Raw genomic sequence first — 57,399 nt, forward strand, 5'->3', positions numbered from 1 at the left:
CGCGACGAGGGCACGCCCGTGTGGCAGCCGGTGTTCAACGACGGCCGGACCGTGCGGTTCACCGCAGAGCAGTACGGCCTCGACAAGGGCGGCCAGACCTGGGGGCCGACCCGCGTGGTGTACCTGCAGCACGGCTCCGACCCCGTCACGTGGTTCGACTCCCGCCTCGCCGTCGAGAGCCCGGAGTGGCTCGAGCCCGACGAGCGCGCGCCAGACGTGACCGGGGCGATGGCCTGGTACCCGCTCGTCACCATGTGGCAGGTGCTGCTCGACCTGCCCGCAGCTGGCTCGGTTCCGGAAGGCTACGGGCACCTCTACACGCACCGCGCGAATCTCGATGCCTGGGCGGGCATCACGCAACCAGAGGGCTGGAGCGAGGCGGACGCGCAGTCGCTCGCGACCCACCTCGAGCGAAGGGCCGAACGCCTGGACAACGAGCGTTCCGAGCTGTCGGACTGACACCAGCGCGCCGCGAGCGCGAAACCTCCGCCACGTAGAATCGCCCCATGCTGCACCATGCCCCGCTCCTCACCACCATCGCGGCGGGCCTGGTCGTGGCATTCGCGCTGGGGTTCATCGCGCAGAAGCTGCGGATGTCACCCATCGTGGGATACCTCGCGGCCGGGGTCGTGATCGGCCCCTTCACTCCGGGCTACGAGGCGGACACGGAACTCGCGATGGAGCTGGCCGAGATCGGCGTGATCCTGCTGATGTTCGGCGTGGGCCTGCACTTCTCCTTCAAGGAGTTGCTCGCGGTGCGCAAGGTGGCGCTCCCGGGTGCCATCGCGCAAATGGCCACCGCCACGGCGCTCGGCACCGGGCTGGGCCTGTGGATCGGTTGGGACCTCGCCGCGTCGATGCTCTTCGGTCTCGCGCTCTCCGTCGCATCGACCGTCGTGATGCTCCGCGCCCTCGAGGACGAGCAGCTGCTCGACACCCGGGGTGGGCATATCGCCGTGGGGTGGCTGATCGTCGAGGACCTCGCGATGGTCCTCGCGCTGGTGATCATCCCGGTGCTCGCCTCCGGAGCCGGCGGCCCCGGTGTGCTGGCCGGAGAGCTGGCATGGACCATCGTCAAGGTGGGAGCGTTCGTCGCGATCATGGTGGTCGTCGGCAGGCGCGCCATCCCGTGGCTGCTCGCACGCGTGGCCGATTCGGGCTCGCGCGAGCTCTTCACGCTCAGCGTGCTCGCGCTCGGCATCGGCGTCGCCGTAGGTGCCGCCTACCTGTTCGAGGTGTCCTTCGCGCTCGGCGCGTTCTTCGCCGGCATGATCCTGCGCGAGTCCGACCTGTCGCAGCGCGCGGCCGAGGACTCCCTGCCGCTGCGCCAGGCCTTCGCCGTGCTGTTCTTCGTGGCCGTCGGGATGCTCTTCGACTGGCACGTGATCATCGAGCAGCCGCTCGCGCTGCTCGCGACCTTCCTGGTGATCGTGGTGGGCAAGACGGTGGTCGCATTCGCCATCGTCCGGGCGCTGCGCTACTCCAAGCAGATGGCGCTCGTGGTCGCCGCCGCGCTGGCGCAGATCGGCGAGTTCTCGTTCATTCTCGTGACCCTCGGGACCAATCTCGACATCCTGTCCGACGATGCCCGCGACCTTGTCCTAGGCGGAGCCATCCTGTCGATCATCGCGAACCCGCTGCTGTTCGCCTGGGCCACGCGCGCCTACCGCGAGATGGAGGACACGGTCCCGGCGGCCGATGCTCCCCGTGAATACGCGGGCGAGGACCACGTGGTCGTGGTCGGCTTTGGGCGCGTGGGGGCGCGCGTCGCGAAGGGTCTGTGGGCGCGCGGCCTTCCCACAGTGGTCGTGGACGACGACGAGCGCAGGGTCGAGGCACTGCGCAAGGACGGGCACGCCGCGATTCTCGGCAACGCCGTGCGTTCCAAGGTGCTCGCAGCTGCGGGCATCGACAAGGCGACCGTGGTGCTCGTCGCGATCCCCGACCCTCTCAATGCGGGGGCGATCGTGTCCAAGGTGCGGGCGATGCGCCCCGAGGCGCGGATCATCGGCCGCGGCCACCGGAGCGTCGACGTCGAGTACCTGACGGAGATGGGCGCCGACCGCGTGATCGTGGGCGTCCACGAGACCGCTGACCTCATGGTCGCGGAGGCGGACGGCCGAGCCTAGGCCGGGGGCCGTTGCGGCCACAGCCGGGGTCGCAGGTCTCAGTGGGACTTGCGCGCGAGCCTCCACATGGTCCAGTTGATGCTCAGGAAGCGCAAGAGCTGAAGCGCAAGGTTGCGCCGGCGTCTGAGCTCCTTCGCGGTGGGCGGCGGCGCGTGCGCGACGCGCTCGTTCGTGGAGTCCATGGCGAGCCTCCTACTCCGGGATCCAGGTCCAGCCGGGCTTGACCTTGGCCTTGTAGATGAACAGCGTGTGCAGCAGCCGCTTGACCCAGTGATCGGCCAGGCCTACCTCGCCGAACGTCTCCTTGAGGTTGCGCCCCGTCTCGGGGTACTTGTCCCAATCAGGCACGATCGGGCTCATCGTCATCGCGGCGGCCGTGCCGGAACGCATACCTGTGCCGGCGGACGCCACGCACGCGGCCGCCATCTCGGCCATCGAGGCAGAGTGAGTGGGGTCCTTGGCTCCCTTGAGGATCATGTCCGCCACCGAGAACGCGACCACCTTGCCGATGGTCCCTGACGGCATGCCGGTCCGGGGCGGGCTCGGCGCCACCGCCAGGCCGTCGGGCGTGGCACGCGGCTGGGAGATCTGGTGCGGCGGCGCGAACGCGATGCCCACGGCGAAGCAGTTCGGGTAGGCAGGGTTCTGGTACGTGCGGGGCCAGTCCTTCGCGCTCCACTCCTCTAACGGCCGCTTCGCGTAGTCGGCATCGACCTTCATGAAGCCGGACGGCGCGAACACGGTGTCGGTGATGTCGTCGCCCGTGCGGCTGTACGCCTTCCAGTCCGCACCCTTGAACGGCGGGAGCAGCATCGCGAAGTCGTAGGACATATCGTTGTGGGACCCGTCGAGTTGGTCGTAGTGGATCACTCCAGGCTCGACGCTCGTGACGGCCGCGCCCGTCACTGCCTTGACACCGCGCTCGCGGTAGAGGGATTCCGTCCACAACTGGCTCGACGTGCGGAAGCCCTGTTGCTCGAACTGCATGCCGCCCACGCCGAAGTCGCCGAGCTCGTTCTCGTTGGTGAGGTACACGAGGTCGACCCGGTCGCGGACTCCGGCCTCGCGCAGCTCATGCTCGACGTTGAACGTGTACTCGAAGGCCGCGCCCTCGCACGTGCAGGTGCCATGGCCCACGCCGATGACCACGCGCTTGTGCTCGCCTCGCTTGCACGCCGCGATGACGTCCTGCAGCTTGACGTGAGCATCGGCCGCGTGGCCGGGCGTGCAGACCGACACGGTGTGGCCCTCGTCCGGGCCGAGCCCGGGGGTGGCCGCGAAGTTGAGCTTGGGACCGGTGGCGTTGATGAGGTAGTCGTAGCGGATCTTGACGGTCTCCCCCGCTCTTTCCGGGGAGGTGAACTCGACCTCGACGGCGGGCCGTTCGTCGTCGGCATCCCCCTCGGGCCACAGCGCGAACGCCTTGGCCTGAACGAACTTGATGCCCTTCTTCGCGTAGATCGGCGCCAGCGGGAACACCACCTGATCGGGGGTCATCCTGCCTACCCCCACCCAGATGTTGGAGGGAATCCAGTTGTACTTGGAGTTCGGGGAGACCACCACGACCTGGTGCGCTCTGCCCAGGCGCTTCTTCAGGTACAGGGCGGCCGTGTGACCGGATACGCCCGCTCCCAGCACGACCACGCGAGCCATGATCGATCACCTTCTTCGCTGACCACGGCGCAGATCCGCGCCATAGTTCAGGTGTAGCCCCGGGCGCCACGGAACTCGCGGGACCGAAGTCCCGCTTGGGCGCGACGGTGGCGGAAGCTAGGACGTGGCCTTCGCGTTCTTGCGGTCCTTCAACCACCACAGCGGCAGCAGCAGCGTGGCGATCGCGGTGACCAGCCACACCACGAGGGTGCCCATCACCCAGGTGCTCACCCCACTGATCTCCAAGGAGTCCCCCACCAGCGTGGCGATCAGCAGCGCCACGAAAGTCGACACCAGGCCGACTCCACCCGTAAAGGCGTTCGCGTAGCGCATCGACATCTTGAGGATGAACGGTTGCAGCAACGACTGCGCGATCGCGAAGATCGCGACCGCGATCACGAACCCCGAGAGCGTGATCTCGAAGTCCTCGAGCAGCAACGACGCTACCCACAGCCCGAGCGCGGCGGAGACGACGAAGATGGCCACGCGAATCAGGAATCTCACCATGATCGGCACGCTACTCCTGACACCCCGTGCGTGCGCGGCGAGAAGGGAGGACTACTCCATGCCTCGCGTCACTCGGTTCCACGCGTTCACGAGCGCAGCGGTCTCGACGATCGCGCCCAGCTGGCGGCGGTTGAAGTACTGCCCCGCCTCGTCCCGGGCGGCCGGCTCGAGCCCCCGCGGGTAGTCGGTGAGGATCTCCGCAAAGCGCAGCGCGGCCGAGTCACCGTCGCTCACCAGCTCGGGCCGCATCTGCGCCACCGGCCGCGCGAGGGCGGCGATCAACTCCGGGCGTTCGCCCATCGCCGCGAGCTGCTCCGAGTGCAGCCGGACGCTGAACGTGCAGCCGTTGATGTGCGAGCACCGCAGCCGGATCATCTCCCGCAGCCGGGGCTTCAGCTCGGTCCCGACCGTCGCATCGAACTCTTCCATCGCCTTGAGGAACTCGGCGCTCACCTTCGCGACACTCACGTGCGCGAACCTACCAACGCGCACCGACGCCGCGCCAGGACCACCTACCAATCCGCCGCGCGTTGGCGGGCGAACCACAGTCACAGTCGCGGTGCCGCACCCCTCCCTGAGCCGGGGTGCGGCGCGGCGGCGACTCGGTCACGACGGATCAGTGCTTCGATAGGGGGGCCCAGAATGAACGCAGCCGCCCGCCATGAACGGAGGTCGCCCGTGGAGCGACGCCACTTGCGCGCCGTCGACGACGACGCACCACGTGTGTCACGACACGAGCCCGACGCCGCGTCCGCACAGCGGCTCGATGATCTGCTGATCTCCGCCGGGCGGGGCTCTGCCCAGGCCTTCGAGGGCGTGTACACGGCCATGGCGACGCCGGTATACCGCCTGGCGCTCAGGGTGGTGAGGGATCCCGGCATGGCGGAGGACATCGCCCAGGAGACGTTGGTGGAGGCCTGGCGCAAGGCGCCGGAGTTCGATCCCGCACGGGGCGGCGCCAAGACATGGGTGCTGACCATCGCACACCGGCGGGCCGTCGACCGGGTACGACGGGAGCAGCGCCAGCGCCAGCAGATGGAGTCCGAGGCCGCGGTCGCGGAACGGGAGTCCATGCCGGCGGAGCAGGACACCGTGGTGGAGGTCGACTTCCGGCGGTGGCAGTCGGAACGGGTACGGGGTGCGCTCTCGCACCTGACGGACATCCAGCGCGAGGCCATCGAGCTTGCGTACTACGGCGGCCACACCCAGACCGAGGTGGCCGCACGGCTCGGCGTACCGCTGGGCACCACGAAGACACGAATACGAGACGGCATGAAACGACTACGCGACGCATTGGAGGAGGGTTAGTCATGGATCTGCACGAGATGAGCGGCGCCTACGCCCTCCACGCACTGGACGACGCCGATGCGCGACGCTTCGAGGAGCACCTCGCCACTTGCGAACAATGCCAGGCCGAGGTCGCGAGCTTCGAAGGCACCTTGGATGCTCTCGCGGAGCCCAGCGACGACGCTTCGGTGGTGGCCCCCGAAAGCCTGCACGGAGCGGTCTTCGATGAGATTGCCCGCACGCCACAGGTCGCGGCGCCCGCCGCGCCAGACACCGACGACCGTTCAGCCGTTGCCCCTGCCGCACCCGACGCACCGGTGTCGCTCGACCAAGCCCGCGCATCGGCCGGGCGTCGCCGCCTGCCGGCACGCCTGCTGGCCGCTGCCGCCGGACTGGTGGCGGTCGTGGCGGTCGGAGTCGGGTTCATCCTGACCGGCAACGACGAGAGCACCCTCGCTGACGAGGCCGAGCGCGTGCGTACCGCGGAGGACTCGGTCGAGTACTCGCTCGGGCTCGGCGCAGCGACGCTGTACGTGTCCTCGGCCGAAGGCGGGGTGGCGCTCATCGGCGACACCCCCGACCTGCCCGAGGGCGAGACCTACCAGGTGTGGGTCGTGCCCGCGGACGGAACGGACCCTGTGCCCGGCCCGGTGCTCGGCGACGGCGAGCTGGAACAGGCGTGGCTCACGGAGCTTGAAGGCGCGGCTGCGATCGCAGTCAGCGTGGAACCGGAAGGCGGCTCGACGACCCCCACGGAGGTCGTGACCGCGGTCGAGCTCTAGCCGCTTCCCGACCTTGGCGCCCCTGTGGGCGCTGAGCGTCGGGTTCAGGGGCGTCCGCGAATCCCGGCGGACGCCCAGTGTCGCTCGCACACGAAGGCCGCTGTGCCCGCGCATCGGCCGCGTTCTGAAAGAATGGCACCCATGACAGCGCGTATCCCGGACAAGGCCACCGTCGACGGACTCGAGGACCGCTGGAACGAGGCCTGGGAGGACCAGGGCACGTACCGGTTCGACGAGTCCAAGGACCGCGAGCAGATCTACTCGATCGACACCCCTCCCCCGACGGTCTCCGGCTCTCTCCACGTCGGTCACGTGTTCTCCTACACCCACACCGATGCCGTCGCGCGCTACCAGCGCATGCGCGGGCGTGAGGTGTTCTACCCCATGGGCTGGGACGACAACGGGCTGCCCACCGAGCGGCGCGTGCAGAACTACTTCGGCGTCCGTTGCGACCCTCACCTGCCCTACGAGCCCGGCTTCGAGCCGCCCCACGAGGGCGGCGAGGGCAAGTCGATCAAGGCCGCGGACCAGCAGCCCATCTCGCGCCGCAACTTCGTGGAGCTGTGCGAACGTCTCACCGAGGAGGACGAGAAGCAGTTCGAGGCACTGTGGCGCCACCTCGGCCTGTCCGTCGACTGGTCGCGCACCTATCAGACCATCGCGCCGAACGCGCAGGCCGTCGCGCAGCAGGCCTTCGTGCGCTCGCTGGCGCGCGGCGAGGCGTACCAGGCCGAGGCGCCCACCCTGTGGGACGTGACCTTCCGCACCGCCGTCGCCCAGGCCGAGCTCGAGGACCGCGAGCGGCCCGGCGCCTACCACCGGATCGCCTTCGAGCCCGCCGCAGATCTCGAGGAGGCCACCGGCTCCTACGACTCGATCTGGATTGAGACCACCCGTCCCGAGTTGCTGCCCGCCTGCGTCGCGCTCGTGGCGCACCCCGACGACGAGCGGTACAAGCCGCTGTTCGGCAAGCACGTGCGCACGCCGCTCTTTGGCGTCGAGGTGCCCGTGGTCGCGCACCGCCTCGCCTCGCCCGACAAGGGCTCCGGCATCGCGATGATCTGCACGTTCGGCGACGTCACCGACGTCATCTGGTGGCGCGAGCTCGACCTGCCCATGCGTTCGGTACTGGGTCGCGACGGCCGGTTCGCGGCCGATGCGCCCGCTGGCTTGGACGCTCCCGACGCGGCTGCCGCCTACGCGGAGCTGGCCGGCAAGACGGTGTTCTCGGCGCAGGCCCGCGTGGTGGAGATGCTGCAAGAGGCCGACCTGATGGACGGCGACCCCCGCCCGATCTCGCACCCCGTGAAGTTCTACGAGAAGGGCGACAAGCCGCTCGAGATCGTCACGTCGCGCCAGTGGTACATCGCGAACGGCGGGCGTGACGCCGCGCTGCGCGGCTCCTTGTTGGAGCGCGGGGCCGAGCTCGACTTCGTGCCCGCCCACATGGGCAAGCGGTACGAGAACTGGGTCAACGGCCTCACCGGCGACTGGCTGATCTCGCGCCAGCGGTTCTTCGGCGTGCCGATCCCCGTGTGGTACCCGCTCGACGAGGACGGCGAGCCGGTGTGGGATCAGCGGATCGTGCCTTCCGAGGACACGCTTCCGGTGGACCCGTCTGTGGACGCTGCGCCGGGGTTCTCCGAGGGCCAGCGCGACCAGCCCGGCGGTTTCGTCGGCGAGTTGGACATCATGGACACCTGGGCCACCTCGTCTCTGACCCCCCAGATCGTGGGCGGGTGGCGGGACGATCCCGAGCTCTTCGCCAAGGTCTTCCCCATGGACCTGCGCCCCCAGGGCCAGGACATCATCCGCACGTGGCTGTTCTCCACCCTGGTGCGCTCGCACCTTGAGCACGGCGTGCTGCCGTGGAAGCATGCCGCGATCTCCGGCTGGATCCTCGACCCCGACCGCAAGAAGATGTCCAAGTCCAAGGGCAACGTGGTGACCCCGATGGGCCTGCTCGAGACCCACGGCTCGGACGCGGTGCGGTACTGGGCGGCCTCGGCACGCCTGGGCACGGACGCGGCCTTCGACGAGGGTCAGATGAAGGTGGGCCGGCGCCTCGCCATGAAGGTGCTCAACGCCTCGAAGTTCGTGCTCGGCGCCACGGGCATCGCCACGGCCGCCGACGAGTCGCTCGCGGAGGGGCTGCGCGCGACGGATCACGTGACCGGCGGCGTGCTCGGAGCTGATCCTCTCGCCACCGGCGCGGCGGGAGACCCGAACCCCGCAGCGTTGGACTCCACCGGCTCCCCTGTCACGGAGCCGCTCGACCGTGCGCTGCTCGCAGGATTGGCCGACGTGGTGGACAAGGCCGGCGCCGCATTCGAGGCGTACGACCACACCCGCGCGCTCGAGGTCGCCGAGACCCTGTTCTGGACCTTCTGCGACGACTACCTGGAGCTCGTGAAGACCCGCGCCTACGACGGCGCCGCTCCCGGCGAGCAGATCGACCCGTTCGCCGAATGCTCGCCCGGGGCCGCATCGGCCCGCGCCGCGCTGACCCTCGCACTGGAGACGTTCCTGCGCCTGTTCGCCCCCGTGCTGCCGTTCGCGACCGAAGAGGTGTGGTCGTGGTTCCGTCCGGGGTCCGTGCACCGCGCGCCGTGGCCCGAGTCCGCGCCGCTGCGGATCGCTGCGGGTGACGCTCCCGACATGACGCTCGTGGGTGCCGCAGGCGAGGCCCTCGCGACGCTGCGCAAGATCAAGTCGGAGGCCAAGGTCTCGCAGCGCACCGAGCTGGTATCGGTGGACCTGCTGGTGCCGGAGTCGCAGGTGCAGGCGGTGTTCGCGGCCAAGGCGGACCTGATGGCGGCCGGACGCGTGCGCGCGCTCCAGATCGTGGACGCCGTCGTGGCGCTCGACCCGGGCGTGGACGGCGAAGGTCCCGAGGACGGATCGATCGGCTCGAGCGCAGACACGACCGTGATGCGCACGGAGAACGTGGTCTTCGCCGACTAACCCCTGTCCGGCACTTATTGTCGCTTCTGCGAGGTCGCGGGCCGCTATCCGGCACTCACGGACGTTTGGCTCGCGCAGCAATGGCGGACCGCACCGTCCGTCGGCACCACTCAGGGCGCTCTACGACGTCCCGGTAGCCGAGCCGAATCGTAAGTATGCCGATCGACGCCAATGCCGCATCGCGTCGCAGGTCTCGCGCACGCCTTGGGGCGGCGTCGTGGAACTGGCTTCCATCGAGTTCAATCACGGTACGGGTGTCCGCGTCGTAGAGATCTGCTCGATAGCGCGCGCCGTCGACCTCCACGACGTGCTGCGGAACGAGGTGAGCGAACTCCTTGGTGTTGAAGACTCGTCGCAGCCCTTCCGCTTCGAGCCAGGACTCCGCGCCCGCACTCACGGAGTCGAGCAGGCGCAAGAAGTCTTGGCGGCCGCGGACCCGCGGCACGATGTCGACGGCGTCGCGGAGGTCTTCGGGGCTCACGACTCCCGTGCGGAGGGGATGGAAGAGCGCCTCCCCGCGGCGAGACGTCGGCAGGTCGCCGAACGCCTGAACTGCCGCGATGGGCGGCGCCACAGTGACCATGCGGTGCCGCCTCTCAGTGGCGAGCGGATATGACACGTGCCGCACTCGCACCCAACGTGGTGCGCGCACGTGGTCGTGCGCGCCGATGCACAGATCGATACGGTCCGGCGGCTCCGGCCAGGCACCCCAGAGATAGAGAGCAGACGTCCCGCCGAGCGCCGTCGTGATGCCGGGCCATGCCAGCGCAGCATCGGCGCGCGCCTGGAAGGAACTCTGATGCTCGGCGGCGACGTAGCAGTCGTGCAGCAGGCGGACGATGCGGCCGCGCACGAGAGCAGTGCGCACGGCCCTGGGCGAACCCATGGCTGCAAGTTCCTCGAAGGTGAAGGCACGAGGCTGTTGCCGCACCACATCGAGGAAGTCGGCACGGGCATCGACGCGCGGAACCACTCTCAGCGTTCTCATGGGACCACGAGTACTCGGGATGCAGGGACGCGAGCTGAGCGCGGCCGTTCAACTGTGGAGGCACGGCGGAGCAGACCGCATGTGGACACATGACATCAAACTGCCCCACAACCGTCAAAGAGCGCCGGACAGGAGGTCGATAGCGTCCAGAAGCGACAATGAGTGCCGGACAGGGGTTTTAGGCGGCGCCTTCTTCTCGGTCCGCCTCGCGCTCGATGTAGGCCGGCGTGATGCGGTCCATCACGACGTCGCGAGTCACCACCACACGGGCGACATCGTCGCGGCCCGGCACCTCGAACATCGCGCCCTGGAGGACCTCCTCCATGATCGCCCGGAGTCCACGCGCACCAGTGCCGCGCTCGAGCGCCTGCGCCGCGATCGCCTCGATGGCGGGCTGGTCGAACTCCAGCTCCACGCCGTCGAGCTCGAACATGCGCTGATACTGCTTCACCAGCGCGTTCTTGGGCTCGGTGAGGATCGACACCATCGCGTCGACGTTCAGCGGCGACACTGTCGCGATCACGGGCATGCGCCCGATGAACTCGGGGATCAGGCCGAACTTGTGCAGATCCGCCGGCGTGACGTGCGAGAAGAGATCAGAGTTGTCCGCCTCCTTGAGCTGGGCGCCAAAGCCGATGCCCTTGCGTCCCACCCGCGAAGAGATGATCTCCTCGAGCCCCGCGAACGCCCCGCCTAGGATGAACAGGACGTTCGTGGTGTCGATCTGGATGAACTCCTGATGGGGGTGCTTGCGGCCCCCCTGCGGCGGCACGGATGCCTGCGCGCCCTCGAGGATCTTCAGCAGCGCCTGCTGCACGCCCTCGCCGGACACGTCTCGCGTGATCGACGGGTTCTCCGCCTTGCGCGCGACCTTGTCGATCTCGTCGATGTAGATGATGCCGCGCTGAGCCTTCTCGACGTCGTAGTCGGCGGCCTGCAGCAGCTTGAGCAGGATGTTCTCCACGTCCTCGCCCACGTAGCCGGCCTCCGTCAGCGCGGTGGCATCGGCGATCGCGAACGGCACGTTGAGCATGCGCGCGAGGGTCTGCGCCAGGTACGTCTTACCGGTTCCCGTGGGCCCGATGAACAGCACGTTGGACTTGGCGATCTCGATGCCGTCCTCGGCGACGGTCGAGGTCCCCTCGCCCGCGCGCACCCGCTTGTAGTGGTTGTACACCGCGACGGACAGCGCCCGCTTGGCGGACTCCTGTCCCACGATGTACTGCTCCAGGAAGTCGAAGATCTCGCGCGGCTTGGGCAGCTCCGTGAACTCGGTCTGAGCGGCCTCGGCGAACTCTTCCTCGATGATCTCGTTGCACAGCTCGATGCACTCGTCGCAGATGTACACCCCGCCGCCCGCGATGAGCTTGCGCACCTGCTTCTGCGTCTTTCCACAGAACGAGCACTTCAGCAGGTCGCCGCTGTCTGCCGGTCGAGTCATCAAGGCCTCCTTCTGGCCGTGGCCATCTGCGACCAGGCTACCCACGCTGTCCGACACGTGCTGGCCGACTCGCCGCCTCGCGCGTTCGCCTACGGCCGATGCGGTCGCTGGGTCTCCTGTTCGCCTCACCGTTGGTTCGCACCAGAACGGCGGTCGGATGGGCGGGGACACGCACGAACGGCCGCCCCTGATGACTCGGGGGCGGCCGTTCGTGCGGTGCAGAGTTCCGTTACTTCGGGCCCTCGGGCTGAGTATCGGGACCTTCGGAGCCGCCGCCCTTGGGGCCGTCACTCTGGGCGTTGCCGAGCATCGGCGCCGAGGAGCGGTCCTGTGGGGCCACCGTGTCGACGCCCTTGCGGGACAGCAGCACCTGGTCCACGAGGCCGTAGTCCTTGGCGTCCTGTGCGGACAGGAACCGGTCGCGTTCGATGTCGTCGCGCACCTTCTCCTCGGACTGCCCGGTGTGCTTGGCGAGCGTGTACTCGAGCCACTCGCGCATCCGCACCATCTCTTCGGCGTAGATCTCGATGTCCGAGGCCTGCGCCCGCGCGCCGCCCTCGATGCGCGGCTGGTGGATCATCACGCGAGCGTTGGGCAGTGCCAGGCGCTTGCCGGGCGAGCCCGCCGCGAGCAGCACGGCCGCTGCAGAGGCGGCCTGACCCAGGCACACCGTCTGCACCTGCGGCTTGATGTACTGCATGGTGTCGTAGATCGCGGTGAGCGCGGTCTGCGAGCCTCCGGGCGAGTTGATGTACAGCGTGATGTCGCGGTCCGGGTCCTGGGACTCGAGCACGAGCAGCTGCGCCATCACGTCGTCCGCCGAGGCGTCGTCGATCTGCACGCCGAGGAAGATGATGCGGTCCTCGAACAGCTTCGCGTACGGGTCCTGACGCTTGAAGCCGTAGGCCGTGCGCTCCTCGAAGCTGGGCAGGATGTAGCGCGAATCGGGGCCCGCCGGAGCGGTGCCTCCGAAGCCGCCGGTGCGGCCTGCGGCCTGAATTGCCTGAGTGATGTCGCTCACGCCTTGCCTCCCTGCGACTCGTCGCCCGTATCGGCGGCGTGCATGATGACCCTGTCGATGAAGCCGTACTCGAGCGCCTCCTCGGCCGTGAACCAGCGGTCGCGGTCCGCGTCCTTGGTGATCTGCTCGACCGACTTGCCGGTCTGCTCGGCCGTGAGCTCGGACAGCACCTTCTTCATGTGCATGATGAGCTCGGCGCCGATCCGGACGTCGGTGGTCGTGCCGTAGATGCCGCCCGAGGGCTGGTGCATGAGCACTCGTGTGTGCGGGGTCGCGAACCGCTTGCCCTTGGCGCCCGACGAGAGCAGGAACTGCCCCATCGATGCCGCCATGCCCATCGCCACGGTGGCGACGTCGGGCTTGATGTACTTCATCGTGTCGTAGATCGCCATGCCGGCGGTGATCGATCCGCCGGGGCTGTTGATGTACAGGTAGATGTCCTTCTCTGGGTCCTCCGCGGCGAGCAGCATGAGCTGCGCGCAGATGACGTTCGCGTTGTCGTCGCGAACCTCGTCGCCTAGCCAGATGATGCGCTCGCGCAGCAGCCGGTTGAAGATCGAGTCATTCAGACCCATCCCTCCGGCCTCGCTGCGGGCCGTGATCGTGTCGCTCACGTTCGTCCTCTCGTCCATGAAGTCTTGCGTCAAACCTAACGGGGGCTCGTGGCGATCCATGCCAGTTCACCCTGGTTTTCGCTACGGGGTGAACGTCCGATGCGCCCGCCTGGCTAGGCTCGGAGCCTCACCTCAGAAGACGGTGGCCGTGAGCACCCATGCAGACGAGCGCCGTGACCGCTCCGTCCTCAACATCTTCGCCGCCGGCGCAGGCGTGGCGAGCCTGCTGCTTCCAGTGGTCGGCGTCGTGGCTGGCACCGCTGCACTCGCCATCACGCTGCGGCTCGCCGCAGGCTGGGCAGGCACCCTCGCCGAGTTCGACTGACGGCCTCCCTGAGGAAGTCTCCGGGGCAGCATCGGGCACGCGGACGATGTCCCGCCCGAGGCCTCAGGGCTAGGCTCGGAAGAGCACGATCTACCACGACAGGGAGCACCCATGAGCACCACCCCCGACGATCCTTTCGCCCGTCGCCCCGAGGACGGTCAGGGACAGCAGCCGCAGCAGCCCGAGGCGTGGGGCGACGCCCCACCGCCCCCGCAGCCGGAGCAACCGCAGTACGCGCAGCCCGGCTACGCACCTCAGCAGCAGCCACCGCAGAACGGCCAGCCCCAGTACGCGCAGCCCCAGTACCAGCAGCCCTACGGAGTTCCCACCGGCCCCCGCCCGGGCACCGAGAAGAACTGGATGAACGTCACCTCGCTCGTGCTGGGCCTCGTGGGTCTGTTCACGTGGTTCACCGCGATCGGCGGCATCATCCTGGGCCACATGGGCCGCAGCGCCGAGAAGAAGGGGCAGGCGGACAATGGCGGCCTCGGCCTCGCAGGCCTGATCATCAGCTACATCGTGGTGGCGCTCGGCGTCGTCGCGATCATCGCCATGTTCGCGTTCTTCGGCTGGGTCGCATCCGAGTGCGGCGGCGACAACCCGGCGAACTGGTGCACTGACGGCGGCACCTCCTTCGAGATCGAGGCCTTCGCCGCCTAAGCGGACGGCGCAGCCAAACCCGGCCCGCGCATCGGCCGCACGCACCGCGACCACCGCGACCACCGCGACACAGCAAAGAGCCCGGGCGACCAGTGGTCGCCCGGGCTCTTTGCTTTCGGTGAAGCGCTACTTGTCGTCGCCCGCGGCGTCCTGCACCGCTGCTGCGACTGCGTCCTCGTCGATGTCGTCTGTCTTCTTCTCGTCCTCGACCGAGCCGATCACCGCGGACAGGTCGACGGCGTTGCCGTCGGTGTCCTTGATGGTGGCGCGGCGCAGCGCGAAGGCGGTGGCCTTGGAGCGCGCGACCTCGGCGACGATCGCGGGGATCTGGCCGGACTTCTCGACCTGCTGGATGAACTCGTTCGGGTCCATGTTGTACTGACGCGACGCGTTCATCAGGTAGTCGAGGAGCTCGTTCTGCTCGACCTCGATCTCGAGGTTGTCGGCGAGGGTGTCGAGGAGGATCTGCGCACGCAGCGCGTTGTGCGCCTCCTCGGTGACCTCGGCGCGGTGCTCGTCGTCCTCGAGGCGGTTCTCGTTCTCGAGGTGCGAGTGGACCTCCGCCTCGATGACCTTCTTGGGGAGCTCGAAGTCGGTGGCGTCCTTGAGGGCGTCGATGAGCTTCTCGCGGGCCTCGACGGCCTGGTTGTTGGCCTTGATCCGGGCGGCCTGCTCGCGCAGGTCGTCCTTCAGCTCGTCGACCGTGTCGAACTCGGAGGCGAGCTGAGCAAAGTCGTCGTCCACCTCGGGGAGCTCGCGCTCCTTGACGGCCGTCACCTTGACGGTGATCTGCGCGTTCTGGCCAGCGGCCTCGCCGGCAGCGAGCGGCGCCTCGAACGTGGTCTCCTCGTCGGCCGACAGGCCGATCAGGGCATCGTCCAGGCCCTCGAGCATGTTGCCCGAACCCACCTGGTAGGAGGTGCCCTGGACGTTGTCCACGTCGGCACCGTCCAGCTTGGCGGCCATGTCGATGGTCACGAAGTCGTTGTCCGCGACGGGACGGTCGACGGTCTTGAGCGAGCCGAAGCGCTCGCGCAACTGGTCCAGGCGCTCCTGCACGTCCTCGTCGGAGACCTCGACGGGCGAGACCTCAAGCGTGAGGTCCTCCGACTTGGGCAGGTCGACCTCGGGGCGGATCTCGACGGTGGCCGTGAACTCCAGGCTGTTGTCGCCGTCCTCGGCTCCGGGAACCTTGGTGACCTCGACCTCGGGCTGGCCGAACGGGCGAATGCCCTGCTCCTCGACCGCAGCCGAGTACCAGGCCGGGAGCCCGTCGTTGACGGCGTGCTCGATGACGGCACCCTTGCCCACGCGCTGCTCGAGGATCTTCGGCGGCACCTTGCCCTTGCGGAAGCCGGGGATCTGCACCTGCTCACCGATGTGCTGGTAGGCGTGGTCGAGCGAGGGCTTGATGTCCTCTTCGGTCAGGTTGACCGTCAGCTTGACGGTCGTGGCGTCGATCTTCTCGATGGCGCTAGTCACGAATGTGCTCCTGTGAATGGGGGTGATGGCCTCGCCGAATGCGGGCATGCTGCAGTTCGGCAACCCAACGAGTCTAGTCATCGTGCGTGCCCGAGCCCAAACGGGTTCGCTGTCAGCGATGAAGCTTCTTTCCATGCCATGCGGCCGATGCGGCGGTGGGCTCGCGCTCCGCGTGCGCGCACGTGCGTGGAGGCCTGAGGGCCCTACAGTATTGACAGACGTTCACATCAGACGCCTGCACAGAGGCAGGCGGCGCACCGAGGAGTGAGAATCCGATGACCGAGAAGTCCGAGAACGCGACCACGGCGATCAGCGACGGGCACACGTCGCTGGGGATCGAGCTGGGCTCGACGCGCATCAAGGCGTGCTTGATCGGTCCCGGGCACGAGGTGCTCGCCACGGGCAGCCACGAGTGGGAGAACCAGTTCGTCGACCGCCTGTGGACCTATCCGGACGAGGAGATCTGGTCCGGTCTGGGCGCGGCCGTCGCCGAGCTCATGGCTGCGGTCAAGGCGTCGTACGGCACCGAGCTGACCTCCGTGGGAGCGGTAGGCGTCTCGGCGATGATGCACGGCTACCTCGCGTTCGACGAGGCCGGCGAGCTGTTGGTCCCCTTCCGCACCTGGCGTAACACCAACACCGGCGTCGCGGCCTCGGAGCTCACCGAGAAGTTGGGCTTCGCCTTCCCGCTGCGGTGGTCCGCGTCGCACCTGTACCAGGCCATCGTCGACGAGGAGCCGCACGTCGAGAAGCTCGGCTTCATCACCACGCTCGCGGGCTACGTGCACTGGCGCCTGACCGGCCAGAAGGTGCTGGGCGTGGGCGACGCGTCTGGCGTGTTCCCGATCGACCCCGCCACCGGCACCTACGACGCGACGATGCTCGAGGGATTCCAGGCGATGGTCGCCGAGCGCCGGGACGGACTCGACGTGGCAGCCCTGCTCCCCCAGGTCCTGTCCGCGGGGCAGGACGCCGGCGCGCTCACGACCGAGGGCGCGGCCCTGCTCGACCCGACGGGAACCCTGGCGGCCGGAGCACCCGTGTGCCCGCCCGAGGGAGACGCCGGCACGGGCATGGTCGCGACGAACGCCGTCGCGCCGCGCACCGGCAACATCTCCGCGGGCACGTCGATCTTCGCGATGATCGTGCTCGAGAAGCCGCTCGACTCCGTGCACGAGGAACTCGACATCGTCACCACGCCCGCGGGCGATCTGGTCGCGATGGTGCACTGCAACAACGGCGCCAGCGAGTTGGGCGCGTGGGCCGCGATGTTCACGGAGTTCGCGAGCGCCATGGGCGTGGACCGCGGCCCCGATGCCGTGTTCGAGGCGTTATTCTCGGCGGCGCTCCAGGGCGACGCCGACGGCGGCGGACTGCTCGCCTACAACTACCTGTCCGGCGAGCCGATCACGGGACTCGACGAGGGACGGCCGCTGTTCGTGCGCACTCCCGACAGCCGGCTGACGCTGGCGAACTTCATGCGCACGCAGGTGTACGCGGCGTTCGGCACACTCAGCCTCGGGATGAGGGTGCTGCACCGCGAGGGCGTGCAGCTGGACTCGATGTTCGCGCACGGCGGCATGTTCAAGACCGCGGGGGTCGCGCAGCGGTTGCTCGCAGCGGCGATCGACGCGCCCGTCACCGTGGGCGAGACAGCCAGCGAGGGCGGCGCGTGGGGCATCGCGGTGCTCGCGGAGTACCGGCGCACGGGCGCCAACGAGCCCTTGGGCGACTACCTCGCGCAGCACGTGTTCGCCGGCGCCGCTCAGGATGTCGCGCAGCCCGAGCCGGCCGACGTCGCCGGCTACGAGGCGTGGCTCGACCAGTACAGCGCGGGACTCGCGATCCAGCGCGCCGCGACCGAGGCGATCCACTAGGCCCGCGCCACTAGGCCCGAGCGGCGCGGGCGACGGGCGTCCATTTCACCGCCCGTGCGCCGCACCGCGACTGCACGACGGTGGGAACCCAGTCCCGGTCGCCCGCTGGCCTTTCGGAGTAGCGTGAACGGTGAGTCCTCTTCCTCAAGCAGCGACGGGAGCGAACCCGTGGACGACACCCAGCGAGCAGCCTCCGACGATCTCGATCTTGAGGCCGCCCACGCGACGAGCGTCGACGATGTCCTTGAGGCCCTCGATGTCGACGCCGACGCCGGCCTCACGACCGAAGAGGTGTCGCGACGCCGCGAGCGCGCGGGCCGCAACGAGATAGCCGACGATGGCGGCACGCCGTGGTGGGTGCTGCTGTGGAGGCAGATAGCGAACGCCGTCATCGTGCTGCTGCTCGGCGCCGCAGTCGTGGGACTGATCTTCGGCGAGATCGTCGAGGCCATCGCCATCATGGTCGCGTTGATCGTCAACGTCGCGGTGGGGTTCGGCACCGAGTTCAAGGCCGCGAAGTCGATGGCGGCGCTCAAGGACCTGTTGCGCACCGTCGCAGAGGTGGAGCGCGACAACAGGCGCGAGGAGATCGACGCCGCCGAGCTGGTGCCTGGCGACATCGTCGGCATCGAGTCGGGCGAGCAGGTCCCCGCGGACATTCGCATCATCGATGCGGAAGGCCTGCAGATCGAGGAGGCCGGGCTCACCGGCGAGTCGGCGGCGGTGGACAAGCAGACCGAGCCCGTCGACCCGGAGGCTCCTCTCGCGGAGCGCGCCTCCATGGCCTACATGGGCACGACCGTCCTCGCGGGACGCGGCCGCGGCGTGGTCGTCGCCACCGGACAAGGCACGGAGATGGGTCGCATCGCCGACCTTGCGTCCTCCGCAGACGAGACGCAGGCACCTCTCCAGGCGGGCCTCAACAAGCTCTCGGGCCAGCTCTCCATCGGCGTCGTGGTAGGCGCTGCCGTCTTGTTCCTCCTGGGCTGGTGGCGAGGCAACGACGTCACAGAGTTGGTCGAAATCGCCGTGGCACTCGCCATCGCCGTAGTCCCCGAGGGGCTCCCCGCCGTTGTGACCCTCACCATGGCCGTAGGCATGCGGCGCATGGCCCAGGGCAACGCGCTCGTGCGCCGGCTGCCCGCCGTCGAGACTCTCGGCTCCACCACCGTGGTGTGCTCCGACAAGACCGGCACCCTCACCCGCAACGAGATGACCGTCGTACAGACGCGCCTCGCGGAAGGTGCCGAAGAAGACCACCTGTGGCACGCATCGGCGCTGTGCAATGACGCAGACATCGACACCGACGGGGACCCTGTGGGCGATCCCACCGAGGTCGCCCTGATCGAGGCAGCCGGCGATGCCGGGCTCGACTGGCGCGAACTGCGCGAGTCGACATCCCGCAGCGACGAGGTGCCCTTCGACTCCGCGAGCAAGCGCATGGCGGTCGTCATCGACGGCATCGTGCACGCCAAGGGAGCGCCGGAGGTGATCCTCGATCCCGAGCGCGACCAGGCGCTGATCCGGGCGGCGGAGGAATGGGCGGCGGACGGGCTGCGCACCCTCGCGTTCGCGCGGGGCGAGGCCGCGGGCGAGGGGGACGAGCTGTTCGAGGGACTCGACGCCGTCGGCGTCGTGGCCATGCAGGATCCGCCCCGCGAGCAGGTCGACGAGGCGGTTGAGGTCATGCACTCCGCCGGCGTACGCGTGCTGATGATCACGGGCGACCGGCCCGACACCGCGTCGGCGATCGGAAAGCAGCTGGGCTTTCGTGCCGAGAGCGCCGTCACCGGTGCAGAGCTCGCGACGATGAGCGACGACGAGCTGCGTACTCGCCTCGACAGCGACGCCGTCTTCGCCCGGGTCGCCCCTGAGCACAAGCTCCGCATCATCGAGCTCCTTCAGGGACAGGGAGAGGTGGTGGCGGTCACGGGAGACGGCGTCAACGACGCCCCTGCGCTTCGCCAGGCCGACGTGGGCGTCGCGATGGGCTCGGGCACCGACGTCGCCAAGGACGCCGCCGACGTGGTGCTCCTCGACGACCACTTCGGGACCATCGAACTCGCGGTCCAGGAGGGACGGCGGATCTTCGCGAACATCCGGCGGTTCGGCCAGTTCCTGTTCTCGTGGCACGTGTCCGAGGTGACCGTCATCACGGTCGCGGTGCTCGCCGGGTGGCCCGCGCCACTCGCCGGGCTGATGATCCTGTGGAACAACCTCGTCATCGACGTCATCCCCTCGTTCGCGCTTGCACTGGAGCCCAGCCGCAGCGAGGTCATGAAGGACCCGCCGCGCGACCCGCGCGAGTCCGTGATCTCACGTTCCGTGCTGAAGCGCATCGCGCTCCACGGGCTGCTCGTCGCGACCACCGGCCTCGCCGCCTACGGCGCGGCGCACCTGTGGCTCGATCTCGACGACGCGCAGGCCCAGACCGTGACGTTCCTCGCGATGTCCGCCGCGCAGACGCTCGCCGTGTTCAACGCGCGCGCCGAGACGGGCTCCGGGTTCCGCGGCGCGGGCTCGAACCCGTGGCTGTGGGCCGCGCTCGCGCTGGTCGGTTCCCTCACCGTGCTCGCGATGACGCTGCCGCCGCTGCGCGACGTGCTGGGACTGGCCGCGATTCCTGGGCAGGCCTGGGGAATTGCTCTCGTGCTGGCGCTGCTACCCCTCACCGCGGTGCAGACCACGCGGATGGCGCGGTCGAAGATGAGCCGCTGACCGCACGCCGTCGCGCCGGCCTCTGACGCTACGGCGGATCCCACCACGCGTTTCTCACCAGATGCGTGGAGACACTTCCCGGCTTAGCCTGACAGTGGAGCCAAGGAGGTACTGGCCATGTTCGAGCAAGGACGCTTCGCCCACCGCACGGAGGCCGGTCGCGCGGTCTCTCAACTGCTGTCTCTCTACGCCCACCGCGAGGACGTGGTGGTGCTTGCGCTGCCGCGAGGAGGAGTGCCGGTTGCGGTGGTCATCGCACAGGCGCTCGAGGCCCCGCTGGACGTGCTCATGGTCCGCAAGTTGGGCCTGCCTCAGCAGCCCGAGGTCGCGATGGGGGCGATCGCAAGCGTCGGCGGCACGGTGGAGGTCGTGCGCAACACGGCGGTGATCGAGCAGGCGGGCGTCGACGAGGCGACGGTGGACGAGGTCTACGCCGTGGAGATGGCGGAGCTGCGGCGCCGTGACTCCAAGTACCGCGAGGGCCGGCCGGCCATGCCTTTGCGCGGCCGCACGGTGATCATCGTCGACGATGGCCTCGCGACGGGGGCGACCATGCGGGCGGCGGTGGCTGCGGTGCGGCACCAGGAGCCGGCTCAGATTGTCGTGGCGGTGCCGGTGGCGTCGCCCAGCGCTGCCGAGGCTGTGACCGCCGAGGTAGACGAGTTCTTCTGCGTGCTGACCCCCGAGGGCTTCTACGCCGTAGGCCAGGTCTATGACGACTTCTCCCCCGTCGTCGACTCCGAGGTCGTCGCCGCACTGCGGGCCAATGCGGACGACGACCCCGACCCCGAGGTGTCCCAGCCATGAGCACTGTGGAGGACATCCGCGCACTCGCCACGCCGTTGCGCTCCGGCGAGGATCTCGATCCCCTGCTTGACCGCATCGGCGACACCCCGCACGTGCTGATTGGCGAGGCCTCCCACGGCACCCATGAGTTCTACCAGTGGCGCGCGGCACTGACCCGTCGGCTGATCAGCGAGAAGGGCTTCAACTTCGTGGCCGTCGAGGGCGACTGGCCCGACTGCTACCGGGTGCACCGCTCCGTCACGGAGGGCACCGAGGACCCGGCCGATGCGCTGGCCGCGTTCGAGCGTTGGCCCACCTGGATGTGGGCCAACGAGGACGTGCTGGCCTTCACGCACTGGCTTCAGAAGCACAACGAGCACTTGCCCTGGGAGCAGCGCGTGGGCTTCTACGGCCTGGACGTCTATTCCCTGTGGGAGTCGCTCGAGGCAACCCTCGCGTATCTGCGGGAGCACGAACCGGAGCACTTAGACGCTGTCCACACCGCGCTCCACTGCTTCGAGCCATACGCCAAGGACCCGCAGGCCTACGCCCGTGCCACCAGGCTGGTGCCCAGAGACTGCGAGGACGAGGTGATCGCGCTGCTGCGGGGCATGGCGGCGCGCAACGCCGAACGCGCGGCCGTCTCCGGCGAGAAGGCACCTGGAGCGGACCCGGGGCGCCACGACGAGATCGTGCGTCGCGAGGCGCAGTTCAACGCCGAGCAGAACGCCGAGGTCGCGGTGGGGGCGGAGGCCTACTACCGCGCGATGGTCGGCGGCGGCCCCACCTCCTGGAACCTGCGCGACCGCCACATGGCCCGCACGCTGGATCGCCTCATCGGCCTGTACCGCGAGCGCACTGAAGGCGCGCCCGTCAAGACGGTGGTGTGGGAGCACAACACCCACATCGGCGACGCCCGCTTCACCGACATGACGAGCGCGGGCATGGTCAACGTGGGGCAGTTGGCGCGCAACAAGTACAGCGAGCGCAACGTGGTGCTGGTGGGCTTCGGCACCTACGAGGGCACCGTCACGGCCGCGCCGCAGTGGGGCGCACCCACCGAGACGATGCCAGTTCCCCGGGCACGCTCCGGGAGCACGGAGGCGCTCATGCACGAGGCGATCAACGACCCTGCGGCACTGCTGGTGTTTCCCAGGGATCTGCCGCCGTGGCTGCGCGAGGTGCGCGACCATCGGGCCATCGGCGTGGTCTATCACCACGAGGCCGAGCGCTGGGGCAACTATGTCGAGACCGTGCTCGGGCGCCGCTACGACGCGTTCTGCTGGATCGACCGCACCCAGGCGCTCACCCCGATCGTGGCCACCAGGAACCTTGCTCCCGACCCCGACGACGCAGAGATGGCGACTTGGCCCCATGGCACGTGAGTCCCGCGAGATTCCCCTGCCCGTCGACGGCGGCGTGGTCGTCGGCGACCTGGCGGTGCCCGCATCGGCCCGTGCAGTGGTGGTGTTCGCCCACGGGTCCGGCAGCAGCCGGCACAGCGCCCGCAACCGCCGCGTGGCCGAGCACCTCCAGGAGGCCGGCTACGCAACCCTGCTCATGGACCTGCTGACCGACAAGGAGGAACGCGAGGATCTCGTCACCCGGCAGTGGCGCTTCGACATCGCGCTGCTCGGCACCAGGCTCGTGAACGCGGTGGACCATCTCGCACAGCTCGGCGACACCTCGGGTTTGCCCGTGGCCGCATTCGGTGCGAGTACCGGCGCCGCGGCAGCCCTGGACGCTGCGGCGATGCGGCCTGCGCGGGTGCGGGCCGTCGTCTCGCGTGGCGGCCGGCCCGATCTGGCGACGCAGGACCTGTCGACCGTCAGTTCGCCCACTCTGTTGATCGTGGGGGGTGAGGACCACGTGGTGATCGAGTTCAATGAACAGGCTGCGTCTCACCTGAGAGCCGACCACGAACTCGTAATAGTTCGCGGGGCCACGCACCTGTTCGAGGAGCCAGGCGCGCTGGACCAGGTGGTGCAGTTCAGCGTGGACTGGCTGGACCGCTGGATCGCCCCAGCCGGGTAGTCCCGGCTTCGGGGAGCACGATCGCGGTCGCTCGCCAATCGCTCGCGGACGAAGGCGAGCCTTCTTCGCTCGCCCCCGCAGTCGGGGTGACAGGATTTGAACCTGCGACCCTCTGCTCCCAAAGCAGATGCGCTACCAAGCTGCGCTACACCCCGTCCGCGCAACGCTGAAGCGTGCGCGGTACCCGCATCGGCCGGGCTCGGCTACTCTAGTACGCGCCGGGCGGACGGGTTCGCGCCCTACAGGCCGGCGACGCGGGTGTAGCTCAATGGTAGAGCCTCAGTCTTCCAAACTGATGGTGCGGGTTCGATTCCCGTCACCCGCTCCACTTCAACTCCCCGATGCGGGCGCCCGCTGCCTGTCAGATCCGACAGTGAGTGCCGGACAGCGGGCCGCGAGCTCCCAGAACCGACAATGAGTGCCGGACAGGGGTTAGGGGGTTGGGCGTTTCTCGGCAGCCTTCGCGATGTCCTCGAGGTCCTTGACGAGCGCCTTCTGGGTGGACTTGAGCCCTATCTTCCCGAACAGCGCCCAGCCGATCCGCTGGCCGAGGCCGGGGTTCACGCTCTCGCCGCCGAAGTCGACGCTCAGTCGCGTGCCGCCCTCGATCGGCTCGCAGACGAACACGGTCGCGTAGCGGGTGCCGCCCGATTCGGCGCTGACCGTGGTGGTGAAGGGCTCCTCGACCGCCACGACCCACATCTCCTCCGACGCCTCCTTGCCGAGCATCCGTCGGGTCTCGCGCCACTTGACGCCCACCTCGTAGCCCTCGCCCTCGAGCCGCTCGACCGCGACGACCCCGGACAGCACGTCAGGCGCCCCATCCAGGTCGGTGAGGATGCTCCACACCACGCGGGGATCCGCCTTGATGTCACGCTCCGCGTGAACCGTCGAGACGGCCATGATGTCCTCCTTCATCGCAGGTACTCATGGCAATCAGACTAGTCCTACCCGCTCCGTGCCGCCCGACCCGCTGCAGCGGTCGCGCCTTGCCCCCGCCCGCGCATCGGCGCTACCCTGACTGGAGTCCGCACAGAAAGGTCAGCGAGATGAGCTCCGAGCACCGCGCACACGCGCAGTTCTCGCACGCCCCGCTGATGTGCGCGACCCACAGCGCCTGCATGTGCTGCTGCTGTCTCTAGAGCGCTGATGCGCGCCCGCGACAGCGGGCTCGATTCACGCCAGCGCTCGCCCCGGTATCGAATCGCGGTACACCCCTGTTGTTCCCACCAGACACGCCCGTTCCGGGCCCATCCAGAGAAGGAAGATTCTCCATGGCAAAGATCTACGAGGACGTCACCGCCCTCATCGGCAACACCCCGCTCGTCAAGATCAACGCTCTCGCAGAAGGCGCGGGCGCGACCGTGCTCGGCAAGCTCGAGTTCTACAACCCCGCGAGCTCCGTCAAGGACCGCCTGGGCGTCGCGATCGTCGACGCCGCAGAGAAGGACGGCGCGCTGCAGCCGGGCGGGACCATCATCGAGGCCACCTCGGGCAACACCGGCATCGCGCTCGCGATGGTCGGCGCGGCGCGCGGCTACAACGTCGTGCTGGCAATGCCAGAGACGATGTCCAAGGAGCGCCGCGCCCTGCTGCGCGCGTTCGGTGCCGAACTCATCCTGACCCCCGGGCCCGAAGGCATGAAGGGCGCGGTCGAGGCCGCCAACAAGATCGCCGAGGAGCGTCCCGGATCGGTGCTCGCGCGCCAGTTCGCCAACGAGGCCAACCCTGACATTCACCGCCGCACCACCGCGGAGGAGATCTGGAACGACACCGACGGCGAGGTCGACATCGTCGTCGCCGGCATCGGCACCGGCGGCACCATCACCGGCGTGGGCGAAGTCCTGAAGGCCCGCAAGCCCAGCATCCAGATCATCGCGGTGGAGCCCGCCGAGAGCCCCATCCTCAACGGCGGCGAGCCCGGTCCCCACAAGATCCAGGGAATCGGTGCCAACTTCGTCCCCGAGATCCTGAACACGGAAATCTACGACGAGGTCATCGACGTCGACTCTGAGACCTCCGTCGCTACCGCCCGCGCCGCCGCCCGCAAGGAGGGCCTGCTCGTGGGCATCTCGTCGGGCGCCGCCCTGCACGCGGCCATCGAGGTCGCCAAGCGGCCCGAGAACGCAGGCAAGACCATCGTCACCATCATCCCGTCCTTCGGCGAGCGCTACCTGACCTCGGTGCTCTACGCCGACCTGATGGACTGACCGAACACGAGAGGCACGTCCCCGCATGTCTGACCGCCCTGGATACCTGAGCCTCGCGCTCGAGGACATCCGCACTGCCATGAGACGCGACCCTGCTGCGCGCTCGTGGATCGTCATCGCGCTGTCCTATCAAGGGGTCCACGCCATCTGGCACCACCGTGCCGCCCATTGGCTGTGGAACCGGGGCCTGCGGACATACGGGCGGCTGTGGTCGCAGCACGCCCGTCGTCGCACCGGGATCGAGATCCATCCCGGTGCGACGATGGGGCGGCGCGTGTTCATCGACCACGGCATGGGCGTCGTCATCGGCGAAACGGCCGTGATCGGCAACGACGTGCTGCTCTTTCACGGCGTCACGCTCGGCGGCACCACCATGAGCCCGGGCAAGCGCCACCCCACGGTCGGCGACCGCGTGGTGATCGGCGCGGGCGCCAAGGTGCTGGGACCGGTGCACATCGGCAGCGACGCGCGCATCGGCGCGAACGCCGTGCTGGTCAAGGACGTGCCCGACGGCGCCACCGCCGTGGGCATCCCTGCAAAGATCCGCGAGCACCCGAACTCTCGCGAGGCGGGCACCGCCGCATCCTCGATCGACGCAGGCGACTCGTATCGTCACCCCGACCCCGATGCGGTGCCAGAGGACGCAGCTCGCCACGAACAGCGCGAGCCGGCCATGTACTACATCTGATGTTCGTCACAGAATTCTTGGTCGAGACGCTGTTGCTGGGCGTGCGAAGGCGCTAGCCTAGGCTCAGATTCGGACAACATAGACCTGGCGTGCCCCTCAGCCGCGCCACGGACGGCAGGCCCCTCGCATATGGCGGGGGGCCTGTTGTCGTGTCGGGGCCTTGCCCGGTGGAGGCACCGCCGCGATAACGCGCGCGAGTGCGCCACGAATGCCGGCCGGAACGAGAACGGGCCCCCGCCTTGCGGCGAGGGCCCGTCAGTCCCGAGGGGGGTCGGGACTCGTCCCGGGGGGGGACGGCTTTATTGTGCCAGGCCCACAGGCCTGATCAGGACACGCCGCGCGGTCTGTCGATCGCTAAGAGGCGAACGACCGCAGCATCCAGGCGGTCTCCTCGTGGAAGTCCAGGCGGCCGTTGTACAGGTCCGCGGTCGCCCCATCGCCCGCCTCGTCCGCGGCCACCGACAAGGGCCGGATCGCGGCCGCGAGGGCCTCGTGGTCGCGCTGCAGGTTCTTCACCATGGTCATCGCGTCATCCGTCGGCTCGTGATCCTTCAAGGTCGACAGCTCCAGCATCTCTGCCATCGATCCCGGCGCCTTGACGCCCAGGGCGCGCATGCGCTCCGCGAGATCGTCCGCCGCGAGGAACAAAGCGTTGTACTGCTCCTCGAGCATCAGGTGCAGGGAGCGGAAGTGGGGACCCGTGACGTTCCAGTGGTACCCCTGGGTCTTCAGGTAAAGCGTGAACGTGTCGGCCAGTGCCTGTCCAAGCCCCGCGTTGATGGACTTCAGGTCCGATTCGTTGATACCGATCTCGGGTGTGGGCTCAGTGGCCATTGCACTCTCCTTCACATCTGTTCCGCTTAGGTGGGACACCCAGGTAACGGGCCGTCCGCGCCTGCCATTCCCATCCCGATTTCGGGAATGCTGCGCGCACAGGTACGTTCCCCGAGTATGAGCATCGAACTGCCCGGCAAGCCCACAGGCGAGGCCTGCCCCACTCCATCGGCCACAGCCGCGACCGCTCCCGACGACGACGCGCTGGTGGACCTGCTGTCCCGTGCGCGCACTGTCGCGGTGGTCGGCGCGTCCCCGAACGACCACCGCACCAGTTACTCGATCGCCGCGTGGCTCATGACCCGCACGCCTTACGAGGTCTACCTCGTGAACCCGATGGCGGAGGGCCAGGAGATCCGTGGCCACGGCTTCTACTCCTCTCTCGCGGAGCTGCCGGTGGTGCCGGACATCGTCGACGTGTTCCGCCGCTCCGAGCACGTTCCGCCGGTCGCCGACGACGCGATCGAGGTTGGAGCCGGCGCGCTGTGGATGCAGCTGGGCGTCTCTCACGAGGAGGCCGCTGGCCGCGCCCTCGACGCCGGTCTCGACGTGGTCCAGGATCGCTGCATCAAGGTCGAGTACGAGCGCCTGCGCGACGCGGTGGAGCAGGCCTCCGCTCAGTAGCGGTGCGCTCGCGCCATTTTCTCGCGCCGATGCGGGGGTTTCCTCAGGCGCAAACCCCCACCTCGGTGCCACAATCTTGAGCGTGACCACACCTCAGGGATATCGCCTCGTCTCCGTCGACCAGACTCGCGCCAGCGAAGTTCTCCACGTCGACGCCTTCGCCTTCGCCTTCACTGTCCCGGACAAGGACGCGGGTTTCATCCAGGACGTCCTGCCCTGGGAACGTACCCGCGCGGTGGAGGTCGCCGATCCGGTCCGCGGGACCGAGGGCACACTCGCCGCCGTCCATGCCTCCTTCAAGTTTGGCACTCGGGTGCCCGGTGGTCGCGAGGTTCCGACCGCGGGCCTCAGCTGGGTGGGAGTGCATCCCGGCCACCGGCGGCGCGGCCTGCTCCGCGCGATGATCGGAGATCACTTCTCGCGCTCTCTCGCGCGGGGCGAGGCTATCTCCACCCTGTTCGCGGCCGAGACACAGATCTATCAGCGGTTCGGCTACGGGATGGCCGCCACGGAGGCGCGGGTACAGCTGGGCCGTGGCGTGGAGCTGCGACCTCTGCCCGGCTCCGAGAACCTGATCGTGGAGGTCGACTCCGCGTCCATCGAGCGGCACGGCCCGACGATCGCGAGCATCCAGTCACGCATGACCCGTCCGGGGACGGTGAGCACCCTCGCTCCGCAGACCCTCGCGGACGTCCTGATGGACCTCGAGATCGACCGTGACGGCAGCGAGGAGCTGCGCATCGCGACGGTTCGCGACGGCGACGATCCCGTCGCCTGGGCGCTGTTCCAGCGCAAGCAGGAGTGGGGCGACACCGGACCGGACGGCAAGGTGCGGGTGCGCGCGTGGGGTGCGCTCGGCGCCGCCGCGACCGTGCGCCTGTGGGGCGTGCTGGCGGACTTCGATCTCATGTCCGCCACGCATGCGGGACGCTTCGCGCCCGACGACCCGCTGCTGCTGCGCCTGAAGGACATGCGCGCCGCGAAGATCACTCTCACCGACAACTTGTGGGTGAGGATCCTCGACGTCGCCGAGGCGCTTGAGGCACGCGGCTACGCCGCGGACTGCGACGTCACAGTGCAGGTCGACGACTCCTTCCTGCCGCAAAATGCGGGCGTGTGGAGGGTGCTCGTTGCCGCTGGCGAGGCGAAGGTGACACGCGAGGGCGCCGCCGACCCCGCATCGGCCGACCTGCGGCTGGATGTCCAAGAGCTCGGCGCCGCCTATCTGGGCGGCACCACGATCACGGAGCTGACCCGCGCGCAGCTGGTCGACGAACGGACGCCCGGAACCGCCGCGGAACTCTCGCGCGCGATGGCATCGGACGTCAAACCCGTCGCGAACTTCGGCTTCTAGCGTCCCGCGGGGGTCTGCCGACGCATTCCCACGCGCCCGGATACCGCCACAGTTTGGGCACGGGGCAGAAACCTGGAAACCTAGGAGCATGAAGAAAGCAGAGGGTTACCAGTCCATCACCGTCCCCGAGGCACGTCTCGACGAGTTCTTCCAGGTGGTGCAGTGGGCCTTCGTTGGCGAGTGGCTGGTCGACGACCGCCAGGACTACATCGACGCGCTGCCCGTCGACCGGGCACGTGGCCTTGAGGTCACGGACGAGCGCCGCGGCGCCGTAGGCGAGATCGCTGCCGTGCACGCCAGCTTCGGCACCGACATGATCACTCCCGGCGGACGGCGCGTGCGCACGTCTGGGCTGTCCTGGCTGGGTGTTCACCCCTCCCACCGCCGCCGCGGTCTCATGACCGAGATGATGCACGACCACTTCCGCAGGTGCCTGGAGCGTGGCGAGGCGGTGAGCTCGCTGTACGCGATGGAGGCCGAGATCTACTCGCGCTTCGGCTACGGCATGGGCGCCCAGACGGTCAAGGCGTCGATCCCCCGCGGCCCGCGGATGTGGAACGTCGACGGGGCCGAGGACCTCACGGTGCGCCTCGAGCGCGCCGACTTCGACAAGCACGACCAGCTCGTCGCGGACCTGCAGGCCAAGCTCACGCGGCCCGGCACGATCCTGAACCCCGTCGGTTCGGGACGCAACGCGCGCTTCACCGACCCATTGGGCAACCGCAAGGGCATGGAGAAGTGGCGCATCGCGATCGTCGAGGACCGCGGAGAGCCCGTCGCATACGCGTTCTTCCGCCGCAAGGCCGATTCCGACATCGGTATTCACGACGGCATCTGCCAGGTGCGGGAGCAAGGCTCGCTGACGCCCGCCGCCTCGCAGCGGCTCTGGGAGACCCTCACCGATTTCGACCTGGTCGAGACGACGTACACCGAGAACCTCGCGACGGATGACCCGCTGCTTCACCAGCTGAAGGACGCCCGCGGCGTGCGCTCCAAGGTGATCGACAACCTGTGGGTGCGCCTGCTGGACGTCCCGACGGCGCTGGAGTCGCGCGAGTACTTCCACGACTGCGATGTGACCGTGGGGCTGACGGACAAGCACGTCCCCGACAACGCCGGCACGTGGCGCATCGTGGTGGCGGACGGCGAGGCTACCGTCACCCGCGCCGAGGGAGCGGAGGCGGACCTCACCATGGACGTGCGCCACCTGTCGACCGTCTATCTGGGCGGCACCAGCGTCGAGTCGCTCGCCGCGGCCGGACAGATCATCGAGCACAAGGAGGGCCAGGCCCGCGAGCTCGCAGTCGCGATGATGTCACCGATCGCCCCGCTCGCGAACTGGGACTTCTAGCGCGTCTCACTGGCACTGCGCGCTGGCGGGACATGGGTGCAGTATTGCGCTCGGATCCAGCACTCATGTCCCTCTAGAGCGCGACTAGCGCGAGCCGGCAGCTAGCGGCGCTGCTCGTACTCCGTCATCGCATCGATCCGGCGCTGGTGGCGGGCGTCACCGCTGAAGGGCTCGCCGAGGAACGCATCGGCGATCGCCGTCGCCTGCTCAAGCGAGTGCATCCGGGCGCCGATCGATCCCACCTGCGCGTCGTTGTGCTGACGCGCGAGCCGCGCGGTCTCCTCGGACCAGATGAGCGCGGCGCGGATGCCCGTGACGCGGTTGGCGGCGAGCTGCTCTCCGTTGCCCGAGCCCCCGATGACGATGCCGAGCGACTCGGGCTCGTCGCGCACCCCTTCGGCGGCGGAGATGCAGAACGACGGATAGTCGTCCTGTGCGTCGTACTCGTCGGCCCCATGATCGACGACCGCGTGGCCGTCCTCCAGAAAGTGGGCCTTGAGGTGCTCCTTGAGCTCGAAGCCTGCGTGATCGGCGGCGATGTGGATGCGCATGGGACCATCCTGCCAGTCCTTAGGGTGCCCGCGCGTGCCTGCGGCGCCGTGGCCGGCCCGCACCCTCGCCGACAGCGAAACCGTCCCGGCCCGCGCATCGGCCGCGCATAGGGTGGGGCCATGGCTAAACATTCCGGAATCGACCAGTCCGAGTTCTCGCCCACCGTTCGTCCGCAGGACGACTTCTTCCGCTACGTGAACGGGCCGTGGGAGGCGTCGAAAGTCATTCCGGATGACAGGGCTGCGGATGGCAGCTTCTACACGCTGCGGGACGAGGCGGAGAAGCACACCCGCGAGATCATCGAGGCGGCGGACCCCCAGTCGCAGATCGGCGGGCTCTATACGAGCTTCATGGACGTCGATCGTGTCAACGCGCTCGGCACGAGCCCGCTCGAGTCAGATCTCGTAGCCATCGCCGATGCGCGGGACCACACCGCGCTCGCCGTCACCATGGGTGCGCTGCAGCGCACCGGCGTTGGCGGAGCAGTCGGCTACTACGTGTTCGCGGACAAGAACGACCCAGACAAGAACGTCGTGTACCTGTCCCAGTACGGGCTGGGCCTGCCTGACGAGGCCTACTACCGGGAGGACTCGCACGCGCAGACCCGCGCGAAGTACGTCGCGCACATCGACCGCATGGCGGAGATGACCGGGGTGGACTTCACCGGCGAGGGCATCATGACGCTCGAGACCGCGCTGGCCGCGCACCACTGGGACGTGGTCAAGACCCGCGAGGCCGAGCTCACCCACAACCCCACGACCCTCGAGCGGCTCGCTGCGGAGGCGCCCGGCTTCGACTGGCGCGAGTGGGCCGATGCGATCCGCCTGCCCGAGGCCGCGCACGATCTCCTAGTCGCGGGTGAGCCGAGCTTCTTCGAGGCCTTCGCTCGACTGTGGGAGGAGACCGACGTCGCGGCGTGGCAGTCGTACCTGCGCTGGCGAGTGGTGAACTCGCGCGCCCCGTACCTCACGGAGGACCTCTCCAAGGCGAACTTCGAGTTCTACGGGACCGTCCTGTCGGGGGCCACCCAGCAGCGCGAGCGCTGGAAGCGCGGCGTGGGGTTCGTGGAGGCCGTGGTCGGGGAGCTCGTGGGCAAGGAGTACGTGAAGGAGCACTTCCCGCCCACCCACAAGGAGCACATGGACCGGCTGGTCGCGAACCTCATCGAGGCGTACCGGGTATCCATCACCGAGCTCGAGTGGATGACGCCCGCGACCAAGCAGCGCGCCCTCGACAAGCTCGCGCAGTTCACGCCCAAGATCGGCTACCCCGAGAAGTGGCGCGACTTCAGCGGCCTGGAGGTCTCGCCCGACGACCTGGTGGGCAACATGCGCGCCTCCTCGATCTTCGACGAGGACTGGGAGTGGTCCAAGATCGGCAAGCCGGTGGACCGGTCCGAGTGGCTGATGACGCCGCAGACGGTCAACGCCTACTACCTTCCGCTCGCGAACGAGATCGCGTTCCCCGCCGCCATCCTGCAGCCGCCGTTTTTCCACCCCGATGCCGATGACGCGGTCAACTACGGCGGCATCGGCTCCGTGATCGGCCACGAGATCGGCCACGGCTTCGACGACCAGGGCTCCAAGTACGACGGCCGCGGCAAGCTCGAGGACTGGTGGACCGAGGCGGACCGTGAGGCGTTCATGGAGCGCGCGCACCTGCTGATCGAGCAGTACGACGGCTACTCCCCCGCGCAGCTGAGCGACGAGCACGTGGTCAACGGCGCTCTCACGGTGGGCGAGAACATCGGTGACCTCGCGGGCGTCGAGATCGCGCTCAAGGCGTACGAGATCGCGCTCGGAGGCCCCATCGCGGACGCCCCCGAGGTCGATGGGCTCACCGCCACCCAGCGCTTCTTCATCGGGTACGCGCTGACCGAGCGCATGGTCACCCGGGACGAGGCGCTGGTGACGCGCCTGGCGATGGACCCTCACTCCCCCAGCGAGTTCCGCGTCAACGGCATCGTCCGCAACGTCGCCGCCTGGTACGCCGCGTTCAACGTGACCGAGGACGACGAGCTTTGGCTCGCCACCGACAAGCGCGTGAGCATCTGGTAGTGCCGGCGGGGTTACCCTGGACTCAGGCCCCGATCGGGGCTGTCGCCGAGCCAAGGAGGCAACTATGGCTGAGAAGCAGAGCATCGACCTGATCGACAAGGGTGCAGAGGCGCCCGCCGCCGAGAACACCGGCGGATGCTGCGGCGGCAGCTGCGGCTGCGGCAACTAGTCGACCCCTAAGTTCTAGACAACTGGCGGGATCGGGCCTTCGGGCCCGGTCCCGCCTTCTGCGTCTGCGCTCTTCGAGAGCCCCCGGGCGGCCGATGCGCGGGCTCGCCCAGTACGGTCACTGCAGAATCGGCTTGCTGTAGCGTTGCGCGACTTGGCACCGGAATGGATCACCGTCACGGTAGACCTCGCGCGGAGACCCTGTCGGTCGACAGACACCGCGTGAAGCGGCCTCACGCACTGCGTCGAACGACCGCAGAACGGTCGGGAACTGAACCTCCCCGAAAGGGACGTCGACAAAGAACTCGGAACCTGCGGGTTCAACACCATCGGCGACAGCGCCGTCCGCGACCGGCACGCGCACTTCCACCGGCCCGTCGGACTCCCAGCCGACCTCGCCGTGGTACACCACCACGAGTGGTTGGCTGCGGTCGACGGCCTGTCCTGCGCGTTGTGCCATCGCGCGCGCCGTCTCCTCGATGTGCGCGGGCAGCTCGGCAGCGGTCGTATGCAGCGTGCGGGCCACGAAAGCCTGCTTAGCCACCTCCCGGCTGAACACCTCCAGGCCGGCGTCCGCCATCGGTGGCGACTCTGCGCCGAGCGCGATTGCGACGTTGTCCAAGAGCGCAAGGTTGCGCTCGTGACCGTGGATAGTCTTCGCCCGGTACTCATCGAGCAAGGCGCTGCGATCGCCATCGTCGGCGTCGAGGACCGCACCGATCCGGTCCAGTGGCATTCCCGCTCGTCGCAGCAGCGCGATGGAACGCGCGCGCTGCGCTTGCGCCTCCCGGTAGTAGCGGTACCCCGTGTACTCGTCCACGAGGTCGGGCAAGAGCAGCCCTCGCCGTTCGTACAGGCGCAACGCCTTCGCAGACAGCCACGTCAGTCGACTGAACTCTCCGATGGACAGTCTCGCGGTCGTGGTCACTTCAACAAGTATGTGACTTCGATCGCCCACTTGCTGCGATCCGGCTCGGACTCCGGGTCCGTAAGAAACTGCTCGGTGCGCGCGTGCCAGTGAATGCCGTCGGCGCGCTCGTCGATCGCGAGGTCAAGACCCTGCTCTCCGGCCCATGTCCACATCTCCGCGTGCACGCCGTCCAGGACGTCCGGGCCACCCTCCGGGCGAGCGACGAGGTAGCGGCCGGCCGGGATCTCTCCGGTCTCGAAGTGATCGCCGATCTCCATGCATGCAGATACGGGCACGGAGACCGTGAGATCCATTGGCTCGGTCGCCGTCCGCAGCCGCCGGTACTGGTAAATCGGGCCTCCAAGTGGGACGCCCCCGGCTTCCGCGAGAGCCGCATAGATCGTGGGCACGTGGGCATTGACGCGGCCCCAGTGCGCCAGCTCGCCGGTCGTGGAGACGCCCACCCAGGGACGCGCCGCACGCTCTTCGACAGTGAATTCAGTCATGGTCTTCCTCTCGTGCACCATCCGCCTCTCGGAGGTGTCACGCACCAGCACACCGCTTCACCCAAGGGCAAGGTCAAGCCTCGACACGACGCACGGCCGATGCGCGGGATCAGTCCCGCTGCTCCGCCGCAAGCCGGGCGAACAGTCCACCCGCGGCACTGAGCTCCACGGCGGTGCCGGACTCCACGATGCGTCCGCCGTCAACCACGTGGATCACGTCGGCATCGGCGATGGTGGACAGCCGGTGCGCGACGACCAGCGTGGTCCGGCCCTTCGCGGCGCGGTCCAGCGCCACCTGCACTATGCGCTCGCTGACGGTGTCGAGCGCACTGGTGGCCTCGTCGAGCAGCAGCACGGGTGGGTCCTTGAGCAGCACGCGCGCGATCGCGATGCGCTGCTTCTCGCCCCCGGACAGGCGGTAGCCCCGCTCCCCGACGACGGTGTCGTAGCCGTGCTCGAACCGCTGGATCTGGTCGTGAATGTTGGCGTCACGACAGGCCTCGATGAGCTCCTCATCAGTCGCCTCCGGCTTTGCGTAGCGCAGGTTCTCGGCGATGGTCGCGTGGAACAGGTACGTCTCCTGACTCACCACGCCGACCTTGTCGACGATCGACTCGTGGGTGAGCTCCCGCACGTCGGCCCCGGCGAACAGCACCGCGCCGGAACTCGCCTCGTGCAGGCGTGCAGCCAGGTACACCACGGTGGTCTTGCCCGCGCCAGAGGGGCCCACAAAGGCCACCGTCTTGCCGGGCTCCGCGACGAAGGAGACGCCGTCCAGGGTGGGGACTGCATCGGCCGCCGCGTCCGGGTAGCGGAACGTGACGTCGCGGAACTCGACCCGGCCCACCGGGCCGGGCGCCTGCGCGACGTCCCGCGCATCGGCCGCGTCGACGATGGCGGGCTGCAGATCGAGATACTCGAAGATGCGCGCGAACAGCGCACGCGAGGTCTGCACCTCGAGGGCGACGCGCATGAGCGCCATGAGCGGGAACAGCAGCCGCGCCTGGATCGCGGTGAACGCGACCACCGTTCCGGCGGTGATGGCCGGCTCGGTGCCCTGCTCGGTGGCGCGCGCGATGAGAAAGCCGGACGCGAGGTAGATAACCGCGGGGACCGAGCTCATGATCACGGTGACCATGCCGAAGAACCACTGCCCCGACATCGTCAGCCGCACCTGGAGATCGATCTGGTTGTCGTTCTCGGCCCCGTAGCGGCGCGCCTCGAGCCGCTGCCGGTTGTAGACCTTGGACAGCAGGATGCCGCTCACCGACAGAGTCTCTTGCGTGATCGCCGTCATCTCGGACAGCGACTCCTGCGTCCGCGAGGCGAGCCGGGCGCGCACCTGCCCGACCTTGCGCTGCACCAGCACCAGCGCCGGCATCAGCACCACCGCGATGAGGGTCAGGCGCCAGTCGAGCAGGATCATTGCTACGAGCGAGGCGAGCACCGTCACCGAGTTGCCGACGATGCTGGACACGAAGGTCGTCAGCACCCCGGAAACGCCGCCCACGTCGTTCTGGAGCCGGGATTGGATCACCCCGGTCTTGGTGCGCGTGAAGAACGCCAGGTCCATGGACTGGAGCTTGTCGAACAATTGCGTGCGCAAGTCGCCGGTGACCTTGTTTCCTACGGAGGACGTCACGTAGGTCTGCCACACGCCCAGCGCCGCCACACCCAAGAAGATCGCGATGATGATGGCGACCAGTTCCACCAACAGCCCGAGATTGGGAGCCGCGGCGCCTTCCGGGAAAAGCGCGTCGTCGAAGATCCGCTCGATGATGAGCGGCGGAATGACTCCGGCCGATGCGGTCACGACGACGAGCCCGGCGGTCAGCCCTAGCTGGGTCCGGTAGGGAGAGAAGAGCGCTGCCACCCGGTGCCACAGGTCCGGAATCTCGGGGGCCTCGGCGTTGGCCGCCTTGAGCGCGGACTCGTCCCGGCCCGCCGTCCCGCGGCCGTGGCCCACACCGCCGAGCGCGGCCCGGCGGGATCCGGGAGGAGGGGGGATGCTCATGCTCGCCAGCGTAATGCGCGCCTCGCCGACGACTTTGCGCCGGCCCGGGGCGACCGGGCTGGCAAACAGCCGGTGACGCGGGGCTTAACAGAAGGTGAACACGCTGATAAAATGCAGAAATGACACTCCACATTCCGGTGCACGACAACGGGCACCTCATGCGCGACGGTTCGCCGCGCATGGACGTGTCGTTGAGTGCCATTCGGGAGATCGGCCAGCCGCCCGCGATCCGCGGCCGTGCGATGGCCGAGCACTGGAGCGCCTCCCTGTACTGGCGCAAGGTCTCGCCGCGCCTCACCCAGCGGTTCCTGGCGGCCGGTCTGAGTGCCGACGCGGTCACGGTCGGCGTGATCCTCACCGGTTGGATGGCAGCGCTGTCGCTGCTCATCCCATCGGTCGCAGGTCCCCTGCTTGCCGCCGTGTTCGCTCAGTTGCAGATGCTCGTCGACGCCTCCGACGGTGAGGTGGCACGCGTGCGCGGCACGTCCGGCCCCCGCGGAGTGTTCCTCGACAAGATCGCTCACTACACGACCGAGGGCGGCATCCCCATCGCCCTGGGCGCCTCGCTCGCGATCTCCATGGGAGACGCGATGCCGCTCGCACTCGGCGCCCTGCTGGGTGCCATGGTGCTCATGAACAAGGTCCTCAACGACGCGGTGCACGTGGCCCGCGGCAGCGTCGGCATGGCGAACGTGCCCGACTCCCACGAGGCGCGCGAGATCGGCCGGCCACTGCTGCGCCTGGCCCGCAAGGCGTTCAACCTGGTGCCGCTCCACCGCGTGTACCACTCGGTCGAGATGACGCACCTGATCCTGGTGGCGGCCCTCGTCCAGACCCTCGTGGGGGCTCCTGTGCTGTGGTGGACGCTCCTCACCCTGGTCATCGCCACGCCCTTCGTGTTGGCCGGTCACTTCGTGGCCATCGTCAACTCCCCCAAACTTCGCCCCATTCGCTAGCTGCGGAGCAGGACGGGTCCCGGCAGCGCGGCGACACCCGCGCGCCCCTAGGGTGGGCGCATGACCCCCAGTTCCGAGAACGGCTCCGCCGCGACCGGCCGCCACGTCCAGCCGCGCTCGCGGGGCCAGCGTGCCGCCGACGGATCCGGGGCGCCGAACCGGCTGCCCGCCCCACTCGCCGTCCTCGTGGGTGTGGTGAGCGCCGTCATCGGGCTGTTGCCATGGCTGATCAGCGGCATGCGACTGCCGCTTCAGTTCATCTGGGCGACCGACGCGCGGCCGGAGGACATGCCGTTCGCCCTCCTGCCGCTGAGCGGCACCTACCTGGTCGCAACCGTGGCCATGGTGGTCGTGGGCTCCGCGCTCGCGGGTACCGCGGTGCGCATCGCCGCCCGCCTGGGCCGGCCCCCGCGCGTGCGGCTCGTGGCGGTGGGCGCGGCAGCCGTGCAGGCGGTCGCGCTCGTCCAGGCGAGCTCGGTCGTCAGCGGAGGACTCGAGGAGTCCTCGCGGGCACAGGTGTATCTCTGGGGGATGGTGGCGGGCGTGTGCGTCGGCATCATCATCGGCCTGCTCGTGATGGCCGGGATCGGACGGGCCGACATCGCCAGCGCGACAATAGCCATCACCTTCGCCGCGCTCGCCCTCACGCAATGGCTGCCGTTCCTCGCCCGTCCCATTGGATCGGGCCCGCTCTACGACGCGGACATACCGGCCATCGTCTGGGAGACGGAAAAGTGGCTGCCATTCCTCATCGTCGCCGTGGCAGTGGGCTGGTGCGGGGTAGCGTCACTCAAGCGCGCGGCGGCATCGATGGTGTCTCTGGCGTCGCTGTGGATCGGCTACGCCGCCGTGATCGCCTTCAACTGGGCCGTCGGCACGCGCATCAATCTGCAGTACCCCTCCGAACTGGTGTCGACGACGTCGCGCGTATTCGTCGAGAGCTTGACCTCCTTCGGCATCCCCGGGCGGATGCTCGTGACCGTGGTGCTCGCGGCCATGATCGCCGTGGTGCTCAACGCCGTCCGCATCGTCCGGCAGACCAACGCCTCGCAGGACGACTGACCGGCTTGTCGCGAGAGTCACGCCGTCGAGGGCCACGGCCTACGGTTTCGCGATGACACTGCAGATAGCCGCGCCTCGTCCCGAGCCAGTGACTCTCGACCGACTGGCGCGCGCGGACGCATACGACCTCGACGAGGGTCCGCACTGGCACGACCTGGACCTGTCCGGGCTGGACTTCGGCGACCGGGACCTCACAGACGCCTCCTTTCTCGGCTGCGACCTGAGCCGCGCCGTGCTCGAGGGCGGGACGCTGCGGGGCGTCGAGCTCACCGGCTGCCGTGCCGAGGCCCTGGCGGCAGCGTCGCTCAACGCACCCGCAAGCGAGTGGCGGCGCTGCGAGATCGCTCGCTCGCGCATCGGCGCCGCGGAACTGCACGGCGGGGAGTGGGCCGAGTCTGTGGTCTCCGGATCCAAGTTTGGGTACCTCAACCTCAGAGGGTCCCGGCTAGCCGACGTCCTGTTCGAGGACTGCGTGTTCGGCGACCTGGACCTCATGGATGCGCGGCTCACCCGGGTCGCGTTCCGTGACTGCACGGTCCGCACGCTGTCGGTGCGACGCGCGGCGCTGGCCGACGTCGATCTGCGGGGGCTCGAGATCGCCGGACTGGACGATCCGGCGTCCCTGCGCGGTGCGGCCGTCTCCAGCCAGCAACTGCTCGACCTGGCGCCACTGCTGGCGGCCCACCTCGGCCTCCTCGTCGACGACGCGTGATCGCGGGCCAGGCAGGTCGGGCGCGGATCGCGGTCATGGGCTGGGATGATGGCGGCATGTCAGCCGCGCCCCACATCGCCTTCTACGAGCCGCGCATCCCGGAGAACACCGGTGCAGCGATCCGGCTCTCGGCGGTCACCGGATCGCACCTGCACCTCGTCGAGCCGCTGGGCTTCGACCTGTCCGAGCCCAAGTTGCGCCGCGCCGGGCTCGACTATCACGACCTCGCGACCGTCACCTTGCACGGCGACTTCGACGCGCTGCTGACCGCCATGCCCGCCTCGCGGGTGTTTGCCTTCACCGCGCACGCCACGACGGTCTACTCCGACATCGACTACCGGCCCGACGACGTCCTGCTGTTCGGCCCCGAGCCCACCGGACTGCCCGAGGAGGCGATGTCGCACTCGCGGGTCACCGACCGCGTGCGCATCCCCATGCTGCCGGGGCGCCGTTCACTGAACCTGTCGAACTCGGCTGCGCTGGTGGTCTACGAGGCCTGGCGCCAGGCGGGTTTCGCCATCGACACCTCCGAAGGAGACCCATCATGAGCGCACGGTTCGAGGAGCTGGGCTGGGGCCCCACCCCCATCGGCGAGGTCAGCCTGCGCCGGCGGTTGGACCCCGTGACCCGCGTGGACGTGTTCGAGGTCAAGCTGAACGACGAGTGGCTGATGTCGAGCCAGTTCACTGCCGCCGAGGAGGCGCTTGCTCACCGTGGGCTTGCCCGCCTAGGAGATCGCCCCGCGGACGTCGTGGTCGGTGGGCTGGGGCTCGGATACACGGCCGCGAGCGCTCTCGAGCACGCCAACGTCCGTGACATGGCCGTGATCGAGCTGCTGGAGCCGGTCATCGAGTGGCATGAGAAGGGCCTGGTTCCACTGGGGGCTGGGCTGACGGCCGATGCGCGCTGCCGGTTGGTCCAGGGCGACTTCTTCGCGATGAGTCGCGACGGTGGCTACGACCCGGCGGATGCCGCGCGCACCTTCGACGCCGTGCTGCTGGACATCGACCACTCGCCGCGGCACGTGCTCGACGACGGTAGCGCGGGCTTCTATGGCGTCGAGGGCATGCGTGCCGTCGCCTCCCGCATCTCCCCCGGCGGCGTGTACGCGATGTGGTCGAACGACCCGCCCGACGCCGAATACGTGGCGATCCTCGAGCAGGTCTTTGTGGACGTGGAGGCGGAGATCATCACATTCCACAACCCCCTTCAGGGCCGTGACGCCACCGCGACGGTGTACGTCGCTACCGCACGCTGACGGGCGTTGTTCGCCTCGCGGGGCTCGGTGAGCGGGCGTACGGTGAAGGGAGTCGAACTTGGAGGCCCCATGCCACGATCGCTGCCCGTCCCCCTCGCAGGAGCTCTCGCCGCATCGGCACTGGTGCTTGCCGCCTGCGGTGACGACACCAGCGCGGACGCGCCCTCAGAGATCATCGAGCAGCCCGCCAAGACCACCGAGGAGGCGCCCTGACGAGCCTGCCTCGTGGGTATCCTCTGCGTACGGCATCCCCGGCGAGGGCTGCGGACGTCGCGCCGGTTCACCCACGTCCGTGGCGACGCAGCTTCTTGAGCGCCCACTCGTCGTGGCTGGAGGTCGCCGAGACGCAGTACGCGCCTAAGGACGTGGAGCCCGTCCACGGATAGTACTTCTTGGTGAACAGCTCGGCGTCGCTGTGGGACGTGATCATCGCGATGACGTCCTGGTACGACTCCTGGTAGAGGTCCATCGCGCGGTCCAGGCTCGTGTCAGCGTGCTTGTCGCGGAAGGCCACGTTCATAGGCGCGTACGAGGACCACGTGTAGCCGTCGGGCAGGAACGGCTGCGGGTCGCCGCTGGTGTTGGCGCGTTCCCAGTCGAGCAGCAGCAGCAGGTGCCACTCGTGCAGATGCACCAGCACATCGCGGACGTTGCGGTCGCGATCCTCGAAGGCGAACTCTCCCTCGCGCACCTCGGCGGGGAAGGACTCGATGAGGCCGAGCAGGCGTTCACGGCTCGCGGCGCTCGCGCGGAGCAGTTCCTCTTTGCTTCGAGGTCTTGGCACAGCACACCCCCGTCAACCCGACGCGAGGACATCACTGCCATCCTGGCACCCCATCGGCCCGACGCCAACTACGGGGCCCCGTTCTCGCTACGGAGTGGGCGCTCGGTCGTCGTAGTCGCGGAAGGACTGCCCGTCGCTGGAGCGCCGCAGGCGCGTCAGCACCGCGATGAGGCCGATGATCGCGAGCCCCCCCACGAGCGGCGGGCACCACAGCGCCACCGCTGTGGCGAGGATGCCGGCGTACATGTCGCCGGTGCGCGGCCCGCCGGTGACCACCACGACGAAGATCCCCTGGAGGCGTCCGCGCATCTCGTCGGGCGCGGCCTTGATGATCATGGTCTGGCGGAAGATCGCGCTCACCTCGTCCGAGGCCCCCATGCCTGCCATCGCGACTCCCAGCAGCACCAGCGCGGGCCAGTAGATGCCGGACCAGCCAGCCGCCGCATCGTGCTCGATTACGCTCATCAGCAGGGTGCCCGCGCCGAACAGCAGCGCGAACGCCCCGAACACCGTGATCGCACGAGCGATCGCCACGCCGTGCCGGTGGATGTGCGCGACGGGACCCGAGAATAGGCTCACGAGGATCGTGCCGACGGCGCCCGCAGCGGTGAGAGCACCCACAGTCAGCGCGCCACCACCCACGACGGTCGCCCCCAGAGCGGGGAACAGCACGTACGGGCGCGCGAAGGTCATGGCGACGATGTCCACGATGAAGCTCATGCGGATGTTGGGGCTGCGCCTGAGGAACCCGAGCCCTGCGCGCACCTGTCCCCAGCCCGCCTCCACCCGTTTGCCCAGGCGCGGCAGCGACGGCAGCATCCACACGCCCAGGAATCCGGCGGTGAACAGCGCGGCGTCGACGGCGAAGGTCCACGGCAGGCCGATGCCGGCGGCGAGCACCCCCGCGAGCGCCGGGCCCACGGTGAGCTGGGTGCCGAAGCCGATGCCGTTGAGCGCCGTCGCGCGGGAGATCAGCTCTGGCGGCAGGATGCGCCCCACGACCGAGCCGCGGGTGGCCCCCGAGATGGTGGCAGCGACGGCGTTGATCGTCGTCACCAGGTAGAACGGCCATATGGGCGCGTGGGTGCCGCTCGGACCGGAACTGAGGACGGCGTCCCACGTGGACAGCGCCACCAACCCGAGCACCGACACCCAGGCGACGAGCGAAGACGCGATGAGCAGGCGGCGGCGGTCGAAGACATCCGCGAGCATGCCGCCCCACAGGCCCGCGACGATCATCGGCACGAGCGCGATGCCGCCCACCAGCCCCACGGCGAACGTCGACTCCGTGATCTCGTAGATCTGCAGGCCGACCGCGACGATCGACATCTGCGAGCCGATGCCCGCCACCACGCCACCGATCCACAGGCGCGCGAACGCTGGGCTGGCTCTGAGCGGGGCAAGGTCGACCATGCGCCGACGACGCTGGCCCGCGGCATCGGTCTGGGTCACCGAAGCATTGTAAGGACCTGCGTCCCGGAGAGGGACGCCTGGGTGGACTACCCTGGCCGTTCGGGTCAATCGCTATCCACGCTCCGCACCACGCCGTGGATGGCATGCGCGATTCGTCATCACGCCACAAAGAAGGGGCGACATGCTGGGACTGTCACGCGCTGACGGTGGCGAAGCGTGAGCCGCCCGCTCACCACCCTGCTCCTCACGCCCAGCCTCGGAGGGGACTTCTTCGGCAGCCTGATCCCGGGCCTCGCTCGAGAGATCGTCGGCGCCAACGGTCGGCTCGTGGTGGTCGAGACTCGGCAGAAGCACTCCCCGCGGGACGAGGCCGGCGAGCCAGGCCCCTTCTCGACGCCGGTCGCGTGGTCCGACATCGACGGCATCGCCTCGGTGACCACCGCAGCAGGCGCGGGCTATCTCTCGCAGGCTCACCGGGCGGGCAAACCGGTGGTGCTGGTATCGAGCACCCAGATGGGCGACCTCGAGGCACCCGTCGTCCGGCCCGACAACCAACAAGGAATCGCCGCGGCCGTCGATCACCTCGTCTCGCACGGTCACACGCGCATCGGCTTCGCGGGCAACCTGGCGCAGAGGGATATCCGCGACCGGTTCGACGCGTATCGAGGTGCGCTCGCGGCCCACGGCCTCGCCGCAGACCCTTCCTTCGTCTACGTCACGCCGGAGAACGGTGAGGCGGGCGGCGTGTCTGCCGCGTCGGGCCTGCTCGGGTCCCCTCACCGTCCCACGGCCCTGGTGGTGGGGACCGACCGCAATGCGATCGGGCTGATGGGCGCGCTGCGGCGCGCGGGGCTCACTGTCCCAGACGACCTCGCGATCGTGGCATTCGATAACAACGCAGCCGGGATGTTCGCGATCCCGAGCCTGACGAGCGTGGACCCCCGATTCGATCACGTGGGCGCACTTGCGGGCCGGCTGCTGCTGGCCGCGATGCGGGGTGAGACCGTGCCAAACGAGACCATCACTCCCGGCGCTGCGACGCTCATGCTGCGGGAGTCCTGCGGCTGCGCGGCAGACTCCCCCCACCGCCCGGCGGATGCGGGACAGCCGCGCGGCACGTCGACGGAGATTCTGGACGCGGGCCTCCGCGGGGCGCTCGAACCGGAGCTGCTGACGGGCGTCGAGGGCGCCGACGGTGAGGCCCGTATCGCAATCGACGCGTGCGTGCGGGACACGACGCGCCTGCTGGAGCGCGGAGAAGACGTCACGCAGGCGGAGATCGCGGGGTTCATGACGTCGTTACAGGCCATCACGTCCCGTCCCGACACGCTGCGGCGCTTGATGGACGCGATCACGCAGGCGGCCGAGGGAGCGGGAATGCCGGACGCGCCCAGCGGTGCATTGTCCTCCCCGGTATCCGCGAGAATCGCCGCCGCCCTGTGGAAGGGCCACGCACGGGCGTCACAGCGCCAGGCCGAGGTGACGGATGCAGCCATCGCCGAACAGTACGTCGTCGACGCCGGGCTGCTCGAGACCGGCGGCGCCGATCCGCGCGACCTGACATGGCTGACGGGCACGCGAGTCAAGGTGGGCGCGCTGGGACTGTGGGAGGACGGACCCGCATCGGGCGAGCTGCGGATAGTCGGCGAGTACGACCGCTCAGGCGCTCCTGTCGACTTGGTGGACACCGTGATGAGGACCGAGAGCTTTCCGCCAGAGTCCCTCATCGCCCGCGCCTCTGCCGCCCAGCGCGAGGTGTGCCTGGTGGTGCCCGTGTGCACCGAGAAGGAGGACTGGGGCCTGCTCGCCGTGGTGGTCGAGATCGACCCGACCGCGGTGCAAGACACGTACCAGCACTGGGCGGCGCTGCTGTGCGCGGCGCTCGAGTCCCAGCGCCGACAGGACGAGGTCCGTAGGAGCGCGCTCTTCGATTCGCTCACTGGGCTGCCCAACCGTCAGCTGCTCATCGAGCAGCTAAACCAGGCCATCGCGTGGCACAAGCGAGGGGGAGTTCCCTACTCCGTGCTGTTCCTTGATCTCGACGGCTTCAAACTCATCAACGACTCCCTCGGTCACCAGATGGGGGACGAGGTCCTCAGGACTGTCGCATCCGTGATCTCTCACACCCTGAGGGACGTCGACACCGGGGCGAGGTTCGGCGGCGACGAGTTCGTGGTGCTGCTCGCCGACACCGGCGCCGCGAAGGCGATGGAGGCGGCGGAGCGACTCCAGTCGGCGCTCGACTTGATGCGCACGTTCGATGGCCACGAGATCGTGACCCGGGCCAGCATCGGGATCGCGTCGAGCGAGGTCGGCTACACGAGCGCTGACGACGTGCTGCGAGATGCCGACGCCGCGATGTACAGCGCGAAGGCGGACGAGCCCGGGACGGTGGCCTACTTCGACGCGCCGATGCACGAGAGTGCGGTCCGCAGAACCGAACTCGCGGACGAGGTGCTGCTGGCGCTGCGAGACCACCAGTTCGAGGTCCACTATCAGCCGATCGTCAACCTGCAGACAGGGCGCATCGACAGGTTCGAGGCGCTCGTGCGATGGAACCATCCCACGCGCGGGCTGATCGAACCCCACGACTTCCTCGCCGACCTCGAGCAGACGTCGCTCATCCTCGACCTCGGCCACTGGGTGCTGGACGAGGTCTGCCGCCAGCTGACCGAGTGGCAGCCGAGCGCCGTCAACGTCAGCGTCAACATCTCCGACAAGGAGTTCTGGAGCCAGAACCTCCTCAACCGGGTGCTCTCGACGCTCGAGCGCCACGAGCTCTCGCCGAGCCGCCTCACGCTCGACATCACCGAGAGCGTGCTGATGCGGCGCCCGGAAGTCGCACTGCGCATCATGCACAAGCTCCACGAGGCCGGGCTCACGCTCCACATCGACGACTTCGGGACGGGGTACTCGTCACTCGAGACGCTTCACCGGTTCCCGGTCGAGGCGTTCAAGATCGACCAGACGTTCATCCAGTCGCTCTCAAGCGCGGAGAACAGTTCCGAACTGATCGCGTCGCTCGTGAAGATGGGCGGGGCGCTGGGGCTGGCGGTGGTCGCCGAGGGCGTCGAGACCGAGGGACAGCTGGCGCTGCTGCGCGAGCTTGGCTGCGCCACCGGCCAGGGATTTCTGTTCATGCCCGCCGTCACCGGGGAACGTGCCAGCACGCTGCTGGGACGAACGCTGCGGGACGACGGACCGGACTAAGACCCCGGACGGCGCGGTTCGAGCCGCGCCCTCACCGCTGCCTGGACCTTGCCCGGATCCACACGCCACGGCGCCCCATGCCCCGGGAGCACCCACGACGCCTCGAGCCCGGCCAGGCGCTCGAGCGAATTCAGTGCGAGGTCGGGCTCGTCCGTGAAGGGCGCAGGCTGAGGTCCGACGTTGCCCGTGAGGACGTGCCTGGTGGTGAGGGCGTCGCCCACGGCCACCGCATCGGCGATCGGCACGTGGACCGCGATCGAACCCGGCGAGTGCCCCGGCAGCGCGATCACCCGGGGCGAGCCAGGAAGGTCCAGGACATCGCCGTCCTCCACCGGAACGACCTCCGTGAGGTGCCGGGTGCGCCACGCCCCCTTGCGCACGGCGTAGGCCGCGAAGCTGACCACGCCCGGCAGGCGCATCCGCCCGCCCGAGGCTGGTGGCTTGTCGCCGCCCTTGGCGCGCGCCGCATCGGCGCTGTGCACGAAGACCGGCACCCCGGTGGCTGCACGCAAGCGCTCGGCGAAGCCGATGTGGTCGCTGTCGCCGTGGGTGAGCACCACGCCCTTCACGTCCCCCAGCGCGCGCCCCAGGACAGCGAGCTCGCGAGTCAGGTCGCGCCAATGGCCGGGCAGGCCGGCGTCGATGACGGTGATGCCCTCGTCGGTCACGACAAGGTAGGAGGCGACGATGTCGTTGCCGATTCGGTACAGGTGCGAGCCGATCTTCATGGGTGTACTCCCTTGATAAGCCGTCGTGCCGCTGGGCGCCTCCCCCGCTGCCGCGACACGTGCACCGAGGGGCTTGGCATGACTAATGTATGTAGTTATCATGGCTACTGTCAATAGTCATCAAGGCTGCCGTCCGCAAAGGAGCCCTCAGTGCCCACCCCGTCCCGCACCAGCCGCGCAGACATAGTCGCTGCAGGCCGCCACATCCTGGACGCAGAAGGCTTGGACGCCCTCACGATGCAGGCCGTCGCCATCCACGTCGGGGTGCGTCCACCATCGCTCTACAAGTACGTCGCAGACCGTGAGGCGCTCATCGTCCTCGTCGCAGACGCGGCGCTCACGGAGATCGAAGCGCTCCTGGCCGCGGCCGGGACCCTCCCCGAACTGGCCCGTGCCCTGCGTGCGTGGGCGCGGGCGCACCCAGCGGCGTTCACCTTGGCGATGTCGGGTCGGGCCACGCAGGAGTCGCTGAACGCCGCGAGCGAGCCGATCCTGCGCATGGGTGCGCGCCTCGCGAGCGAACAGCACGCGCTCGCGGCGGCTCGCCTCGTCACTGCGTGGTGCACCGGATTCCTCACGATGGAGCTCGCCGGCGCATTCCGGCTGGGAGGCGACCTCGACGAGTCCTTCGAGTTCGCACTGGACAGGCTCACTGCCGCACTGTCCCCGCGTTGACCCTGTCGACGGCCGCCGCGCCGCGGCATGACTCCGGGGGGTGAGCCTGAACACGATCAACTCAGCCGGTCTCGGCCCTCGCATGTCGGCCAGGCATGACAGAATCAGCGCATGCCTGGTACGAACCTCACGCGCGCAGAGGCCGAGGCCCGCGCTGCCCTCATCTCCACCGAGACCTACGCCGTCGAGCTGGACCTCACCACCTCCGAGGACACCTTCCGCTCGACATCCACGGTTCGCTTCTCCGCCACCCCCGGAGAGTCGACATTCATCGATCTCATCGCGCCCACGGTGCACCGCATCACGCTCAACGGCGCGGACCTGGATCCGAATGAGCACTTCGCGGACAGCCGCATCGCCCTCCCGGACCTGCAGGCCGCGAACGAACTGACCGTGGTAGCCGACGGCGCCTACATGAACACCGGAGAGGGGCTGCACCGGTTCGTCGACCCCGAGGACGGCGAGGTCTACCTCTACAGCCAGTTCGAGGTCGCGGACACGCGCCGCGTGTACGCGGTGTTCGAGCAGCCCGACCTCAAGGCGGCCTTCACGTTCTCCGTGATCGCGCCCTCGCACTGGCACGTGCTGAGCAACAACCCCGGCACCAAGTCCCCCGTGGACGGCGAGGTCGAGATTGCCGGCAAGTCTCGCGCCAAGGCGCGCTGGGACTTCACCGAGACCACCCGCCTCCCCTGCTACGTGACCGCCATCGTCGCCGGGCCGTACCACCGGGTCGAGGGCACCATCGAGTCCCGCAAGGGCACCATCGGCGCCGACGTGTACTGCCGCGAGGCACTTGCCGAATTCCTCGACGCGGACGTCATCCGGGCCGACGCCCAGGCCGGCTTCACGTTCTACGAGGACAAGTTCCAGATGGACTACCCCTTCGAGAAGTACGACCAGATCTTCGTGCCCGAGTTCAACGCCGGTGCCATGGAGAACGCGGGCTGCGTGACGTTCCTCGAGGACTACGTGTTCCGCTCCAAGGCGGCGGAGGCGCGCATCGAGCGGCGCACCGTGACGGTGCTGCACGAGCTGGCGCACATGTGGTTCGGCGACCTCGTCACCATGAAGTGGTGGAACGACCTGTGGCTCAACGAGTCCTTCGCGGAGTACGTCTCCACCGTCGCCACCGTGGAGACCACCAAGTGGAAGGACAACTGGGTCACGTTCAACTCGCTGGAGAAGACGTGGGCCGCGCGCCAGGACCAGCTGCCCTCCACTCACCCGATCATGGCGGAGATCAGAGACCTTGAGGACGTCGAGGTCAACTTCGACGGCATCACGTACGCGAAGGGCGCCTCGGTGCTCAAGCAGCTCGCGGCCTGGGTGGGCCAGGACGAGTTCTTCGCGGGCGTCGCCGAATACTTCCGCAAGCACCACCACTCGAACACCACGCTGCGCGACCTGCTCGTCGAACTCGAGGCCACCTCGGGCCGCGACCTCTCGGCGTGGTCAGAGGTGTGGCTCCAGAAGGCCGGCATCACCACGCTGCGACCCAAGATCGAGGTCGACACGCACGACGACATCGCGGCGTTCGCCGTGATCCAGGAGGTCCCCGCCGACTGGCCGACGTACCGTCCGCACCGCATCGGGATCGGCGGCTACGACGTGGTGGTCTCGCCCTCCGGCGACACCAGCCTCGAACGCACCATGTTCGTGGAGACCGACATCACCGGCCCGCGCACCGACATCCCCCAGCTCGTGGGCAACCACCGGCCGGCGCTGATCCTCGTCAACGACGAGGACCTTGCATACGCGAAAGTGCGCCTGGACGACCAGTCGCTCGCCACCGCGGTCGAGCACGTCAGCCGGTTCACGGATCCCCTCGCCCGCTCGATGGTGCTCACCGCCGCCTGGGACATGACCCGCGATGGCGAGATGCCCGCTCGCCAGTTCGTGGACCTGGTGCTACGCAACATCGCCCACGAGTCCCAGTCCACGACCGTGATGGTGCTGCTGCGCCAGTTAGCGACCGCGCTCACGCTCTACGTGCACCCCGACCACGCGGAGGACGCGTGCGCTGACGCCGCCGAGACGCTGTGGCTGCTCGCCATCGAGTCCGAGCCGGGCTCGGACCACCAGCTCCAGTTCGTGCGCGCCTTCGCGTCGCTGGCATGCACCGACATCCAGCTCGACAACCTGCAGGGGCTGCTCGACGGCAAGCTGAGCCTGGGCGGATTGCCCATCGACTCGGACCTCGCGTGGGACCTGCTGATCGGCCTCACCGTCGGCGGTCGGGCCACCGAATATGCGATCGAGCTGCAGCTGGCTCGCGACGCCACCGCCTCAGGGCACCGCCGCGCGGCGCACGCCCGCGCCGCGATGGCCACACCCGAGGACAAGCGCCGCGCGTGGGACTCTCTGGTCAACGCGGAGAAGGACCTGCCAAACGCACTGCAGTTCTCCGCCACAGCGGGGTTCATGCATGTCAACGGCACCGCGCTACTCGAGCCGTTCGTCGACGAGTACTTCGCCTCGATCCGGCGCATCTACGCGGAGAAGACCAACGAGATGGCGACGGGCCTGATCGAGGGCCTGTATCCCGTGCGACTGGCGGGCCGCTACGACGGCCTCCAGGAGAAGGCAGATGCCTGGCTCGCCGAGAACGCCGATGCGCACGACGCTCTCAAGCGCCTAGTGATCGAAGGCCGCGACGGCGTGCGACGCGCGCTCGAGAACCAGGCCAAGGACAAGTAGCAGCCACAGCAAGGCGAGGGCCGTACCGGCCCTCGCCTTGCTGCGCCTGACCCCGCAGCATGCCGGGGCGTGAAAAACTGGGGTCATGCTCACCCGCGAAGAAGCCCTCGCCCGCGCCCACAGCATCGGCGCCGTCTCGTACGAGGTGCATCTGGACTTCACGCCGCCGGGCGACACGTTCCGCTCTGTGACCACCGTGTCCTTCCAGGCAGCTCCGGACACCTCCACCTTCCTCGACCTCGTGGGGCGCGTCCGGCGTATCGAGGTCAACGGCCGCGAGGCCAGCCCCGCCGAGGCGTATGGAGGGGGCCGCATCGCGCTGGCAGACCTGGGGGGCGACACCACCGTCACCGTCGAGGCCGACTGCGACTATCGCACTGACGGCCAAGGCATCCACCGGTTCGTCGACCCCGAGGACGGCAGCGTCTACCTGTACAGCCAGTTCGCGGCCGACGATGCGCGGCGCGCCTTCGCGTGCTTTGACCAGCCGGACATCAAGGGCACCTTCGCGTTTACGGTGACCGCGCCCGCAGCGTGGACGGTGGTGTCCAACTCCCTCAGCCCCGAGCCGGAAGCCGTCGCTGGAGGCGCGGACGGCGAGGCCGCGAACCGCTGGGCCTTCGCCCCCACCGTGCCGCTCCCGTGCTACGTGGCGGCCGTCGTGGCCGGTCCGTACGCATCGGCCGGCGGAACCCTGAAATCGGCGAAAGGGGACGTGCCCGCACGCGTCTACGGCCGCGCGGCCCTCTCCGACCACTTGGACGCCGACGAGATGATCGCGACAGTCCAGGCGGGGCTCACGTTGTTTGAAGAGGTGTTCGGCATCCCATACCCCTACGACAAGTACGACCAGCTCTTCGTCCCCGAGTACAACCTTGGTGCGATGGAGAACGCGGGCTGCGTGACGTTCTCCGAGGACCGCCTGGTGTTCCGGTCGCGACCATCCGATGCGATGCGCGAGTTCCGTACCAACGTCACGCTCCACGAACTCAGCCACCAGTGGTTCGGCAACCTCGTGACCATGCGCTGGTGGGACGACCTGTGGCTCAACGAGTCGTTTGCCGAGTTCATGGGCGCATGGGCGACGTCCAAGGTGACGCCGTGGACGGACTCGTGGGTCACGTTCACCGCGGAGCGCAAGTCGATCGCGTACGTGCAGGATCAGCTGCCGACCACCCACCCGATCGTCGCCCAGGTCCCGGACACGGAGGCCACGGTGTCCGCGTTCGACATGATCACGTACGCGAAGGGCGCCTCGGCCCTCAAGCAGCTGGTCGCGTTCGTAGGCGAGGACCGGTTCTTCGCCGGCGTCCACGCCTATCTGACCCGCTACTCGCACGGCAACGCGACGCTCGCGGACTTCCTTGACGAGCTTGAGACGGTCACCGGCCACAACCTCGATGCGTGGGCGGGCGAATGGCTCGAGACTCCTGGCCCATCGACACTACGACCGGTGATCGAGGAGCGGGACGGGGTGATCACCGCGCTGTCGATCGCCCAGGACGTGCCCGCAGACTTCCCCGTCTACCGGACACACCAGGTGCGTGTCGCCGGCTACGTTCACGACGGCGCCGCAGGAGGTTTCGATGAGGTGTGGTCTGCCAGCGTCACCGTCCACGGCTCGGTCACCGAGGTGTTGGCCGCCGCCGGCGAGGTCCGCCCCGACCTGCTGCTGGTCAATGACCGCGACCTCACGTACGCGAAGATCGTCCTCGACGAGGTGTCGCTGGCCTCCGTCACCGAGCACATCGCGGACCTGCGCGACCCGATGGCGCTGGGGCTCGTGCTGGACGCGCTGTGGCACATGGTGCGCGACGCGCAACTGCCCGCGGCCACCTATATCGACGCGGTCCTGGCCGCGCTGCCCGGCGTCGTCAACTCGGAGACGCTGCAGTCGCACCTGCGGACCATCGTCACAGCGCTCTCGCGCTACGTACCCCCCGCGACGGCGGCCGCACAGACGGCCGATGCGGCGGCACGGCTATGGGCGATTCTCGCCGATGCGCCGGCCGGCTCGGACCTTCAGCTCCAGTCGCTCAAGGGCATTGCGCGGGTTGCCTCGACGTCCGAGGACGCCGCTCACCTGGCGGCGCTTGCGGACGGCGACGCGTCCCTCGAGGGGCTGGACATCGACACGGACCTGCGGTGGGACCTGCTCGCAGGGCTTGCGGCGTGCGGCGAGGACGTCGAGAGGCGAGTCTCCGCGGCGCTCGACGCGGATTCCGGCGCGATAGGACGGCGCCGCGCCGCCGGCGTGGGGGGGGGGGGGGGGGGGGGGGGGGGGGGGGGGGGGGGGGGGGGGGGGGGGGGGGGGGGGGGGGGGGGGGGGGGGGGGGGGGGGGGGGGGGGGGGGGNGCGGGCCGCGTACGCGGCCCGCGGGGCTAAGCGAGAGGCGTGGGAATCGTTGGTGCGCCCGGCCTCGCCCGTGCCCAACGCCGTGCAGTACGAGGTCGCCCAGGGACTGGTGCGCGCAGCGGATCCGGATCTGCTGGTCGAGCTCGTGCCCACCATCCTCGCGGACCTGACGGAGTACTACGCCGCGAACGAAGGGTTCGTGGGCAAGCGGGTCGCCACCTACGTGTTCCCTGCCTGGGCGGCGGGGCGCGTCGACGGTCTCGAAACCATGCTCGACGCCTGGCTTGCCGACCACGAGGACGCCCCGTCCGTGCTGCGCAAGGTGGTCATCGAGGGTACCGACGAGGTGCGGCGCGCCCTGCGCGCCCAGTCACAGACCGAAGACTAGGAGCGAGCTCCGCGCACGGCCTCGAGCAGCCGCTGCAGCCGGGGGTGATCGAATAGGTCATCGAGCAGCACCGACTCGCCGTTGGAGTCCGCCAGCGGCACCTGCCAGTTCGGGTACTCGGTGTGCGTGCCAGGGTGGTTCTGCGAGCGCCGCTCCCCCACCGCATCGGCGAGCGACACCGCCGTGAGCAGTGCAGGCGAATGCATGGCGAGCTTGTGGACGGCTGCCACCAGGTCGTCCTCGTTCCAGTCCTCGATCAACCAGTCGCGCTCGCGCAGGTAGTGCACCAGCGCGTCCCGCTGGCTGTCGGACTCGGTCATCTCCGCGTCCGCGCCCCCGGCCAACAGCCCGAGCCCACGCCGCACCTCGATGTGCTCGCCCGCGAGGAACGCGGCGGTGGGCGGCAGGTCGTGGACGGTGACGGACACCAGCGCATCCGCGCGATAGCGCTCGGGAGGCGTGGGCGAACCATCCTCTTGCTTCTCGAACAGCGCCACGACAGTGCCGAGCAGCCCGCGGTGGTTGAGGTAGTCCGACACCCACGGCTCGAGGGTGCCCAGGTCCTCGCCGATGACGATCGTGCCCGCGCGGTGCGCCTCGAGCGCCAGGATGCCGATCAGCGCCTCGTGGTCGAAGTTGACGTACACGCCGTCGTCGGGCCCGTGGCCGTCCGGGATCCACCACTGGCGGAAGAGCCCCAGGATGTGGTCGACGCGCAGCGCACCGGCATGGCGCACGGCCGCACGGACGACGTCGCGGAACGGGAAGTATGCCGCGGCCTCGAGTGCCCGGGGCTGCCACGGCGGCTGCGACCAGTTCTGGCCGTGCTGGTTGTACATGTCCGGCGGGGCACCGACGTTCATGCCGGTGGCCAGCACTCGGCCCAGGGACCAGGCATCCGCGCCGTGCGGGTGCACCCCCACGGCGAGGTCGGTCATGATCCCGATCGACATCCCGGCCTCGGCCGCATCGGCCTGTGCGCGCGCCAGCTGCTCGTCCGCCACCCACTGCAGCCACGCGTAGAACAGCACGCGCTCGCTGTTCTCCTCGCGCCACGCCTCGATCGCGGACGAACGGGGGTTCGAGAACTCCGCGGGCCACGGCAGCCCCTTGTGCGCCTCGGAGATCGCGCACCAGGTTGCGAACTCCTCCAGCGCCGCTCCCTCACGCAGGCAGAAGGCCTCGAACCGGGCCTGACGTGCGGCGGAGCGCGGAGCCTCGAATACCTGCTCGAGCGCCGGGGCCTTGGCACGCCACGACGCGTCCCGGTCGAGCAGGTTCACCTCCGTGTTGGCGCGACGGGGGCGCTCGGACTCCCACTCGATCACGGCGCGCTGCTGCGACGGCACGTACGCGACCTCGGGGATGTTCTCGATGCGGATGTACAGGGGATTCAGGAACCGCCGTGACGTGGGCAGGTACGGAGACGGCTCCATGGGCGGCACAGGCTCGCCGGCGTGGAGCGGGTTGATGAGCATGAAGTCGGCGCCCTCGCGAATCGCGGCGAGCGCGCACAGGTCGCCCAGATCGGCGAAGTCGCCGATTCCCCAGGACCGCTCCGAGCGCACCGAGTACAGCTGCGCCGCGAGCCCCCACGGACGATCGCGCCGGACCTGATCGGGCACGGAGATCCGCTCGGGCGTGACGACCACCCAGCCGCGCCCGCGCCGCCCCGTCGTGGCGGCGTTCAGGCGGTGCCACCCGAGCGGCAGGTCCCCGGGCACACGCATCGTGGCACGGCCGACGTCGTGATTGTCGATGTGGCGCGGAGCGACGTAGATGTCGAGCTGTGCCAGGTCGCGCTTCTCGCCGCTCTCGAGCACCAGTCCCACGGCGACGGGCTCGCCGTCGGGCACGTGGATCGGCACCTCGACGGACGTGCCTTCGGTCACGACCGTGATCGGGGGAACCATGCGCCGCCACGGCAGGTCTTCAAGATCTGCGAGCGAGCGCTCGCATGCGACGTCGTCGCGCGCGTCCACGCCCATCGACGCGAGCGCCGCACGGATGGCGGGCGCTGAGCACGGCACGCGAGCGCCATTCCAGGCCGTGTAATCGACCGAGATGCCGCAGGCGCGCGCGAGCGCGGCCAGGGCAGGCGTGGGCAGCGGGCGATCGGCGTCAGTCACGTGGTCCATCCTGCCAGGTCGCCAGCGCACCAAGAAGGCACGCAACGGCCGATGCGCGGGTCGAGGGCCGCGTGATGGTTACCCTGGGAGGCGTGCTGCACCTCACCACCTCCCCCTCTCCTTCCCCCTCGCCCGTCGTCGAGTTGCCCTCGGGCGAAGACGTCGGGACCTGGTTCGGCAACGTGTCCCAGAACCTGATCGGGTTCGGCATCATGCTGATCGTCGTCATCATCCTGTGGTTCGCAGGCCGCGCTGCCATCAATGGCTTCACGCGTGCGATGGAACGCGGCGCGCCACTCGCGGATGCCCGGGCCCGCCGCGCGCTGTCTCGGGCGCGCATCAAGCTCCCGGACCCGAACACGGTCGAGGAGCGCCTCGAGGCCGAACGCCGCCGTCAGCGCGCGGGCACCTTGCGGAAGGTGCTCAAGTCCGCCCTGGCAGTGGTGCTGATCGTGCTCATCCTCATGACTGGTATGGCAGTGGTGGGTGTCCCCGTGGGGCCGATGATCGCCTCCGCGGGCATCCTCGGCGTCGCGCTGGGCTTCGGTGCGCAGTCGCTCGTCAAGGACGTGCTCTCCGGCACCTTCATGCTCATGGAGGACCAGTACGGCGTGGGCGACGTCGTGGACCTCGGCGAGGCCATCGGCGCCGTCGAAGAAGTGGGGCTTCGGTCGACCCGGCTGCGCGCCCTCGACGGCACCGTCTGGTACGTCCCCAACGGGGAGATCCGTCGCGTCGGCAACATGACGCGCATGTGGAGCCGCGTCATGATCGAGGTGCGGTTCGCCTACGACACCGACATCGAGGCGGCCCGGCAGGCCATGATCGATGCTGTCGAAGCGGCCAAGGCGCGCGAAGAGGTGGCAGCCGCAATCCTGGGTGAGCCGGAGGTCGCAGGCATCGAGTCGCTCGAGTACAACGCCATCATGCTGCGCCTCATGTGCCAGGTGAACCCGGCGACGCAGTGGGACGTGCAGCGTGAGGTGCGACGCGAGATGCGTCGGCTCTTCGCTGAACGTGACATCTCGCTCGCGGTGCCAGGAGAGGCGATGGTCTTCGACAGCAAGGCCAAGCGCGACAAGGTGGAGCTGCACGATTCCGCGCGGCCGGGATCCGAGACGGCGCCCACCGACGACGACGGCCGCCCCCTGCCTCCCGCCAACGACGAGGACTGACATGACGACACCTGGGATGAACATCGGCTCCGAGGCTCCCCAGGCCGAGGGCCAGAGCTTCTATGACGCGGTAGGCGGATACCCCACGTTCGAGCGGATCGTCCGCCGCTTCTACGCGGGCGTCGCCGAGGACCCGGTGCTGGGCCCGATGTACCCCGAGGAGGACATGGAGGGCGCGACCGAGCGACTCACCATGTTCCTCGTGCAGTACTGGGGCGGACCCACCACCTATTCCGACCAGCGCGGCCACCCCCGCCTGCGAATGCGACACCAGCCCTTCCACGTCAACCCCGAGGCCCGGGACCACTGGGTCGCGCTGATGCGCGACGCGGTCGCATCGGCCGACCTCGCTCCGTTGCACGCGGTCACCCTGATGGACTACCTCGAGCGGGCCGCCCACTCGATGGTCAACACCTTCGAGCCCACCCCCGAGGACTGAACCCGACCCGTTACCGGATCCAAGGAGCCACGCATGGAGCACGTCCAGGACGTCTGGGCCGATCAGGCCGTCGCATCGGGAATGGCGGTGCTCGACCTCCGCAGGCTGGGCGAGAACGAGTTCGAGGGCGACTCGCTCCCGATGCCCGGGGGCCGCGCGTACGGCGGCCAGGTGCTCGCGCAGGCGCTGCTCGCCGCGGGCCACACGGTCGATGGCGAGCGACCCATGCACTCGATGCACGGCTACTTCCTGCGCCCCGGCGACGCCTCCCGACCCATCACGTTCGAGGTCGAGAACCTGCGCGACGGTCGCTCCTTCTCTGCCCGGCGCACTCACGCCTTCCAGGACGGCAAGCCGATCCTGTCGATGATCGCGTCGTTCCAGCTGCCGCAGGACGGGCCTGAGCACTCCGTGTCCATGCCCGAGGTGCCGGGGCCCGATGCGGTGGTCTCCTCGGTCGACATCCTGGCGCCCTTCGAGGGCGATGCGCGGGCGGACTACTGGCTGAAACGCACCCCGTTCGACCTGCGCCACGTCGAGGGTTCGCTGCTGCTCCAGCCAGACAAGCGTCCCAAGCAGTACCAGACCACCTGGATCCGACTGCGGCGCCCTATCGAGGGATCCGACCTGCTGCACCGGGCGCTGCTCGCATTCCAGTGCGATCAGGTCATGCTCGAGCCGCTGCTGCGACGTCACGGTGCCTCATGGATGACGCCTGGCCTCAACTTCGCCAGCCTGGATCATGCGATGTGGTGGCACCGGCCAGCGCGCGCCGACGAGTGGCTGCTGTACGTCCAGGACGCGCCGACGGCGCAGGGCGGCCGCGGGCTCGGGGGCACGTGGGTGTTCTCGGAGGACGGCCGCCTGGTGGCGTCCGCC

50 protein-coding genes and 2 tRNA genes (2 of these 52 running past the window's edge) are annotated in these 57,399 nt (G+C 68.9%); 32 read left to right on the forward strand and 20 right to left on the reverse strand.

What is annotated here, in order from left to right:
* Positions 1-459, forward strand: partial view of an alpha/beta hydrolase gene (locus ACNI3K_RS08085; protein WP_419391371.1) — the 3' end only. Its footprint begins 1,209 nt before the window's first position; 459 of the gene's 1,668 nt are visible here — the last part of the coding sequence; its start codon lies beyond the left edge, outside the window; its stop codon occupies positions 457-459.
* Between the two features lie 47 nt (positions 460-506).
* Positions 507-2,129: a cation:proton antiporter domain-containing protein gene (locus ACNI3K_RS08090; protein ID WP_419391372.1), complete on the forward strand. Its 1,623-nt coding sequence runs from the start codon at positions 507-509 to the stop codon at positions 2,127-2,129.
* Between the two features lie 38 nt (positions 2,130-2,167).
* On the opposite strand, the gene ACNI3K_RS08095 is transcribed toward ACNI3K_RS08090, so the two are convergent.
* From ACNI3K_RS08095 to ACNI3K_RS08110, 4 genes are all read right to left on the reverse strand, one after another.
* Positions 2,168-2,311, reverse strand: coding sequence for a hypothetical protein (locus ACNI3K_RS08095; protein WP_419391373.1), 144 nt, complete (start codon positions 2,309-2,311; stop codon positions 2,168-2,170).
* 10 nt (positions 2,312-2,321) lie between these two features.
* The gene (locus ACNI3K_RS08100) at positions 2,322-3,782 is read right to left on the reverse strand and encodes an NAD(P)/FAD-dependent oxidoreductase (protein WP_419391374.1); all 1,461 of its coding nucleotides are present in this window, start codon (positions 3,780-3,782) and stop codon (positions 2,322-2,324) included.
* 117 nt (positions 3,783-3,899) lie between these two features.
* Positions 3,900-4,289, reverse strand: a complete 390-nt coding sequence (locus ACNI3K_RS08105; RefSeq protein ID WP_419391375.1) for a hypothetical protein — start codon at positions 4,287-4,289, stop codon at positions 3,900-3,902.
* Between the two features lie 51 nt (positions 4,290-4,340).
* Positions 4,341-4,757 (reverse strand): carboxymuconolactone decarboxylase family protein, encoded by a 417-nt coding sequence (locus ACNI3K_RS08110; RefSeq protein WP_419391376.1) that lies wholly within the window; start codon positions 4,755-4,757, stop codon positions 4,341-4,343.
* Positions 4,758-4,967: 210 nt separating this feature from the next.
* Here ACNI3K_RS08110 and ACNI3K_RS08115 point away from each other — a divergent pair, with 210 nt between their 5' ends.
* From ACNI3K_RS08115 to valS, 3 genes are all read left to right on the forward strand, one after another.
* Positions 4,968-5,597, forward strand: a complete 630-nt coding sequence (locus ACNI3K_RS08115; protein WP_419391377.1) for a sigma-70 family RNA polymerase sigma factor — start codon at positions 4,968-4,970, stop codon at positions 5,595-5,597.
* Between the two features lie 2 nt (positions 5,598-5,599).
* Positions 5,600-6,358 carry an anti-sigma factor gene (locus ACNI3K_RS08120; protein ID WP_419391378.1) on the forward strand — a complete coding sequence of 253 codons (759 nt, stop codon included), beginning with the start codon at positions 5,600-5,602 and terminating at the stop codon, positions 6,356-6,358.
* Between the two features lie 132 nt (positions 6,359-6,490).
* On the forward strand, positions 6,491-9,322 hold the full coding sequence (gene valS / locus ACNI3K_RS08125; protein WP_419391379.1) for a valine--tRNA ligase: 2,832 nt from the start codon (positions 6,491-6,493) through the stop codon (positions 9,320-9,322).
* Positions 9,323-9,377: 55 nt separating this feature from the next.
* Here valS and ACNI3K_RS08130 read toward each other — a convergent pair whose 3' ends face one another.
* From ACNI3K_RS08130 to ACNI3K_RS08145, 4 genes are all read right to left on the reverse strand, one after another.
* A complete protein-coding gene (locus ACNI3K_RS08130; protein ID WP_419391380.1) occupies positions 9,378-10,310 on the reverse strand; it encodes a DUF559 domain-containing protein in 933 nt (310 codons plus the stop codon).
* Positions 10,311-10,488: 178 nt separating this feature from the next.
* Positions 10,489-11,751: an ATP-dependent Clp protease ATP-binding subunit ClpX gene (clpX, locus tag ACNI3K_RS08135; protein ID WP_419391381.1), complete on the reverse strand. Its 1,263-nt coding sequence runs from the start codon at positions 11,749-11,751 to the stop codon at positions 10,489-10,491.
* 229 nt (positions 11,752-11,980) lie between these two features.
* On the reverse strand, positions 11,981-12,772 hold the full coding sequence (locus ACNI3K_RS08140) for an ATP-dependent Clp protease proteolytic subunit (RefSeq protein WP_419391382.1): 792 nt from the start codon (positions 12,770-12,772) through the stop codon (positions 11,981-11,983).
* Positions 12,769-13,404: an ATP-dependent Clp protease proteolytic subunit gene (locus tag ACNI3K_RS08145; protein WP_419391383.1), complete on the reverse strand. Its 636-nt coding sequence runs from the start codon at positions 13,402-13,404 to the stop codon at positions 12,769-12,771. Before ACNI3K_RS08145 ends, ACNI3K_RS08140 begins: the two co-directional genes overlap by 4 nt.
* A gap of 130 nt (positions 13,405-13,534) precedes the next feature.
* On the opposite strand from ACNI3K_RS08145, the gene ACNI3K_RS08150 reads away from it, so the two are divergent.
* Both ACNI3K_RS08150 and ACNI3K_RS08155 read left to right on the forward strand, forming a co-directional pair.
* Positions 13,535-13,711: a hypothetical protein gene (locus ACNI3K_RS08150; RefSeq protein ID WP_419391384.1), complete on the forward strand. Its 177-nt coding sequence runs from the start codon at positions 13,535-13,537 to the stop codon at positions 13,709-13,711.
* A 111-nt stretch (positions 13,712-13,822) separates the two neighbouring features.
* On the forward strand, positions 13,823-14,371 hold the full coding sequence (locus ACNI3K_RS08155; RefSeq protein WP_419391385.1) for a DUF4190 domain-containing protein: 549 nt from the start codon (positions 13,823-13,825) through the stop codon (positions 14,369-14,371).
* A gap of 126 nt (positions 14,372-14,497) precedes the next feature.
* Here the strand turns inward: ACNI3K_RS08155 and tig are convergent, their stop codons facing one another.
* Positions 14,498-15,853, reverse strand: coding sequence for a trigger factor (gene tig / locus ACNI3K_RS08160; protein ID WP_419391386.1), 1,356 nt, complete (start codon positions 15,851-15,853; stop codon positions 14,498-14,500).
* A 275-nt stretch (positions 15,854-16,128) separates the two neighbouring features.
* On the opposite strand from tig, the gene ACNI3K_RS08165 reads away from it, so the two are divergent.
* The 5 genes from ACNI3K_RS08165 (at position 16,129) to ACNI3K_RS08185 (ending at position 23,268) form a co-directional block, all read left to right on the forward strand.
* Complete coding sequence (locus ACNI3K_RS08165; RefSeq protein ID WP_419391387.1) at positions 16,129-17,730, forward strand: xylulokinase; 1,602 nt, start codon at positions 16,129-16,131, stop codon at positions 17,728-17,730.
* A 168-nt stretch (positions 17,731-17,898) separates the two neighbouring features.
* Positions 17,899-20,448, forward strand: coding sequence for a cation-translocating P-type ATPase (locus tag ACNI3K_RS08170; RefSeq protein ID WP_419391388.1), 2,550 nt, complete (start codon positions 17,899-17,901; stop codon positions 20,446-20,448).
* Between the two features lie 117 nt (positions 20,449-20,565).
* Positions 20,566-21,255, forward strand: a complete 690-nt coding sequence (locus tag ACNI3K_RS08175) for a phosphoribosyltransferase (RefSeq protein WP_419391389.1) — start codon at positions 20,566-20,568, stop codon at positions 21,253-21,255.
* Entirely contained in the window at positions 21,252-22,619 is a 1,368-nt protein-coding gene (locus tag ACNI3K_RS08180) for an erythromycin esterase family protein (protein WP_419391390.1), read from the forward strand. Before ACNI3K_RS08175 ends, ACNI3K_RS08180 begins: the two co-directional genes overlap by 4 nt.
* Complete coding sequence (locus ACNI3K_RS08185) at positions 22,609-23,268, forward strand: dienelactone hydrolase family protein (RefSeq protein ID WP_419391391.1); 660 nt, start codon at positions 22,609-22,611, stop codon at positions 23,266-23,268. The genes ACNI3K_RS08180 and ACNI3K_RS08185 overlap by 11 nt, the downstream gene beginning before the upstream one ends.
* 81 nt (positions 23,269-23,349) lie before the next feature.
* Here ACNI3K_RS08185 and ACNI3K_RS08190 read toward each other — a convergent pair.
* Positions 23,350-23,423 (reverse strand) — tRNA-Pro (locus ACNI3K_RS08190).
* 99 nt (positions 23,424-23,522) lie between these two features.
* Between ACNI3K_RS08190 and ACNI3K_RS08195 the strand changes: the two genes are divergently transcribed.
* Positions 23,523-23,596, forward strand: a tRNA-Gly gene (locus ACNI3K_RS08195).
* 104 nt (positions 23,597-23,700) lie between these two features.
* On the opposite strand, the gene ACNI3K_RS08200 is transcribed toward ACNI3K_RS08195, so the two are convergent.
* On the reverse strand, positions 23,701-24,171 hold the full coding sequence (locus ACNI3K_RS08200; protein WP_419391392.1) for an SRPBCC family protein: 471 nt from the start codon (positions 24,169-24,171) through the stop codon (positions 23,701-23,703).
* Positions 24,172-24,542: 371 nt separating this feature from the next.
* On the opposite strand from ACNI3K_RS08200, the gene cysK reads away from it, so the two are divergent.
* Positions 24,543-25,478, forward strand: a complete 936-nt coding sequence (gene cysK, locus ACNI3K_RS08205) for a cysteine synthase A (RefSeq protein WP_419391393.1) — start codon at positions 24,543-24,545, stop codon at positions 25,476-25,478.
* A 25-nt stretch (positions 25,479-25,503) separates the two neighbouring features.
* On the forward strand, positions 25,504-26,166 hold the full coding sequence (gene cysE, locus ACNI3K_RS08210; RefSeq protein WP_419391394.1) for a serine O-acetyltransferase: 663 nt from the start codon (positions 25,504-25,506) through the stop codon (positions 26,164-26,166).
* A gap of 354 nt (positions 26,167-26,520) precedes the next feature.
* On the opposite strand, the gene ACNI3K_RS08215 is transcribed toward cysE, so the two are convergent.
* Positions 26,521-27,000, reverse strand: coding sequence for a Dps family protein (locus tag ACNI3K_RS08215; RefSeq protein ID WP_419391395.1), 480 nt, complete (start codon positions 26,998-27,000; stop codon positions 26,521-26,523).
* Between the two features lie 117 nt (positions 27,001-27,117).
* Between ACNI3K_RS08215 and ACNI3K_RS08220 the strand changes: the two genes are divergently transcribed.
* From ACNI3K_RS08220 to ACNI3K_RS08230, 3 genes are all read left to right on the forward strand, one after another.
* The gene (locus ACNI3K_RS08220) at positions 27,118-27,624 is read left to right on the forward strand and encodes a CoA-binding protein (RefSeq protein ID WP_419391396.1); all 507 of its coding nucleotides are present in this window, start codon (positions 27,118-27,120) and stop codon (positions 27,622-27,624) included.
* 82 nt (positions 27,625-27,706) lie between these two features.
* Entirely contained in the window at positions 27,707-28,978 is a 1,272-nt protein-coding gene (locus tag ACNI3K_RS08225; RefSeq protein ID WP_419391397.1) for a GNAT family N-acetyltransferase, read from the forward strand.
* 88 nt (positions 28,979-29,066) lie between these two features.
* Entirely contained in the window at positions 29,067-30,329 is a 1,263-nt protein-coding gene (locus tag ACNI3K_RS08230; protein WP_419391398.1) for a GNAT family N-acetyltransferase, read from the forward strand.
* Between the two features lie 101 nt (positions 30,330-30,430).
* Here ACNI3K_RS08230 and ACNI3K_RS08235 read toward each other — a convergent pair whose 3' ends face one another.
* The gene (locus ACNI3K_RS08235) at positions 30,431-30,880 is read right to left on the reverse strand and encodes a ribose-5-phosphate isomerase (protein WP_419391399.1); all 450 of its coding nucleotides are present in this window, start codon (positions 30,878-30,880) and stop codon (positions 30,431-30,433) included.
* A 120-nt stretch (positions 30,881-31,000) separates the two neighbouring features.
* Here ACNI3K_RS08235 and ACNI3K_RS08240 point away from each other — a divergent pair, with 120 nt between their 5' ends.
* Positions 31,001-32,938, forward strand: coding sequence for a M13 family metallopeptidase (locus tag ACNI3K_RS08240; protein WP_419391400.1), 1,938 nt, complete (start codon positions 31,001-31,003; stop codon positions 32,936-32,938).
* A gap of 286 nt (positions 32,939-33,224) precedes the next feature.
* On the opposite strand, the gene ACNI3K_RS08245 is transcribed toward ACNI3K_RS08240, so the two are convergent.
* The 3 genes from ACNI3K_RS08245 to ACNI3K_RS08255 all read right to left on the reverse strand — a co-directional run bounded on the left by ACNI3K_RS08245 (position 33,225) and on the right by ACNI3K_RS08255 (position 36,536).
* Positions 33,225-34,034 carry a MerR family transcriptional regulator gene (locus ACNI3K_RS08245; RefSeq protein ID WP_419391401.1) on the reverse strand — a complete coding sequence of 270 codons (810 nt, stop codon included), beginning with the start codon at positions 34,032-34,034 and terminating at the stop codon, positions 33,225-33,227.
* Positions 34,031-34,522: a GyrI-like domain-containing protein gene (locus tag ACNI3K_RS08250; RefSeq protein WP_419391402.1), complete on the reverse strand. Its 492-nt coding sequence runs from the start codon at positions 34,520-34,522 to the stop codon at positions 34,031-34,033. Before ACNI3K_RS08250 ends, ACNI3K_RS08245 begins: the two co-directional genes overlap by 4 nt.
* 109 nt (positions 34,523-34,631) lie before the next feature.
* A complete protein-coding gene (locus ACNI3K_RS08255; RefSeq protein WP_419391403.1) occupies positions 34,632-36,536 on the reverse strand; it encodes an ABC transporter ATP-binding protein in 1,905 nt (634 codons plus the stop codon).
* A 119-nt stretch (positions 36,537-36,655) separates the two neighbouring features.
* Between ACNI3K_RS08255 and ACNI3K_RS08260 the strand changes: the two genes are divergently transcribed.
* The 6 genes from ACNI3K_RS08260 to ACNI3K_RS08285 all read left to right on the forward strand — a co-directional run bounded on the left by ACNI3K_RS08260 (position 36,656) and on the right by ACNI3K_RS08285 (position 40,737).
* Complete coding sequence (locus tag ACNI3K_RS08260) at positions 36,656-37,492, forward strand: CDP-alcohol phosphatidyltransferase family protein (RefSeq protein ID WP_419391404.1); 837 nt, start codon at positions 36,656-36,658, stop codon at positions 37,490-37,492.
* Between the two features lie 60 nt (positions 37,493-37,552).
* Positions 37,553-38,554, forward strand: a complete 1,002-nt coding sequence (locus ACNI3K_RS08265) for a hypothetical protein (RefSeq protein ID WP_419391405.1) — start codon at positions 37,553-37,555, stop codon at positions 38,552-38,554.
* A gap of 52 nt (positions 38,555-38,606) precedes the next feature.
* Entirely contained in the window at positions 38,607-39,266 is a 660-nt protein-coding gene (locus tag ACNI3K_RS08270; protein ID WP_419391406.1) for a pentapeptide repeat-containing protein, read from the forward strand.
* 56 nt (positions 39,267-39,322) lie between these two features.
* A complete protein-coding gene (locus tag ACNI3K_RS08275) occupies positions 39,323-39,814 on the forward strand; it encodes a tRNA (cytidine(34)-2'-O)-methyltransferase (protein WP_419391407.1) in 492 nt (163 codons plus the stop codon).
* A complete protein-coding gene (locus ACNI3K_RS08280; RefSeq protein ID WP_419391408.1) occupies positions 39,811-40,524 on the forward strand; it encodes a polyamine aminopropyltransferase in 714 nt (237 codons plus the stop codon). The genes ACNI3K_RS08275 and ACNI3K_RS08280 overlap by 4 nt, the downstream gene beginning before the upstream one ends.
* A 69-nt stretch (positions 40,525-40,593) precedes the next feature.
* Positions 40,594-40,737, forward strand: coding sequence for a hypothetical protein (locus ACNI3K_RS08285; RefSeq protein ID WP_419391409.1), 144 nt, complete (start codon positions 40,594-40,596; stop codon positions 40,735-40,737).
* A 67-nt stretch (positions 40,738-40,804) separates the two neighbouring features.
* Here ACNI3K_RS08285 and ACNI3K_RS08290 read toward each other — a convergent pair whose 3' ends face one another.
* Both ACNI3K_RS08290 and ACNI3K_RS08295 read right to left on the reverse strand, forming a co-directional pair.
* Entirely contained in the window at positions 40,805-41,308 is a 504-nt protein-coding gene (locus ACNI3K_RS08290; RefSeq protein WP_419391410.1) for a ClbS/DfsB family four-helix bundle protein, read from the reverse strand.
* A gap of 87 nt (positions 41,309-41,395) precedes the next feature.
* Positions 41,396-42,760 (reverse strand): MFS transporter, encoded by a 1,365-nt coding sequence (locus tag ACNI3K_RS08295; protein ID WP_419391411.1) that lies wholly within the window; start codon positions 42,758-42,760, stop codon positions 41,396-41,398.
* Positions 42,761-42,937: 177 nt separating this feature from the next.
* On the opposite strand from ACNI3K_RS08295, the gene ACNI3K_RS08300 reads away from it, so the two are divergent.
* Positions 42,938-45,931, forward strand: coding sequence for an EAL domain-containing protein (locus ACNI3K_RS08300; protein WP_419391412.1), 2,994 nt, complete (start codon positions 42,938-42,940; stop codon positions 45,929-45,931).
* On the opposite strand, the gene ACNI3K_RS08305 is transcribed toward ACNI3K_RS08300, so the two are convergent.
* Positions 45,928-46,659, reverse strand: a complete 732-nt coding sequence (locus ACNI3K_RS08305) for an MBL fold metallo-hydrolase (RefSeq protein ID WP_419391413.1) — start codon at positions 46,657-46,659, stop codon at positions 45,928-45,930. The genes ACNI3K_RS08300 and ACNI3K_RS08305 overlap by 4 nt on opposite strands.
* A 150-nt stretch (positions 46,660-46,809) precedes the next feature.
* Between ACNI3K_RS08305 and ACNI3K_RS08310 the strand changes: the two genes are divergently transcribed.
* The 3 genes from ACNI3K_RS08310 (at position 46,810) to pepN (ACNI3K_RS08320) (ending at position 52,777) form a co-directional block, all read left to right on the forward strand.
* The gene (locus ACNI3K_RS08310; protein WP_419391414.1) at positions 46,810-47,334 is read left to right on the forward strand and encodes a TetR/AcrR family transcriptional regulator; all 525 of its coding nucleotides are present in this window, start codon (positions 46,810-46,812) and stop codon (positions 47,332-47,334) included.
* 111 nt (positions 47,335-47,445) lie between these two features.
* Positions 47,446-50,034 (forward strand): aminopeptidase N, encoded by a 2,589-nt coding sequence (pepN, locus tag ACNI3K_RS08315; RefSeq protein WP_419391415.1) that lies wholly within the window; start codon positions 47,446-47,448, stop codon positions 50,032-50,034.
* 85 nt (positions 50,035-50,119) lie between these two features.
* Entirely contained in the window at positions 50,120-52,777 is a 2,658-nt protein-coding gene (gene pepN / locus ACNI3K_RS08320; protein ID WP_419391416.1) for an aminopeptidase N, read from the forward strand.
* On the opposite strand, the gene malQ is transcribed toward pepN (ACNI3K_RS08320), so the two are convergent.
* Positions 52,774-54,915 carry a 4-alpha-glucanotransferase gene (gene malQ, locus ACNI3K_RS08325; RefSeq protein ID WP_419391417.1) on the reverse strand — a complete coding sequence of 714 codons (2,142 nt, stop codon included), beginning with the start codon at positions 54,913-54,915 and terminating at the stop codon, positions 52,774-52,776. The two genes, pepN (ACNI3K_RS08320) and malQ, sit on opposite strands and share 4 nt — an antisense overlap.
* 65 nt (positions 54,916-54,980) lie before the next feature.
* Here malQ and ACNI3K_RS08330 point away from each other — a divergent pair, with 65 nt between their 5' ends.
* The 3 genes in view from ACNI3K_RS08330 to ACNI3K_RS08340 are tightly spaced (at most 33 nt apart) and all read left to right on the forward strand, a layout consistent with a single transcriptional unit that may run on beyond the window.
* Positions 54,981-56,081 (forward strand): mechanosensitive ion channel family protein, encoded by a 1,101-nt coding sequence (locus ACNI3K_RS08330; RefSeq protein ID WP_419391418.1) that lies wholly within the window; start codon positions 54,981-54,983, stop codon positions 56,079-56,081.
* A gap of 1 nt (position 56,082) precedes the next feature.
* A complete protein-coding gene (locus ACNI3K_RS08335) occupies positions 56,083-56,520 on the forward strand; it encodes a globin (RefSeq protein ID WP_419391419.1) in 438 nt (145 codons plus the stop codon).
* Between the two features lie 33 nt (positions 56,521-56,553).
* Positions 56,554-57,399: the 5' portion of an acyl-CoA thioesterase gene (locus tag ACNI3K_RS08340; protein WP_419391420.1), read on the forward strand. Its footprint extends 33 nt past the window's final position; 846 of the gene's 879 nt are visible here — the first part of the coding sequence; it begins with the start codon at positions 56,554-56,556; its stop codon lies off the right edge, out of view.

Source organism: Demequina ureilytica, assembly GCF_048553575.1.
In the GTDB taxonomy this organism is placed as follows: Bacteria; Actinomycetota; Actinomycetes; order Actinomycetales; family Demequinaceae; genus Demequina.

Coding starts and splice junctions, on each gene's coding strand:
- ACNI3K_RS08090 (WP_419391372.1), top strand. CDS start 507: ATGCTGCACCATGCCCCGCTCCTCACCACCATCGCGGCGGGCCTGGTC.
- ACNI3K_RS08095 (WP_419391373.1), bottom strand. CDS start 2,311: ATGGACTCCACGAACGAGCGCGTCGCGCACGCGCCGCCGCCCACCGCG.
- ACNI3K_RS08100 (WP_419391374.1), bottom strand. CDS start 3,782: ATGGCTCGCGTGGTCGTGCTGGGAGCGGGCGTATCCGGTCACACGGCC.
- ACNI3K_RS08105 (WP_419391375.1), bottom strand. CDS start 4,289: ATGGTGAGATTCCTGATTCGCGTGGCCATCTTCGTCGTCTCCGCCGCG.
- ACNI3K_RS08120 (WP_419391378.1), top strand. CDS start 5,600: ATGGATCTGCACGAGATGAGCGGCGCCTACGCCCTCCACGCACTGGAC.
- valS (WP_419391379.1), top strand. CDS start 6,491: ATGGCACCCATGACAGCGCGTATCCCGGACAAGGCCACCGTCGACGGA.
- ACNI3K_RS08130 (WP_419391380.1), bottom strand. CDS start 10,310: ATGAGAACGCTGAGAGTGGTTCCGCGCGTCGATGCCCGTGCCGACTTC.
- clpX (WP_419391381.1), bottom strand. CDS start 11,751: ATGACTCGACCGGCAGACAGCGGCGACCTGCTGAAGTGCTCGTTCTGT.
- ACNI3K_RS08145 (WP_419391383.1), bottom strand. CDS start 13,404: ATGGACGAGAGGACGAACGTGAGCGACACGATCACGGCCCGCAGCGAG.
- ACNI3K_RS08155 (WP_419391385.1), top strand. CDS start 13,823: ATGAGCACCACCCCCGACGATCCTTTCGCCCGTCGCCCCGAGGACGGT.
- ACNI3K_RS08165 (WP_419391387.1), top strand. CDS start 16,129: ATGACCGAGAAGTCCGAGAACGCGACCACGGCGATCAGCGACGGGCAC.
- ACNI3K_RS08175 (WP_419391389.1), top strand. CDS start 20,566: ATGTTCGAGCAAGGACGCTTCGCCCACCGCACGGAGGCCGGTCGCGCG.
- ACNI3K_RS08180 (WP_419391390.1), top strand. CDS start 21,252: ATGAGCACTGTGGAGGACATCCGCGCACTCGCCACGCCGTTGCGCTCC.
- ACNI3K_RS08185 (WP_419391391.1), top strand. CDS start 22,609: ATGGCACGTGAGTCCCGCGAGATTCCCCTGCCCGTCGACGGCGGCGTG.
- ACNI3K_RS08200 (WP_419391392.1), bottom strand. CDS start 24,171: ATGGCCGTCTCGACGGTTCACGCGGAGCGTGACATCAAGGCGGATCCC.
- cysK (WP_419391393.1), top strand. CDS start 24,543: ATGGCAAAGATCTACGAGGACGTCACCGCCCTCATCGGCAACACCCCG.
- cysE (WP_419391394.1), top strand. CDS start 25,504: ATGTCTGACCGCCCTGGATACCTGAGCCTCGCGCTCGAGGACATCCGC.
- ACNI3K_RS08215 (WP_419391395.1), bottom strand. CDS start 27,000: ATGGCCACTGAGCCCACACCCGAGATCGGTATCAACGAATCGGACCTG.
- ACNI3K_RS08220 (WP_419391396.1), top strand. CDS start 27,118: ATGAGCATCGAACTGCCCGGCAAGCCCACAGGCGAGGCCTGCCCCACT.
- ACNI3K_RS08230 (WP_419391398.1), top strand. CDS start 29,067: ATGAAGAAAGCAGAGGGTTACCAGTCCATCACCGTCCCCGAGGCACGT.
- ACNI3K_RS08235 (WP_419391399.1), bottom strand. CDS start 30,880: ATGCGCATCCACATCGCCGCCGATCACGCAGGCTTCGAGCTCAAGGAG.
- ACNI3K_RS08240 (WP_419391400.1), top strand. CDS start 31,001: ATGGCTAAACATTCCGGAATCGACCAGTCCGAGTTCTCGCCCACCGTT.
- ACNI3K_RS08250 (WP_419391402.1), bottom strand. CDS start 34,522: ATGACTGAATTCACTGTCGAAGAGCGTGCGGCGCGTCCCTGGGTGGGC.
- ACNI3K_RS08255 (WP_419391403.1), bottom strand. CDS start 36,536: ATGAGCATCCCCCCTCCTCCCGGATCCCGCCGGGCCGCGCTCGGCGGT.
- ACNI3K_RS08260 (WP_419391404.1), top strand. CDS start 36,656: ATGACACTCCACATTCCGGTGCACGACAACGGGCACCTCATGCGCGAC.
- ACNI3K_RS08265 (WP_419391405.1), top strand. CDS start 37,553: ATGACCCCCAGTTCCGAGAACGGCTCCGCCGCGACCGGCCGCCACGTC.
- ACNI3K_RS08270 (WP_419391406.1), top strand. CDS start 38,607: ATGACACTGCAGATAGCCGCGCCTCGTCCCGAGCCAGTGACTCTCGAC.
- ACNI3K_RS08275 (WP_419391407.1), top strand. CDS start 39,323: ATGTCAGCCGCGCCCCACATCGCCTTCTACGAGCCGCGCATCCCGGAG.
- ACNI3K_RS08280 (WP_419391408.1), top strand. CDS start 39,811: ATGAGCGCACGGTTCGAGGAGCTGGGCTGGGGCCCCACCCCCATCGGC.
- ACNI3K_RS08285 (WP_419391409.1), top strand. CDS start 40,594: ATGCCACGATCGCTGCCCGTCCCCCTCGCAGGAGCTCTCGCCGCATCG.
- ACNI3K_RS08305 (WP_419391413.1), bottom strand. CDS start 46,659: ATGAAGATCGGCTCGCACCTGTACCGAATCGGCAACGACATCGTCGCC.
- pepN (WP_419391415.1), top strand. CDS start 47,446: ATGCCTGGTACGAACCTCACGCGCGCAGAGGCCGAGGCCCGCGCTGCC.
- malQ (WP_419391417.1), bottom strand. CDS start 54,915: ATGGACCACGTGACTGACGCCGATCGCCCGCTGCCCACGCCTGCCCTG.
- ACNI3K_RS08330 (WP_419391418.1), top strand. CDS start 54,981: ATGGTTACCCTGGGAGGCGTGCTGCACCTCACCACCTCCCCCTCTCCT.
- ACNI3K_RS08335 (WP_419391419.1), top strand. CDS start 56,083: ATGACGACACCTGGGATGAACATCGGCTCCGAGGCTCCCCAGGCCGAG.